Annotated in this window: 34 protein-coding genes and 2 pseudogenes (1 of these 36 running past the window's edge); 20 read left to right on the top strand and 16 right to left on the bottom strand. The window is 40.3% G+C overall.

Annotation, left to right across the window (positions count from 1 at the left end):
• The 10 genes and pseudogenes from AN490_RS03490 to AN490_RS03455 form a co-directional block, all read left to right on the top strand.
• Positions 1-60, top strand: a pseudogene (locus AN490_RS03490) (amino acid adenylation domain-containing protein) (its annotated part extends 10,136 nt beyond the left edge of the window); the annotation flags it as partial.
• Entirely contained in the window at positions 48-434 is a 387-nt protein-coding gene (locus tag AN490_RS22875) for an AMP-binding protein (protein WP_366925012.1), read from the top strand. The pseudogene AN490_RS03490 and the gene AN490_RS22875, both read left to right, overlap by 13 nt.
• Before the next feature lie 40 nt (positions 435-474).
• Positions 475-5,424 (top strand): amino acid adenylation domain-containing protein, encoded by a 4,950-nt coding sequence (locus AN490_RS22870; protein ID WP_366925011.1) that lies wholly within the window; start codon positions 475-477, stop codon positions 5,422-5,424.
• 202 nt (positions 5,425-5,626) lie between these two features.
• Positions 5,627-7,504 carry an FAD-dependent monooxygenase gene (locus AN490_RS03485; protein WP_299999988.1) on the top strand — a complete coding sequence of 626 codons (1,878 nt, stop codon included), beginning with the start codon at positions 5,627-5,629 and terminating at the stop codon, positions 7,502-7,504.
• Positions 7,501-10,257 carry an amino acid adenylation domain-containing protein gene (locus AN490_RS03480; RefSeq protein WP_299999986.1) on the top strand — a complete coding sequence of 919 codons (2,757 nt, stop codon included), beginning with the start codon at positions 7,501-7,503 and terminating at the stop codon, positions 10,255-10,257. The genes AN490_RS03485 and AN490_RS03480 overlap by 4 nt, the downstream gene beginning before the upstream one ends.
• Complete coding sequence (locus AN490_RS03475) at positions 10,220-11,683, top strand: thioesterase domain-containing protein (RefSeq protein WP_299999984.1); 1,464 nt, start codon at positions 10,220-10,222, stop codon at positions 11,681-11,683. Before AN490_RS03480 ends, AN490_RS03475 begins: the two co-directional genes overlap by 38 nt.
• A 54-nt stretch (positions 11,684-11,737) precedes the next feature.
• Complete coding sequence (locus tag AN490_RS03470; protein ID WP_299999982.1) at positions 11,738-12,529, top strand: class I SAM-dependent methyltransferase; 792 nt, start codon at positions 11,738-11,740, stop codon at positions 12,527-12,529.
• A gap of 35 nt (positions 12,530-12,564) precedes the next feature.
• A complete protein-coding gene (locus AN490_RS03465) occupies positions 12,565-13,302 on the top strand; it encodes an SDR family oxidoreductase (RefSeq protein WP_299999979.1) in 738 nt (245 codons plus the stop codon).
• A gap of 236 nt (positions 13,303-13,538) precedes the next feature.
• Positions 13,539-15,353 (top strand): ATP-binding cassette domain-containing protein, encoded by a 1,815-nt coding sequence (locus AN490_RS03460; RefSeq protein WP_299999977.1) that lies wholly within the window; start codon positions 13,539-13,541, stop codon positions 15,351-15,353.
• 390 nt (positions 15,354-15,743) lie between these two features.
• On the top strand, positions 15,744-16,913 hold the full coding sequence (locus tag AN490_RS03455) for a DUF6014 family protein (protein WP_299999975.1): 1,170 nt from the start codon (positions 15,744-15,746) through the stop codon (positions 16,911-16,913).
• Positions 16,914-17,180: 267 nt separating this feature from the next.
• Here AN490_RS03455 and AN490_RS03450 read toward each other — a convergent pair.
• From AN490_RS03450 to AN490_RS03435, 4 genes and pseudogenes are all read right to left on the bottom strand, one after another.
• A pseudogene (locus AN490_RS03450) lies at positions 17,181-17,744 on the bottom strand (aldo/keto reductase); the annotation flags it as partial.
• A 224-nt stretch (positions 17,745-17,968) separates the two neighbouring features.
• A complete protein-coding gene (locus AN490_RS03445; protein ID WP_299999969.1) occupies positions 17,969-19,507 on the bottom strand; it encodes an amidohydrolase family protein in 1,539 nt (512 codons plus the stop codon).
• A 278-nt stretch (positions 19,508-19,785) separates the two neighbouring features.
• Positions 19,786-21,150: an LLM class flavin-dependent oxidoreductase gene (locus AN490_RS03440; protein ID WP_299999967.1), complete on the bottom strand. Its 1,365-nt coding sequence runs from the start codon at positions 21,148-21,150 to the stop codon at positions 19,786-19,788.
• A gap of 78 nt (positions 21,151-21,228) precedes the next feature.
• Positions 21,229-22,572, bottom strand: a complete 1,344-nt coding sequence (locus AN490_RS03435) for an LLM class flavin-dependent oxidoreductase (RefSeq protein WP_299999965.1) — start codon at positions 22,570-22,572, stop codon at positions 21,229-21,231.
• A 406-nt stretch (positions 22,573-22,978) separates the two neighbouring features.
• Between AN490_RS03435 and AN490_RS03430 the strand changes: the two genes are divergently transcribed.
• The 4 genes from AN490_RS03430 (at position 22,979) to AN490_RS03415 (ending at position 24,585) form a co-directional block, all read left to right on the top strand.
• The gene (locus tag AN490_RS03430) at positions 22,979-23,146 is read left to right on the top strand and encodes a PLP-dependent transferase (protein WP_257720877.1); all 168 of its coding nucleotides are present in this window, start codon (positions 22,979-22,981) and stop codon (positions 23,144-23,146) included.
• A gap of 411 nt (positions 23,147-23,557) precedes the next feature.
• Positions 23,558-23,920 carry a four-helix bundle copper-binding protein gene (locus AN490_RS03425; RefSeq protein ID WP_299999961.1) on the top strand — a complete coding sequence of 121 codons (363 nt, stop codon included), beginning with the start codon at positions 23,558-23,560 and terminating at the stop codon, positions 23,918-23,920.
• Between the two features lie 194 nt (positions 23,921-24,114).
• On the top strand, positions 24,115-24,381 hold the full coding sequence (locus AN490_RS03420; protein WP_299999959.1) for a prevent-host-death family protein: 267 nt from the start codon (positions 24,115-24,117) through the stop codon (positions 24,379-24,381).
• A gap of 60 nt (positions 24,382-24,441) precedes the next feature.
• Entirely contained in the window at positions 24,442-24,585 is a 144-nt protein-coding gene (locus AN490_RS03415) for a hypothetical protein (RefSeq protein WP_299999957.1), read from the top strand.
• 175 nt (positions 24,586-24,760) lie between these two features.
• Here the strand turns inward: AN490_RS03415 and AN490_RS03410 are convergent, their stop codons facing one another.
• Both AN490_RS03410 and AN490_RS03405 read right to left on the bottom strand, forming a co-directional pair.
• A complete protein-coding gene (locus AN490_RS03410; RefSeq protein WP_299999955.1) occupies positions 24,761-25,438 on the bottom strand; it encodes an HAD family hydrolase in 678 nt (225 codons plus the stop codon).
• Positions 25,439-25,448: 10 nt separating this feature from the next.
• Positions 25,449-25,802, bottom strand: a complete 354-nt coding sequence (locus AN490_RS03405) for a DOPA 4,5-dioxygenase family protein (protein WP_299999953.1) — start codon at positions 25,800-25,802, stop codon at positions 25,449-25,451.
• 314 nt (positions 25,803-26,116) lie between these two features.
• Between AN490_RS03405 and AN490_RS03400 the strand changes: the two genes are divergently transcribed.
• The 4 genes from AN490_RS03400 to AN490_RS03385 all read left to right on the top strand — a co-directional run bounded on the left by AN490_RS03400 (position 26,117) and on the right by AN490_RS03385 (position 29,390).
• Positions 26,117-26,716, top strand: coding sequence for a thioredoxin family protein (locus AN490_RS03400; protein WP_299999951.1), 600 nt, complete (start codon positions 26,117-26,119; stop codon positions 26,714-26,716).
• A 364-nt stretch (positions 26,717-27,080) separates the two neighbouring features.
• Positions 27,081-27,875 carry a TIGR04255 family protein gene (locus tag AN490_RS03395; RefSeq protein ID WP_299999949.1) on the top strand — a complete coding sequence of 265 codons (795 nt, stop codon included), beginning with the start codon at positions 27,081-27,083 and terminating at the stop codon, positions 27,873-27,875.
• Positions 27,872-28,561: an XRE family transcriptional regulator gene (locus AN490_RS03390; RefSeq protein ID WP_299999946.1), complete on the top strand. Its 690-nt coding sequence runs from the start codon at positions 27,872-27,874 to the stop codon at positions 28,559-28,561. The genes AN490_RS03395 and AN490_RS03390 overlap by 4 nt, the downstream gene beginning before the upstream one ends.
• Positions 28,551-29,390 (top strand): hypothetical protein, encoded by an 840-nt coding sequence (locus tag AN490_RS03385; protein WP_299999944.1) that lies wholly within the window; start codon positions 28,551-28,553, stop codon positions 29,388-29,390. The genes AN490_RS03390 and AN490_RS03385 overlap by 11 nt, the downstream gene beginning before the upstream one ends.
• Before the next feature lie 164 nt (positions 29,391-29,554).
• On the opposite strand, the gene AN490_RS03380 is transcribed toward AN490_RS03385, so the two are convergent.
• From AN490_RS03380 to AN490_RS03350, 7 genes are all read right to left on the bottom strand, one after another.
• Complete coding sequence (locus AN490_RS03380) at positions 29,555-30,823, bottom strand: MFS transporter (protein ID WP_299999942.1); 1,269 nt, start codon at positions 30,821-30,823, stop codon at positions 29,555-29,557.
• Positions 30,789-31,247 carry a MarR family transcriptional regulator gene (locus tag AN490_RS03375; protein WP_213801320.1) on the bottom strand — a complete coding sequence of 153 codons (459 nt, stop codon included), beginning with the start codon at positions 31,245-31,247 and terminating at the stop codon, positions 30,789-30,791. The genes AN490_RS03380 and AN490_RS03375 overlap by 35 nt, the downstream gene beginning before the upstream one ends.
• A gap of 484 nt (positions 31,248-31,731) precedes the next feature.
• On the bottom strand, positions 31,732-32,586 hold the full coding sequence (locus tag AN490_RS03370; RefSeq protein ID WP_299999939.1) for an ABC transporter permease: 855 nt from the start codon (positions 32,584-32,586) through the stop codon (positions 31,732-31,734).
• The gene (locus AN490_RS03365) at positions 32,543-33,397 is read right to left on the bottom strand and encodes an ATP-binding cassette domain-containing protein (protein ID WP_299999937.1); all 855 of its coding nucleotides are present in this window, start codon (positions 33,395-33,397) and stop codon (positions 32,543-32,545) included. Before AN490_RS03365 ends, AN490_RS03370 begins: the two co-directional genes overlap by 44 nt.
• Positions 33,398-33,537: 140 nt before the next feature.
• Positions 33,538-33,747 carry a hypothetical protein gene (locus AN490_RS03360; RefSeq protein ID WP_168357454.1) on the bottom strand — a complete coding sequence of 70 codons (210 nt, stop codon included), beginning with the start codon at positions 33,745-33,747 and terminating at the stop codon, positions 33,538-33,540.
• 113 nt (positions 33,748-33,860) lie between these two features.
• Positions 33,861-34,463 carry a hypothetical protein gene (locus AN490_RS03355; protein WP_299999932.1) on the bottom strand — a complete coding sequence of 201 codons (603 nt, stop codon included), beginning with the start codon at positions 34,461-34,463 and terminating at the stop codon, positions 33,861-33,863.
• A 139-nt stretch (positions 34,464-34,602) separates the two neighbouring features.
• The gene (locus tag AN490_RS03350; RefSeq protein WP_299999930.1) at positions 34,603-35,649 is read right to left on the bottom strand and encodes a DUF1350 family protein; all 1,047 of its coding nucleotides are present in this window, start codon (positions 35,647-35,649) and stop codon (positions 34,603-34,605) included.
• 14 nt (positions 35,650-35,663) lie between these two features.
• On the opposite strand from AN490_RS03350, the gene AN490_RS03345 reads away from it, so the two are divergent.
• Positions 35,664-35,792: a hypothetical protein gene (locus AN490_RS03345; protein WP_299999928.1), complete on the top strand. Its 129-nt coding sequence runs from the start codon at positions 35,664-35,666 to the stop codon at positions 35,790-35,792.
• 459 nt (positions 35,793-36,251) lie between these two features.
• Positions 36,252-37,160 carry a DUF4351 domain-containing protein gene (locus AN490_RS03340; protein ID WP_299999926.1) on the top strand — a complete coding sequence of 303 codons (909 nt, stop codon included), beginning with the start codon at positions 36,252-36,254 and terminating at the stop codon, positions 37,158-37,160.
• A gap of 310 nt (positions 37,161-37,470) precedes the next feature.
• On the opposite strand, the gene AN490_RS03335 is transcribed toward AN490_RS03340, so the two are convergent.
• From AN490_RS03335 to AN490_RS03325, 3 genes are all read right to left on the bottom strand, one after another.
• Entirely contained in the window at positions 37,471-38,001 is a 531-nt protein-coding gene (locus tag AN490_RS03335; RefSeq protein ID WP_299999924.1) for a dual specificity protein phosphatase family protein, read from the bottom strand.
• A 12-nt stretch (positions 38,002-38,013) separates the two neighbouring features.
• On the bottom strand, positions 38,014-39,090 hold the full coding sequence (gene metX / locus AN490_RS03330) for a homoserine O-acetyltransferase (protein WP_299999922.1): 1,077 nt from the start codon (positions 39,088-39,090) through the stop codon (positions 38,014-38,016).
• 75 nt (positions 39,091-39,165) lie between these two features.
• Positions 39,166-40,470 (bottom strand): O-acetylhomoserine aminocarboxypropyltransferase/cysteine synthase family protein, encoded by a 1,305-nt coding sequence (locus AN490_RS03325; protein WP_299999920.1) that lies wholly within the window; start codon positions 40,468-40,470, stop codon positions 39,166-39,168.
• Between the last annotated feature and the right edge of the window lie 311 nt (positions 40,471-40,781).

Genomic DNA, 40,781 nt, shown 5'->3' with positions numbered 1-40,781 from the left:
TACCACCATCAGCACTGGCAGTTCTGCCGACGGAAGAACTCCCGGCGTTGCAAACAATAATTGTCGGTGGAGAAGCTTGTGCTGCTGAACTAATCAGACAATGGTCTGTGGGCAGAAATTTCTTCAATGGCTACGGTCCGACAGAAGCCAGTGTCTGTTCTACAGTAGCAAAATGTACTGATGCTGATCAGAAAATCTCCATCGGTCGTCCAATTGCCAACGCGCAAATCTACATCTTAGACTCACACTTACAACCAGTACCCATCGGTGTACCAGGAGAATTGCACATCGGTGGTGCGGGGTTAGCACGCGGCTATCTCAACCGACCAGAGTTAACCCAAGAGAAATTTATCCCCAACCCTTTTGATAATTCAAAATTATATAAAACCGGGGACTTGGCACGCTATTTACTTGATGGCAATATAGAATATTGAATTAGGCGAAATTGAAGCCGTACTTAGTCAACATGAGGATGTGCAAATATCTTGCGTCATTGTCCGCGAAGATACCCCAGGTGAGAAGCAGTTAGTCGCCTATATTGTGCCGCAAAAAGATGTCACACTCACACCTAGCGAACTGCGTCAGTTTATTGGCAATAAACTCCCAAGCTACATGATACCCCAGGCTTTTGTAATCCTGGAGTCTTTACCGATAACACCAAATGGAAAAATAGACCGCCGCACCCTACCAGCAGCAGATTTACACAGTGAAATAGCAGACAAATTTGTTGCACCCCGTAACCCCATTGAGGAAAAATTAGCACTCATTTGGACTCAAGTGCTGAGGTTAGAGCAAGTAGGCATTGACGATAACTTCTTTGCCTTCGGAGGACATTCTTTACTAGCAACTCAGGTAATTTCTCGCTTGCAGGAAGCTTTTAAGATTTCGTTACCGTTGCGTTATATCTTTGAATCACCGACAGTTGCCCAGTTAAGTGAGGTGATATCAAGTCAGCTAGAAACTAGTTCAGGTTTGACGGTGCCAGCAATGACACCTGTTGAGCGAGACAGAGACATACCTCTATCGTGGGCACAGGAACGCCTGTGGTTTATGAATCAGTTGGAAGGTGAAAGTAGTGCTTACACAATAGATTTCACCATGCGGCTGGTGGGGAATCTCAATGTCAAAGCTTTAGAGCAAGCTTTTAGGGCGATCGCGCAACGCCATGAACCTCTGCGGACTCAGTTTAAGATTAAGGATAATAAGCCAGTGCAGGCGATCGCACCCAGTATGACCATCACCCTACCAGTGGTGGATTTACAAAATCTCCAAGACCCCACCAAACAAGTAGAGGAACTGGCGACAGCAGAAGCCTGTAAACCCTTCGATTTGGCTAATGGTTCAGTGCTGCGAGTCAAGCTTTGGCAAGTTGCGCCCGACGAGTATGTATTGCTACTAGCAATTCATCATATTGCAGCTGATGGTTGGTCAATGGGCATTTTGATCGATGAACTCTCAGCCTATTACCGCAGCTTTTCAATGGGTAGTTCTATTGAATTACCAGAATTATCTATACAGTATGCCGACTTCGCTGTCTGGCAGCGTCAGTGGCTGACAAATCAAGTATTAGAGCGTCAATTAAGCTACTGGAAGCAACAGTTAACAGGTGCGCCACCTCTATTAGAATTACCCACAGACCGCCCCCGCCCAGCTATACAAACTTTCCGAGGCGGTACAGAGCGACTGCAACTAGATAGCCAACTAACGCAGCAGCTGAAAAAGCTCTCTCAAAATTCTGGAAGCACTCTGTTTATGACACTGTTGGCGGGCTTTGTGGTGTTACTGTCTCGCTACAGTAGACAAACAGATTTGGTGGTTGGCTCACCGATCGCCAATCGCAATCGCCAAGAAATCGAACCACTAATTGGCTTTTTTGTCAATACATTGGCGCTGAGATTCGATCTCTCCCCAGAACCGAGCTTTGAAGCCTTACTAGCGCAGGTGCGAAAAGTTACCCAAAACGCCTACGAGCATCAGGATTTACCCTTTGAAATGTTAGTGGAAGAGTTGCAAGTGGAGCGGAACTTGGATCGCAATCCCTTGACGCAGGTGGTATTTGCCCTCCAGAATGCGCCAACTGCGCCTTGGGATTTTCCTGGTGTCAGGGTGGAGGATATGGCTTCAGCACTGGACTCGGTTCGCGTTGACCTAGAAGTTTACTTGTGGGACGTACCAGAAGGTCTGGGAGGCTTTTGCTCGTATAACAGGGATTTGTTTGATGGGACAACTATTGCCCGGATGATGCAAAATTTTGTAACTTTATTAGGGGCAATTGTTGACAATCCCCAACAATCGGTAGCTTTACTACCCTTGCTAACAGAGGGCGATCGCCATCAACTATTAAAGGAATGGAATGATCCCCAAACCGATGATCCCTACCACAAGTGTATTCATCAATTAGTAGAAGAAAAGGCGGAACAGACTCCCGATGCAATCGCAGTAGTCTGTGGAAATCAACAACTGACCTATGCACAGTTGAACAATCGCGCTAATCAGTTAGCTCATTACCTGCGGTCTTTGGGGCTAGAAACCGAGCAGTTGGTGGGGATTTGTGTAGAGCGATCGCCCTTAATGCTCGTGGGAATTTTAGGAATTCTCAAAGCAGGCGGTGCTTACGTGCCGCTTGACCCTGAGTATCCCCAAGAACGTCTGAGCTTGATGTTAGAGGACAGTCAAGTTTCGTTACTGCTGACCCAAGGGACACTCATTGAAAAATTACCCCAACATCCAGCCAAACCTGTATTTTTAGATGAAATCTGGCAACAAATTGCCCAAAACAGCCAAGAAAATATCACGGGAATCGTCACTGCTGCTAACTTAGCCAATGTAATTTATACTTCTGGGTCTACGGGTAAACCGAAAGGGGTAATGGTTGAGCATAAGGGATTATGCAACCTAGCTCAAGCTCAGATTCAGGCTTTTGGTTTGCATTCTGATAGTCGAATTCTCCAGTTTGCTTCCTTGAGTTTTGATGCTTGTATATCAGAAATTTTGATGTCCTTGGGATCGGGAGGGACACTTTATCTAGGAAGCAAAGATTCTCTAATGCCCGGTACGCCCTTAATTGAGCGATTACGAGATTATGCCATTACCCATATTACTCTACCGCCCTCGGCATTAGCTGTTCTGCCTATGGTTGAACTGACTACCCTGGAAACTATAATTGTGGCAGGAGAAGCTTGTTCTGTTGAACTGATCAAACAATGGTCAGCGGGGCGTAATTTCTTTAATGCTTATGGACCGACAGAAGGAAGCGTCTGTGCAACTGTGGCAAAATGCACCTCTTTCGACCCAAAAGTTACCATTGGTCGTCCCATTGCCAACGTCCAAGTTTACATTTTAGACTCCCAGTTACAGCCTGTGCCGATTGGTGTACCAGGAGAATTACATATTGCTGGCGTCGGGGTAGCCAGAGGCTATCTCAACCGACCAGAATTAACCCAAGAGAAATTTATCTCCAATCCCTTTGGCCTATCAAAATTGTATAGAACCGGGGATTTAGGTCGTTATTTAGCGGATGGGACAATTGAATACCTGGGACGCATCGACAATCAAGTGAAGATTCGGGGTTTTCGCATAGAACTGGGTGAAATTGAAGCAGTTGCAAGCCAACATCCCTTAGTACAGGAAAGTGTCGTCATAGCAAGAGAAGACATCCCTGGTGATAAACGTCTGGTGGCTTATTTAGTTCCGGCTCTCCAGGGTCAAGTTTTACCAGAACAGTTGGCGCAATGGCAAGGCGAGTATGTTAGTGATTGGCAAAAACTCTATGAACAATCCTATAGCCAACAGCAAACCCCAACAGATGACCCCAGCTTCAATATTAGTGGTTGGAACAGTAGTTATACTGGCAAAGCCATTCCCGATTCAGAAATGCGGGAGTGGGTTGAGAGTACGGTGAGCCGAATTTTGGGAGGGAAACCGCAGCGAGTGTTAGAAATTGGTTGCGGTAGTGGGTTATTGCTATTTCGCGTTGCTCCCTATTGTCAAGAATATTGGGGAGCCGATTATTCCTCAGCAACTATTCGCAATCTGGAGCGATTATGTGGGGAGATCCAGGGTCTAGAAAATGTCCACCTCCTGCACAAAACAGCAGATAACTTTGAAGGTATCCCCCAAGGAGCCTTTGATACGGTGGTTGTGAACTCAGTAGTACAGTATTTTCCCAGTGTGGACTATCTGTTACAGGTTTTAGAAGGGGCAATGACAGCGATCGCCTCTCAAGGTAAGATATTCGTGGGGGATGTCCGCAGTTTACCCTTGCTCTTGCCATACCATGCCGCCGTACAGTTAGCCCGCGCCGAGTCTGACAGAACCGTTGAACAATGGCAACAGCAGGTACATCAGACTGTGTCCGCCGAAGAAGAACTACTCATTGATCCCAGATTTTTCATTGCTCTACAACAACGTTTTCCCCAGATTACTTGGGTAGAGATTCAACCTAAGCGCGGTCATGCTCAAAATGAGTTAACCCAATTCCGCTATGATGTCACTCTGCACCTAAGTAATAATGTGGAGAAAAGGGCAGTTCCTTGGTTAAATTGGCAACTTAACCAACTTTCGTGGACACAATTGCAAGATCAGCTAAAGTTGGGTCAGCTAGAATGGTTAGGAATCAGAGATGTACCTAATCAACGGCTACAACAGGCGCGGCAGGTTTTAGGCTGGTGGGAAAATCCTCCTGCCGCCTCTACGGTGGGAGAACTGCGACAACGGTTAGCCGAACAGCCAATGGTGGGGATCAATCCTGAGCAAATTTGGCAGATAGGAGAGGAGTTAGGCTACACAGTCCACCTCAGTTGGTGGGAAAGTAGTCAGGATGGTTGTTTTGATGTGGTATTTAGCCGTAACAGTTCAATGCTAGTTTCTGATATACAATCATACCCAAGTTTTTGGGAGCATGAGACAATTACAACTAAACCCTGGACTGACTATACGAACAATCCCCTCTATGGTAAGTTAGTCCAGAAGCTTGTGCCGCAAGTGCGGGAATTTATCCAACAAAAGCTACCCAATTACATGATTCCTCAAGCTTTTGTCCTGCTAAATGCTTTACCCTTAACCCCCAATGGTAAAGTAGATCGTCGCGCATTACCTACACCTGATACAGCTTCCAGAAATCTGGGAACGGGTTTTGTGTCACCTCGCACTCCTATTGAAGCTCAAATTGCACAAATCTGGAGTGAAGTTTTGGGATTGGAACGCATTGGGGTTAAGGATAATTTCTTTGAACTAGGCGGACATTCTCTATTAGCGACTCAGGTGATCTCTCGTTCCCGCGATATTTTCTCGGTGGAATTGTCCTTACAAAATTTGCTGGAGTATCCAACTATCGCCAATTTAGCCCAAATGATTGAGGTACTTGGGGTTAGTCAAATATCTATTACCGAAACCCCAGAAGATTACGAAGAGGGAGAATTATAGAAAAATTTCCCCGCTTTCAAAGTAGGTAGCTCATCACTTTGTTGCGAAAATCAAAGCCCAAAAAGCTGATAATTTCGTAGGGTGGGCACTCAGGGGGAACGGTAGAGGGCAATACGGCTCAGATAGGGTTGGGGAATGTGGGGGGTGTGAAAGAATAATTGTTGGTGCGATTCGTTGTTATATTTTTATAAAATTTAAACCGATGAAAACAGTTAATTTTTTGTCTCATCTCAATGATTTAGGAATAAATGTCTGGGTGGAAAATGATAAGCTGCGTTATCGTTCACCCAAGGGAGTAATAATTCCAGAATTACTGCAAGAGTTAAAAGAGCGTAAAGAGGAATTAATCGCTTTCTTGCGCCAACAAGCGGAGGATTTAAATCAAGCAGAAACCTATGATGTCGTAATTTGTGGTGGTGGATTAGCGGGTTTAACTTTAGCAAGACAGTTAAAATTGCAAAAGCCTAATATGGCGATCGCCGTGCTTGATAAAATGTCTGGTCCTTCACCAGAAGCTAGTTTTAAGGTGGGAGAGTCAACGGTTGAAGTGGGAGCTTTTTATTTAGCGAATACTCTGCAATTAACCGATTACTTTGAAGAACAACATTTAGTTAAACTGGGATTACGATATTTCTTTAACAATAGTGCTACCAATTTCCAAGAAAGACCAGAACTAGGACTATCAGAGTTTCATGCTCCCAATTCTTATCAAATAGATCGGGGAAAATTGGAAAATGATTTGCGCCAGTTTAATATGGAAGCGGGAGTAGAATTACGGGAAGGTTGTTTAGTTAATGAAATTGCTCTCGCGGAAGGATTACAGCAACATCATAAAGTTGTTTATACCCAAGGTGATGGAGATAATAGAAAAAACAAAATCATTAAAGCAAGGTGGGTAGTTGATGCAATGGGTCGCCGTCGATTTATTCAAAGAAAACTGGGCTTAGATAAACCTAATAATGATAACTTTAGTGCTGTTTGGTTTCGGGTTGATGGTCGCTTTGATATCGGCGATTTTGTCCCTAGCAGTGAAGAAAAATGGCATAATCGTGTTCCCAACAAAAATCGTTATTATTCTACGAATCATTTATGCGGTGAAGGCTACTGGGTTTGGACAATTCCTTTATCTACTGGTCATACCAGTATCGGGATTGTGGCTCGTCAAGATATTCATCCTTTGAAGAATTATTATAACTACGAACTGGCTTACCAATGGTTACAGAAAAACGAACCAGTTTTGGCTTTTCACTTAAAAGATAAAGAGCCTGAAGACTTCAGGAAAATGCCCAAATATAGCTACTCATCTAAACAAGTATTTTCCTCCAATCGTTGGGCTTGTGTGGGTGAAGCTGGAACATTTCCCGATCCATTTTATTCTCCAGGTACAGATAATATTGGATTTGGTAATTCATTAACGACCCAGTTAATCGCACTCGATTTGGAAGATAAACTTACCAAAGAAAAGGTTGAAGATGCTAATTATTTTTACATAACCTATAGCGATGGGGTCACGTTAAATATTCAAAATGCCTATAATTGTCTAGGAAATGGTATTGTGATGTCCACAAAATTCATTTGGGATATTTTATCAGGATGGACATTTAGTGGTTTGATGATGTTTAATTCTATCTTCCTTGATCAGAATTTTAGAACAAGAGTTCAAGAGATAAATAGCAAGTTTTTCCCCCTTTCCTATCGGATGCAACAGTTATTTAGAGATTGGGCGAATAAATCTTTAAATCGGGTTAACTTTGAATTTATTGATTATTTAGCGATTCCTTTTATTGATGAACTGCGAACCCGTAATTTAAAATCTAACAAACCTAAGTCGGAAATCATTGAAAATTATCTCAGTAGCCTCAAATTATTGGAGGAAGTGGCGCAAGTTATGTTTCACTTAGCCCTAGAAGATACCATGCCAGAGATGTTATCTAAAGTTAACTCTAATTCATGGTTAAATGCCTGGGCAATTAGTCTAGATGTTAGTAAATGGGAGGCGGATGGACTTTTTACTCCTAAGAGCGAACCGCGCAATTTAAACTTGATTAAACAACAGCTTTGGGAGGCAATTGGCAAGTGAAAGTAGTAGAGTTTTTATCTTATTTAAATAGTTTAGATATCAAAGTTTGGCTGGAGGAGCAGAAGCTACGATATCAGGCTCCCAAGGGAGTAATGACATCAGAAATTAAGCAAGCAATCGGGACTAGAAAATCTGAAATTCTGGCCTTTTTAAAACAAGCAAAAACGCCGGCGGATACTGTTGAATTAGCGATTATTCCTGTCTCACGGGATGAAGATTTACCCCTATCTTTTGCCCAACAGCGGCTTTGGTTTCTGCACCAGCTATCACCGGACAGTACTGCTTACAATCTGTTGGAGGCGCTGCGGCTAGAAGGTGCGCTGAATTTAGTGGCTCTGGAACAGAGTTTGACTGAACTGATTCGTCGTCACGAGATATTAAGAACTACTTTTCCCATGGTAGACGGAAAACCAGTCCAGCGAATTGCTCCGCCCTCAACAGTAACCTGGCAAATCGAGGATTTACAGGGGTTATCGACAGAAGAACAAACGGCGCAATTTCGACAGATGGCGATCGCTGCCGCATTAAAACCCTTCGATTTGGCAGGAGAACCCCTAGTACAGTTTACTTTACTGAAACTGAGTCCCTATTCGTATATACTGCTGTTGAAGATGCACCACATTATCTACGATGGTTGGTCATTGAGCATTTTCTTCGGTGAATTATCTCGGTTATATGAAGCTTTCACTCAAGGTTTACCCTCCCCTTTAGCTGAATTACCGATCCAGTACGCGGATTTTGCAGTTTGGCAACGTCAGTGGCTCACAGGTGAAGTCCTAGATCGCCAACTGAATTACTGGCGAGAACAATTAGCAGGGTTAACTCCCATCTTAGAACTGTCAACGGATTATCCCCGTCCCCCAGTTCAGACTTTTCAAGGTGGGGTTGAGTGTTTTCAACTGGATCGCGATCTGACCCAACGCCTCAAGCAGTTGAGCCAGGAATCAGACGCTACGCTGTTTATGACCCTACTGGCAGCTTTTTTGGTCTTAATTTCTCGTTATAGTGGTCAGTTGGATCTGGTGGTTGGCTCCCCCATTGCCAACCGCAACAGCAAGAGTGTCGAGCCGCTCATGGGGTTTTTTGCTAATACCCTAGCATTCAGGGGTAATCTCTCTGGAAACCCCACCTTTCGAGAATTCCACGAGCAAGTGCGACAAACAACGTTGTCAGCCTATGCTCACCAGGATTTACCCTTTGAAATGTTGGTGGAAAAGTTGCAGCTAGACCGCGATTTGAGTCGTAATCCCCTGGTACAGGTGCTGTTTTCTCTCCAGAATACCCCCCAATCTTCTAGCAATTTGTCAGGTTTAATTATCGAAAATATGCCCTTACCACTTGATGTCAGGGCCAGATTTGACTTGGAAGTGAACTACTGGGAAATTCCAGGAGGTCTGGAGGGTGTTTGGTGCTATAACTCTGATTTATTTGATGCAACCACAATTACTCGCATAGGGGAACATTTTCAAACTTTACTCCAAGCAATTGTGGCAAATCAAGAAATGCGAATTTCGGAATTACCACTGTTAAGTCCAGCCCAGCGTCATCAATTATTGGTGGAGTGGAATGATACTCAAGTAGATTATCCCCATGATTTGTGCATCCATGAGTTGTTTGAGCAGCAGGTAGAGCGCAACCCGGATGCTGTGGCTGTGGCGTTTGAAGAGCAACAACTTACCTATGATGAATTAAATTGTCGAGCTAATCAGTTAGCGCACTGTTTACGTTCTTTGGGAGTGGGAGCAGATGTGTTAGTGGGTATTTGTGTAGAGCGATCGCTCTTGATGATTGTGGGATTACTTGGTATTCTCAAAGCGGGTGGGGCTTATGTGCCACTTGACCCAGATTATCCCCAAGAGCGTTTGAGTTTTATGCTCGCAGATACTCAGATAAAAGTGCTGCTGACACAACAGAATTTAGTTGAGAAATTACAAAAACATCAAGTAAAACTTGTTTGTTTGGATACTGACTCTCCCGTGATTGCTCAATGTAGTCAGGATAATGCGATCGCTCCGCCTATCGCTGATGTACAAGCTACTAACTTGGCTTATGTGATTTATACATCAGGATCTACAGGTCAGCCTAAAGGTGTGGAAGTTGTTCACCGTGGTGTTAATCGTCTGTTGTTTGGAGTAGATTATGTTCATCTGGATGAAACCCAAAGATTTCTTCAGATAGCCCCAATTTCTTTTGATGCTTCCACATTCGAGATTTGGGGAGCTTTGTTGCATGGTGGAAAATGCGTTCTTTTCCCAGAAAGTATTCCTACCGCGAAAAGTCTGAGTGAGGAAATCCACAAACATGGCATTACTGTTTTATGGCTAACATCTGCTTTGTTTAACTCTATAATTGATGATGACCCACAAGCGTTATCAGGAATTAAACAGCTACTAATTGGTGGAGAAGCACTTTCACTTGCTCACGTTAATAGAGCTTTTGAAACTCTGCCATTTACGCAAATCATTAATGGATATGGTCCGACAGAAAGCACGACTTTTACTTGTTGTTATCCTATCCCTAGAAAAATTGAGACAACTATAGAGTCAATCCCCATTGGTTCTCCCATTGCTAATACCCAAGTCTACATCTTAGACGACTATTTGCAACCAGTTCCCGTTGGTGTACCAGGAGAGTTACACGTTGGTGGAGCAGGTTTAGCACGCGGCTATCTCAACCGACCAGAGTTAACACAAGAGAAATTTATCCCCAACCCTTTTGATAATTCAAAATTATATAAAACCGGGGACTATTGAATTAGGCGAAATTGAAGCCGTACTTAGTCAACATGAGGATGTGCAAATATCTTGCGTCATTGTCCGCGAAGATACCCCAGGTGAGACTTGTACTGAGCGTAGCCGAAGTAAGCAGTTAGTCGCCTATATTGTGCCGCAAAAAGATGTCACACTCACAACTAGCGAACTGCGTCAGTTTCTTGGCAATAAACTACCTGGATACATGATACCAAGTGCTTTTGTGATGTTGGACTCTTTACCACTTACTCCTAATGGTAAAATAGACCGCCACGCCTTGAAAGCACCTGCTCACACCAGTAACTCCGATGGATTTATCGAAGTGCGTAATCAATTGGAATTGAAACTGCTGCAAATCTGGTCAAATATTCTTAAAATTGACAAAATTGGGGTACAGGATAACTTTTTTGATTTGGGTGGTCATTCTCTTTTAGCTCCCTATTTAATGACTAAAATTAAGCAGCAGATTGGTAAAGATATTCCTGTAAAAGACCTTTTTCAAAACCCCACAATAGAACAGTTAGCAGCAATTATCCAAAAAGAATCCGATGATTCTTTTCCATCTTGTTTAGTAGCAATTCAGCCCAATGGTTCAAACTTACCTTTCTTCTGTGTTCCCGGTGCAGGGGGTAGACCTTTCTACTTCTATCACTTAGGACGTTGTTTAGGAGATGATCAACCGTTATACAGTTTTGAAAATAATCTGTATCAGGAATTAGGTGCGATTACTCATATTGAGGATATGGCTAGTATTTACATTGAAGCCATGCAAGCTGTTCAGCCACAGGGACCATACTTTTTAGGCGGACATTCTTATGGGGGGAATGTAGCTTTTGAAATGGCTCAACAGTTGCATAAACAGGGACAGGAAGTTGCTTTGTTGGCAATAGTTGATTCTTCAGCACCAACCTATAAAGATAAACAAATGCTGATTGATTATATTAATTGGGATCATGCGAGGTGGTTAGTTGAAGTGAGCAAAGGCATAGAAGTTTATTTAGAAAAGAATGTGGATATTTCTTATGATACTCTGCAATCTTTGACTGTGGATGAGCAACTAAAATACGTTTTACACTATTTCAAAATGGCTAATATGCTGCCTCCAAATGCTGAAATTACGCAGTTGACAAATATCGTCCAAGCTTATAAAAATAGCTGTTTATGTCTAGTTGATTATGTACCAAAACAGCCTTATCTAGGTAAATTGACAATTCTCCGCGCTAATGAGGATCTACCAGAAGACCCTAATGGTTATTTAAATGCTGAGGTTTCACAGGATTTATCCTTGGGCTGGAGTGAGTTTTCTAGCGAGCCAGTTGATATTCATTTTGTCCTCGGAAACCATATCACAATTATGGTTGAACCCCATGTCCAGGTTTTAGCAGAACAGTTGAAAGCTTGTATTCAGCAAGCACAAGCAAACATCTAAATGATGAGTGGGGTTGATCACAATGAAAACCAATATAAACAAGTGTGAGTAAAAATGGATAAAAACGAATTTATCAGTATATTTGACAGTTTAATTTTCAATACCTCGACTAGAGATTACTATGGTCAAAAAGAGTTTTTCAATGTCGGTTATTGGCACTCAGATACTCAAAATCAGCATGAAGCCTGTTTTAATTTGATGGAAAAGCTGTTAGAATTTATGCCAAGAAAGCAGGGAAATATCCTCGATGTTGGTTGCGGTTTGGGAGCAACTACCAGTCATCTCCTTAACTATTATTCCCCTGCGGATGTTGTGGGCATTAATATTTCCAGAAAACAAATCGAAAGAAGTATAGTTAATGCGCCAGGCTGCAAATTTATTTGCATGGATGCTGTGCAGATGGAATTTGAGGATGATTTTTTTGATAACATTATCTGTGTGGAGGCTGCTTTTTACTTTAACACAAGAGAGAAGTTTCTGAAAGAGGCAATGCGAGTATTGAAGCCAGGGGGAAATCTGATCCTCGCCGATCTCATTTTCGACACTACAAAGTATTTTGGTGATTTGATTGTTCCTGAAAATATTGTCAAAGATAAAGATATTGAAGATTATAAACGTCTTTATCAACAAGCAGGATTTCAGCCAATAGAATTTGTGGAAGCGACAGAGGTATGCTGGAAAACACACTACCGAGATTTAAAATCTTCGATTATAGAGGAATTTAAAACAGGAAAGATAGATGAAGAAACTTATAATTTCAATGTGGTTGCTATAGATGCTTTGCTAGATTCTTCATCTATAGATTATTTGTTGGTTTCAGTAAAGAAGCCAGTAAACTTACTGTGATATTTTGTTCTGTTTTTATTTGATGAGGTAAGACAATGTTTCAGTTGCTATCAGGCAAAAAAGTGGTGATTATTGGTATAAGCTCAGGGATTGATCTGGCGATCGCCAAAAAAATGGTAGAAATGGGGGCAAAAGTTGTACTTTCCCACTCATCTCAAGAGAAATTAAATGAGGCGATGGCGTTGATTTCTCTGGGAATTGAGGGTAAAACTGTTGATTTGTTGAATGAGGATGCAGTCAATGGTTTTTTTGAGCAGATCGGCAACTTCGATCATTTGATTGTAACGGCGATGGGAGACAGAAATATGCCGCGCTCGCTTTTAGCAGAGATGACCACCCAAACGGCTCAAGGTGCGATGGATAAATTCTGGGGGACGTTCTTGGCTGTGCGTGGATCGTTGAAAAATATCGCACCTGACGGCTCTATTACCCTCACATCCAGTGTCACTATCTTCAAATCTTCAAAAATGGGGGGTATTTCCGCGATCGCCGCAGCGAATGGTGCTGTTGCGGTGTTTGGGCGCTCACTGGCCTTAGAAATTGCACCGATTCGGGTCAACGTGATTGCGCCTGGACTGATAGAAGATACAAGTATCTGGAGCAGTCAAAGCGAATCTGAACGCTCAGACCTGACAAAATGGGCGATCGCCGCCTTACCTGTCGAGCATCTTGGTCAACCTGAAGAAATCGCGCAAGCAGTGTTAAGTTTAATTACCAATCCCTATCTCACAGGGGTGATTTTGCCTGTGGATGGTGGTGTAACTTTACTTTGACACTCTCAGGTCTAAAGACACGCTCGTTTCCCACTTACCGCAAGGTCTTATGAATTGTCAGTAACCCAGCCCTAAAGGGACTGGGCTTGTAAGAGAAATCAAGCAAGCTGTACTGACCAGACCACCCTGAGCGGAGTCGAAGGGAGTCCAAGGGTAGCCGTTATTTGAATGATTAATTTTTTATGAAAAATTAATTTTTCATATTCAGCATTCATAATTTATCTTATTTCTAAAATATGCCAACCCAAGTTGTTCAAGCTCAACCCATAACAAATGCTTTTTCAGATTTTACTCAATTTTTGGCAGGTGTAAAAGCGATTGCGGCACCTTATTGGTATCCAACAAAGCAAGGTGAAAGAGCATTCTCAGACGTGATTCGTTCATGGGGAATGCTGATTCTCCTGATATTACTAATAATCGCGCTTGTGGGTATGAATGCTTTTAGTAGTTTCGTTAATCGTTATTTGGTCGATACTCTGATTCAAGAAAAAGATTATTCTAAGTTCATTAACACCTTATCAGTCAATATTGTTGTACTTGTTTTTCTAACGCTTTTAGTAGGATTTTCTAAATTTGTCAGAAAACAAATTGCTCTTGATTGGTACAACTGGCTCAACTATCATATTTTAGATAAATATTTAAGCAATCGTGCTTATTATAAAATTAACTTTAAAGCAGATATTGATAACCCAGATCAGCGTTTATCCCAAGAAATTGAACCTGTTACCACTAAAGCTCTCAATTTTTCGGCTACTTTACTGGAAAAAGTCCTGGAAATGGGGACTTTTTTCATAATTATCTTGTCAATTTCCCGACTGATTGCGGTTATTTTGCTTGCTTATACAATTATAGGTAATTTTATTGCCATTTACTTAAATCAAGAATTGACTAAAATTAATCAAGAGGAACTCGTATTTAAAGCTGACTACAATTATTCCCTGACGCATGTTAGGAATCACGCTGAATCGATAGCTTTTTTTCAAGGAGAACCCCAAGAATTAAATATAATTGGGAAGCGATTTAATCATCTTTTCAAAAATACCCAACGCAAGATAGGTTGGGAGAGAGGGACGGACATTTTTAGCAGAGGATATCAATCTGTTATCCAAATATTCCCTTTTTTAGTACTTGCACCTTTATATATTAGAGGTGAAATTGATTTTGGACAACTGGGACAAGCCGCTTTAGCTTCTAATATGTTTGCTATTGCAATGGGTGAATTAATCAGTGAATTTGGGACTTATGGACAATTTTCTAGTTACGTTAAGCGTTTAAATGAGTTTTCAGATGCTTTAGAAGCAGTTACTAAAAAACTAGAGAATGTCAGTACCATTAAAACAGTAGAAGAAAACCATATCGCTTTTGATCATGTCACTTTACAAACACCCGACTATGAGCAGGTGATTGTTGAAGAATTATCACTTTCTGTCAAAGCAGGAGAAGGTTTATTAATTGTTGGCCCTAGTGGTCGAGGTAAAAGTTCTCTGTTGAGAGCGATCGCTGGTTTGTGGAATGCGGGGACTGGTCGTCTGGTGAGACCACCCTTAGAAGAAGTCTTATTTTTGCCGCAACGTCCTTATATAATCTTAGGAACTTTGCGCGAACAGTTACTTTATCCTAGTACAAATCGTCAAATACCTGACGCAGAACTGAAAGATATTTTGCAACAAGTTAATCTGCAAAACTTACTAAGTCGAGTCGATAACTTCGATACAGAAGTTCCTTGGGAGAACATATTATCGCTGGGAGAACAACAACGCCTTGCATTTGCACGACTGTTAGTTACTCATCCTAGTTTCACTATATTAGATGAAGCAACGAGTGCTTTAGATTTGAAAAATGAAAGTAATCTATATCAACAATTACAAGAGAGAAAAACAACATTTATTAGTGTGGGACATCGGGAAAGTTTATTTAATTATCATCAATGGGTTCTGGAACTTTCACAAAATTCCAGTTGGCAACTTTTGACTGTACAGGATTATCGGCGACAAAAAACCACAGAAATTGTCACTAATAGTTCTTTGACCCTTATTAAGAATAATTCTTGAAAAGGCTCATACTACATTATGAAGTGCAACTTTAGTTTCTTATCTGTCCTTGTTCCCTGTTCGCTTTTTTTGTAAGATTGAAGAGGATGTTTGAAAAGTTTATGGCTAAGAGGTTGTTTGAAAAGTATTATATGAAACCCATAATCTCCAAAAACCTAACCCCCCTCCCCCATTCCCTTGTAGGGAAGGGGGTTTTAAAGCCTCTCCCCTGGTAGGGGAGAGGTTTGGAGAGGGGTCTGTTTACACATTAAAAACTTTTAAAACATCCTCTAAGTCCACGCTACGCTATCGGCGATTATAAATCGCTCAAAGAGTATGAATTTAGACTTTTCAAACACTCTCTAAAGCAATAACGATATCAAACTTTGATTAAATCATTAGGCATAAAAAATGGTAACCATCTTTGTAGATGAACAAGAATTAACTAAACAAATAGTCCAAGATATTGGGCGAAATGAAATTGCTATTGCTGTCAAAAAACTGCGTCAACAGGCTAAAAACTCTTGTGAACTTCCTCCAACTTGGCTACTCAACACAGCCGATGCTTTAGAAAATAACGATTGGAGTATCTTGTCAGCAGGCTTTATCAATATGGATTTTATTGGTAAAAATGGCTATTTCTTAATTATCGCACCTTACCAAATAAATCGACAAAGCCAAGCCAATGTGACGTTAAGCGCACTTTACGGGAAAATACACGATAACCAAGAACCATCTATTGAACAATTAGAAAATCTGGTGCGGGCAAAATTTGGCACACTCGGACAACCAATTCCCATAAACCTTTCCTTTACCGAGATTGCTAGTTGGGGTAATGTCAGTGGTGAAAGTGGTGAAGCCTTTGTAGTCCCACATAGATGGTGTTTTCCTAATAGTGTTTGTGGTCCTGCATTAAACAATGCAAAGGAGCAGGGACGACGTTTCTTAGGTTCCAGCCACGAATGTATCCAAAAAATATTTGAATATGAAACAGCTAATTTACTATTAGGTCCGTTAGAAGACGAAATCAATGGTGAACGCTATCGCCACCTAGATACTCAAGTTCATGAAGCAGGACATGCGAGTGGTTTGGGATTTAACTTCAAGTTAAAGCATAAAATTTTCCGAAACTATACCAATTCTGGTGTAGAGGAATGGCGATCTGATAGCCTAGGGTTTGAGTTTGCAGCTTGCACTTTACCTGCTCAAGAAGCTGGGAAGTTGGTAGCTGTCAATTTCTGCATTCGCTTTGGCTTAGATGCTCACCGTTTAGGAGGGATAGAAAAAGATGTGGATGTATATGCTAGCCTGATCAGCTTAGAATATCTTTTTCAAAATGATGCCATATATATCACTAAAAATAGTCAATTAGCTTTACGTAATTTGAGTTATCCAGGTTTACTCCAAGCCGTGGAACTCCATCGAGCGCAAGCATTATCTCTTACCCGAAGAGAGTTAAATCTTAAAAGTCCTACAGGTCTTTTATCTTTGTACAAAGTAGACATTCACCCATCAACTCAATCAATTTTTCAGGGGCTAATTATCGGACCCTGTCAAAGAATTTGGAAAAAGTTGCAATAATAATTTTTCTGTCTTTTTGCCCGGATTTCTCATAAAGAAAAGAAAAAAAGGGGTCAAAAACTGCGAAACTGTATATGTAGGGCTTGCTGAATAAAGCTAAAACCGTTTATTAATAAAGGTTTTACAGATTTTTATCTCAAAAAAAATGCACCTATTTTGGCTGATGGTGTCCCAAAATAGGTGCATTTTTCCTTGTCGGATTTGGAAAATTGAGGATATCCATATAGCTAAAACTGTTCCCAGTTAAGAGTTAAGAGTTCCCTGCCGATTATAGCAGGGTTGGATGGAGACAAAGCGAGTCAAAGGACGCACATCGGCACGACCCAAAGCGCGTGCTAGTCGGTAAGCTAAGAAGTTCGAAACTCCGATATAGCGGACTTTACCAGCACGAACTATTGTATCGAGTGCTTCTAGAGTTTCATCGAGGGGAGTTGAAGCATCATCAGAATGCAATTGATACAGGTCAACATAATCAGTTCCCAATCGTCTCAGGGAAGCATCAATGGCATCTAAGATATGTTTGCGGGAAGATCCCTGATCCCAAGGTGCAGAACCGACTTTACCGACGGCTTTAGTAGCAACAATAAAATGTTCGCGTTTGCCTTTTAACCAGCGGCCAATGATTTCCTCAGTCCGTCCCGCAGTGGGTAGTCCACCACCAAGGGGATAAACATCGGCTGTATCAAGAAAGTTTATTCCTGCTTCGGCTGCGGTATCAAGGATTTTTATAGAGGTTTCTTCATCGGTTTGTAGTCCGAAGGTCATTGTACCGAGAACGAGTCGGGAAACAGTGAGTCCGGTTTGACCGAGTTTAGTATTTGGTAATGTCATGAAAATGTTAGTTGTAGAATTTTTATCTCACGCAGAGGCGCAGAGGCGCAAAGGAATAGAGATGCAAGAGTATGTCTAAATATATTAGAGTTACTCATAATTCACTAATTTTCTCTTTTCTTAATTTCTCTGCGTCCTCTGCGCCTCTGCGGTTCGTTTTCTTGATTATTTATTGATGTAGAGACGTTATATATAACGTCTCTATAGCTCACTCACAAAGTCATTTACACACCTACCAAAGTTTTGTTCTCTACTTGAGATTCAGTTTTAGGTAGTTTGGATTCTACCGCCGTACCTTTGAAGAAATCGGGGTTGGCTTCGGTGTAGAATTTATGAGGATTGCCGAATACATAAGCCTTGAAGTCATCTTCAGAAATTACGCCTTCTCTGACCAAATCCCAGCTTTCAGCTAAAGGTGCGGTAAGATCGGGTACATCCCAGTGACCAACATCGGAGGAGTAAATGGCGTTGAGTTTGACTCCCAAGGGGTTGGCTTTGTCGTTGAATGCGGCTGCAATGGTGCGGTCATCAGACTCAGAACCAAAGAAGAAACTGTTCACCCAGGAATCGCGGATATCTTCAATTGACTGAATACCTGCTGCACCAAAATCTTCCAATTCACTACCCACTGGTGAACGACTATGACGGTTGAAGGAAGAACCCAATACACTCTTGGTTAACTCTTCTTTGCTGAGAGAATATCCTTGAGTAATTTCTCCACCATACTCTGCAAACAACTCGAACAACTCATCAGCGTTGGTGAGGTCTGGATTGTAGTTTTGCAATCCTTCTAAACTCCGTTTGGAGAAACGATCTACCAAATGAATGTAGACGTGAGCGCCCCAATCTGCACCACCTTCAAGCATCCCAACACGCAATTGTGGGAATCTTCTAGTTACACCACCAAAGAACAAGGCTTTCGCAAAGGCTTGTGAACCATCGGCAAAGTGACCAATATGGTTATTCATGTAGTTACTAATGGAAGCGCGTCCAGTCCATCCTTGACTACCGTAATGGGTGGTCAAAGGTACGCCTAATTCGACGGCTTTAGCCCAGAAGGGATCGTAGTCATATTCACTATCTAGTCCGAAAAAGTCAATGTAAGAGGCATATTTGCCAATTTCTGGGAATTGATCGGCGGGGTATTTGTCTGCGATCGCTTTAATTGGACGTTTCACACCACCAGGAATATTTGCAACTTTCAAACCTAGTGTATTTACCGCAAATTCTAACTCTTCAATCGCTTCTTGGGGAGTAGTCATGGGGATACCAGCTACTACAGTCAAGCGATAGCTATATGGGCGGTAAATATCAGCATGATAGTGATTGATTGCCCGTTGCAATAATTGCCGATTCTCCTTACTTGCACCAGCCGCAGCTAAGGCATTATTGGGAAATAATACCGAATAATCTGAGCCTTGCTCCGCTTGACGTTCATAGAGTAATGCGGGCAGGGTGTAAGTAGCTAAATCTAGGGTATTACGGGTAACTCTAGCCCACCAAGGGGAGCGAATTGTGCGGTTGTTCTGACGTTCTTCTGGAGTTTGTTGATACCAGTCTTTACCTTCAGTCTTGGAATTGAGACGGGAGGATTCAGCTTTGCGTAATTCATCTACCAGCTTCACACCGCCGTAGTGAGCTATATAATCCTCAAGGGCAGGAGTAAAATCATTAGTGTGAACATCAGTATCAATGACAGGATAATCGAGATTAGCTCTAACTGCGGCGGAGGGGGAGCTTTTCAATTTGCTATATTTAGTCATATTTTCCTTAGAAAAGTTACAAGACGTTTTAGAAACCAGACTTCTCAAACAATTGCAGAATCTAAAAGTTATGAATTTTCAAGAAATCGGGAATCTGTGGGAGATTGTGCTGTTGATTTTGACTTGAGTGTTGAACGTGAGATTGAAGATTCTTGTCTTTTAAACAAGCTTAACTTTCCGATAGTTTGCATGGACTTCGGTAGGCTTTTAACGTCTGTGCTGACGGGATGGTTTAGATCCCCGACTTCTTTGAGAAGTCGGGGATCTGTAGGAATCATTTACACAAATGCCAATGTTTTTTCCTGTTGTTGAACAGCAAAACGATTAGCTGGACGACGTAAACCAAGGTTTTCACGCAAGGTGCTACCCTCGTATTCAGTCCGGAATAGTCCGCGTTTTTGCAGAACAGGAACGACTAAGTTGACAAACTCATCTAATCCTGTAGGTAGGATAGGTGGCATAATATTAAAACCATCCGCCGCACCATTGATAAACCATTCTTCAAGTTGATCAGCGATGGTTTCATGAGTACCCAAAATGGTACGATGACCCCGTGCGGTCGCCAAAGAACGATATAACTCACGCAGTGTGAGAGTGCCACGAGTAGCTAAATCCTTAACCAGTTTCAGACGACTCTTGTTATTGTTGGTATCAGTGGGTAATTCAGGAGCTATATCATCTAAAGAATATTTAGACAAATCCACACCTTTGTAATAGTTAGCTAAAATTCCCCAAGCTACATCAAGATGAATTAAAGATTGTAAAAACTCATACTTTTCCTGAGCTTCTTCTTCCGTTCGTCCGATGATGGGGAAAGCACCAGGCATGATTTTAAGATCGTCTGGAGAACGTCCATATTTCGCCAACCGCCCTTTAACATCCGCGTAAAATTCCTGAGCATCGGCTAAGGTTTGATTAGCTGTAAAAATTACCTCAGCAGTACGGGCGGCTAAATCTCTTCCTGGTTCAGAAGCACCAGCTTGAACAATAACTGGATAACCTTGGGGTGGACGAGCAACATTTAAAGGACCCCTAACAGAAAAATGTTTGCCCTTGTGATTCAATGTGTGCAGTTTGTTGGCATCGAAATAAACACCAGATTCTCTATCTCTGATAAAGGCATCATCTTCCCAACTATCCCATAATCCTTGCACCACTTCCACAAACTCTTCAGCCCGTTCATAACGTTGGCTGTGTTCTGGGTGGTGTTCCAGTCCGAAATTAGCCGCCGCATTCTCATTCCCTGTGGTGACTACATTCCATCCTGCACGGCCATTACTCAAATGGTCTAGGGAAGCAAACTTCCGTGCCAATGTGTACGGTTCTTCGTAGGTAGTGGAAGCAGTGGAAATAAAACCGATGTTTTTGGTGACGGAGGATAAAGCCGAAAACAGAGTAACAGGCTCGAAATGAGCTATTTTCCCATTACGAATTTGAGTTTCAGGAGAACCACCCCAAATTCCTGGACTATCTGCTAAAAAAACAGCATCAAATAACCCCCGTTCCGCAGTTTGAGTAATTTCCTTGTAATGCTCAAAATTCAAACCTGCATCTATTTGGGTATTGGGGTGTCGCCAAGCAGAAATATGATGACCAGTAGCTTGAATAAATGCACCTAACCGAAACTGACGTTTTGCGCTCATATATCTTCTCTTCCTTTCTTTCTTCGTGTCCTTCGTTCCTTCGTGGTTCAATCAATCTTCTTTCGTAATGCCAATTATTTAAACTGCTGCTAATACCTTTTGATATTGGTTAACTGGACGAGATAAACCCAGATTTTCACGCAAAGTTGTTCCTTCATACTCAGTACGGAACAATCCCCGCCGTTGTAGTTCAGGAATTACTAAATCAACAAAATCATCTAGTCCACCAGGAAGATAAGGAGGCATAATGTTGAAGCCATCAGCAGCATCATTGACAAACCAGCTTTCCAGTTGATCTGCAATCTGCACTGGTGTACCAATAATTGTCCAATGACCACGCGCTCCCGCAATCCATTGATAAAGCTCACGAATGGTAAAATTGTGTTTGCGAGCAATATCAATTAATAATGCTTGGCGGCTTTTGTTATCATTGGTTTCTGGTAAATCTGGCAGTGGTTCATCAAGGGGATAAGCGGAAAGATCCGTGCCTATAAGTCCTTGTAATAAAGCCAAACCAACCTGGGGATGAATTAAATCTTGCAGTTCTTGATACTTGGCTTTTGCTTCTGCCTCTGTAATGCCAACTACGGGAAAGACACCGGGCATAACTTTGAGTTGGTCTGGTGTGCGTCCATATTTTGCTAATCTACCTTTAACATCTGCATAGAAGGCTTGAGCATCTTCTAGAGTTTGTTGAGCAGTAAATATAACTTCCGCAGTTCTACCAGCCAGTTCTTTTCCATCTTCAGAAGAACCTGCTTGCACGATTACAGGATAACCTTGGGGCGGACGGGCAATATTCAATGGTCCGCGCACGGAGAAGAATCTACCTTTATGGTTCAGTTCATGTATTTTATTGGGGTCGTAGTAAAAAGCTGTTTCCTTATCACGAACAAAAGCGTCGTCTTCCCAGCTATCCCACAAACCTTTGACTACATCAATAAATTCATGGGCGCGAATATAGCGATCTGCATGAATAGGATGGGCTTCAAGACCGAAATTGCCGGCTGTTTCACTACTACCAGTTGTTACCACATTCCAGCCGGCTCTTCCCCCAGAAAGATGATCTAAGGAAGCAAATTTGCGTGCAAGAATATACGGATCTTCATAAGTGGTAGAGGCAGTGGCGATAAAACCAATCTTCTCTGTCACCGCAGACAAGGCTGAGAAGAGGGTGACAGGTTCAAAGTCGCCACCGAAGGCTGTGCGTCCTTCCGCACCACGGCGTTGTTGTAAGGCTAAACCGTCAGCGAGAAAAAATGCGTCAAATTTACCACGCTCGGCTGTCTGGGCTATCTGTTTATAATGCTCAAGGTTAAGAGCGCCATTACTCTGTGCTTGGGGATGTCGCCAAGCTGCAACGTGCTGACCTGCTCCGGGTAAAAATGCACCTAGTCTTAGTTGTTTTTGTTGTTTGCTCATATCAGACTCCAAGTAATATTTTTTACTAAATGAATATAGGATGATAATGATTTTCTGGGATAGCAGTTGTCAGTTATGCCACTGTAACTGCTGCATATTTAGTTATTAGCAAAGCTTTTTCAACTCCTTAGCCATAGCTGTAGGCATTAGCGTTAGTGGTGCGTTGTTAATAAAATACTGTATCTCGACTGAGTTATCGTAGATTAATAGTAGAATCTCATAACTCTCATGAAAAAGCAAGTACCTTTTAAGAAAAAATTGATCAACTAATTTTATTAGCAGCTAATTGTTAGATGTTCTAAGTATTTGATGACTCTACAGTGTGCAGTGTGTACGACCGCTCAATTTGAATACAGCGTATAGTTCAAATGCACTATTTAACTACTGAGTGCAAATACAGTAGAGTTTGGGAGGTGTTGAATCACTTCTTTGCTATCCTGCCAAAATGACTCATGGTTCACTTCCAGAACCAGAAAGACTTAAACGGGGTATTAAGGATAATTTGGTCAGGTTGTCAGTCGGAATTGAGCATTATCTAGATTTGCAAGCTGATTTAGAAAATTCTCTATCTTGATAATCAGCAATAAGATAGAGGATAAAAAGGCAGAAGTTTATTAGTTAAAGTTAATAACTTCTGCTTTTATAGAAAAAATTAACGCTGTTTTTTGGTTTTTGTTAAGAAATAATAATATTAATTTTTTGTAATAAGTCAATATGGATATATATATCTAATTGAAAAGCTGATAACTTTACTAAATCATAGAATTTAAAATAAAGTTTGTAACCCTTATTTAATCAGGACTTCATCAAAAAAATATCATTAATTTATCTAGCAATGCTACACAAACTCCGACAATTCTATCGGAATTATCAATTTTAATTTAGAGTTGCATACCCATTGATTTTTGAAAAACTTTTAATTAGCGTTGTAATTAGTCCGGCTCAGGACTGAAGATACATATCAAAAAATCAAGGAGTATTTACTATGATGATGATGATGACTAAATCTATGACCAACGAAATGCAAATGTGCGTGAACGCTTGCATGGAATGTCATAAAATGTGCATGGAAACCATGACTTACTGTATGACTAAAGGTGGTAAGTACATGGATATAACCATGATGACAATGCTACGAGATTGTGCAGAAATGTGCATGATGTGTACAAATATGATGATGGCTGGTTCTGAATTCAGCGATCGCACTTGTATGTTATGTGCGGAAATGTGCGATCGCTGTGCAATAACCTGCGAAAAAATGAGCGATGATAGCAAGATGATGGAATGTGCTGCTGCTTGCCGTAGATGTGCAGAATCGTGCAAATCCATGCAAATGATACCTGTTTAATTATTTTTTACTTGCAGAAGTTTATCTGCGACCCAATGGTCAAACGCTTAGGCTATGATTAGTCTGGGCGTTTGTAGCTTTTTGTTCAATGTCTGACACTTTCTATACAGTTATCGAGCGCTTACCATATTCCTTACACAGTCAGAGCAAAGATATCACTATAATAGAAATATCAATCTTCACAGTTAACTGTAATGACTATCAAAGAATTACTCTTACAAGAAATTGACAACACCCCCAACGAACTCCTAGAGGATCTGCTGAGTTTTTTACAATCACGGAAAACAACCCCAAAACAGCCTCTAAGCACATATCAAGAACTCTTAGAACGAATTGATTACTTAGAAACAATAGTAGGTATTTGTAAAGGACTAGATGAATTTAAGCAAGGTGAAGGAATACCAGCCGATCAAGCATTAGCAACCCTAAAAAACAAATTTAATATTCCTCCTCGCTCATGAATTACCAAGTTATTATTCAACCTACAGCTTTTTTTAGAAATCGAAACTGCTTATCGTTGGATGTGCGATAATCTGAGTCCTGAAGTAGCAAACAATTGGTACTATGAACTTGAAGATGCTATAGCATCATTAAAAAAATTTCCTAATCGCTGTACCATAGCACCAGAAGCAAAAGTAATTGGTGGTGAAGTTCGTCAACTCTAGATTGGAAAACAAAGAAAATATCGAGTTTTGTTTGTAGTCGAAGAAGATATTATCGCCATTATTCATGTTCGTAATAGTCGCCAATCTTATTTAAGTGAAGAGTCATAATGATGTTTATTAGCTATAGCATAATTTTCTGTAAGTATCGCTTTTAATAGTGATCAGAGTTGAGCGATCAAATCAAAGGTAGCAATGTAGGAATCTCATCTGGATAATCAGCAATTAAATCAGCTTTGTGAGTTTCCAATTCTTCTCTACTTCCATAACCATAAGTCACACCAATTGAAGCAATATTGTTTTTCTTAGCTCCGATGATATCATGTAAGCGATCTGCTTGCAGCAGCGCTTCGCTATCGCCTACCATAACAACAGTAGAAGCTGAAAGACTTTCCCTCTCTATAATGTAGTAAATTAAATCACCTTTCACACTTCTATTACCATCCAATTCGCTACCATAAACACCATCAAAAAAAGGTGCTAAATCAAAATATTCAATAATGCGTGTAGCATAAACTTGAGGTTTAGAAGTCGCTACAAAAGTCTGATAACCAGCAGCACGAATAATTTTTAGAGTTTTGGGAATTTGCGGATAAAGGGAGTTTTCAAATAACCCAATCGTAGAAAAGCGACTACGATATAGTGAAATTGCCTCCTCCAGCAATGTGTCATCAGAGGTTTGCAATAACTGGGAAAAACTGCTTTTCAGTGGTGGTCCAATACACCAAAGCAATTCATTAGCATCTGGTGGTTTATAACCAAGCTCCGATAAAGCATACTGAATACAGCGAGTAATCCCCGGTTTAGGATCAGTTAGAGTTCCGTCTAGGTCAAAAAGGACTGTGTGAGAAAGCATTTTGGTAAGTTTAAATAGTTTTTAACCTTTGCAGAAACTCAATATTCAACGGTAGCTTCTCCCCTAACCACAGAGAATTATCTGTATGATCTTTGACATCATCTCCCGTTTCTGGGTGAACCAAAATATCTAAACCTTCTCTATTAACCATTAACCAAGTCACAACTTCACTAAACTGATGTGGTAAAAAAGCCACTTGATACATTGATTTTGGGTGTGGTCCTACAGGCTGTTCATGCCAACGTCCTAATCTTACATCAAATTTAGCACCTAAACCTTCTCTTACACGAGCAGCCGTTTCACGACTAGCGGTATCAAAATAAATATGTGCATGAAAACCAGTAATATCAGTATTTGTATTCATGGTTCTTGATTTTACGTCTTATCCTCAAGTATAACTTAACAATTATTTAGATATACTAATCATTAGTCAGCCATAAATTTAGTTAAACATCTATTTTCTTGTGAAACCACTTGAAATTTCTTTCTGGTCATGTAATACTGCTAGAACAATTACCAGTAACTCTGTCAACAAACTGTAGTTTTATTTTATTCCCAGCACCAAGCCCTAACGAAATTTCCCATACCCAAACACAAATCCCAATTTACAAAGGAATTTAAACTTAGGTTTACAAGCCTTAAATAATTGTAATTTGATAATTTAAGGAGTTGGATTTTATGGCTTTAACACCTTCGACAATGTTACCTTTGGGGACTTTAGCACCTAAATTTAATCTCCCAGATGTGGTTTCAGGTAAAACGATTTCATTGGCAAATTTTGCTGATAAAAAAGCATTGGTAGTTATCTTTCTTAGTCGTCATTGTCCTTTTGTGCAACATATCAAATTTGAATTAGCAAAGTTAGGACAAGATTACAAAAATAGAAATGTGGGCTTTTTAGCAATTAGTTCTAATGATATTAATACTCATCCTAATGATGCACCAGAATTACTTAAAGATTTTGCCCAAGAAATAGATTTATCTTATTCTTTACTTTATGATGAAAGTCAAGAAGCGGCTAAAGATTTTTTTGCAGCTTGTACTCCAGACTTTTTTGTATTTAATGCTAATAGAAAGCTGGCTTATCGGGGACAATTAGATGATAGTCGTCCGAAAAATGGTTTACCTGTAACTGGACAGGATTTAAGAAAAGCGATTAATTATGTTTTAGCAGATGAAGTAATTACTTGGGAGCAAAAGCCGAGTATTGGTTGTAATATTAAATGGAAAGCAGGGAATGAGCCGGTTTATTATAAAGTTCCGGTAGCGGTTGGGTAGTTAGGGATTTTCAGCAGTACAAGGGTTATTGTTCTAGTTTTTCCCATGAGCCAGGATAACTTCCTGGCTGTTACTGGTGTAAAATTTGGGAAAATGGAAAATTTATTTATACGGTGCGATCGCTTAATAGATAACCTTCAAATTTTATATACGTAGATCAGATTGCTAGATATTACCTGCTATCATATACACCTGATAATGTTGGGTTTAGTGACAGGATTTTGTTTTAGATAAATTTTGTTTAAACTTCACACTCCACTTCACACTTTTGCTCTATTATAGATTCACGAGACTAAAGGCAGCATTTCCTGCTTTCGGAACATACACAGTCTCCTGAAAACCAACGAACAAAGGATGGAGAGCAGTGGCCATAATCAATCCACTTATTGCACAACCGCCAAAAGAGGTGTCTTTAAAAAAAGCACCTCTAGTTCGTGTTATTGCACAAATACGCTTTCCGCTGATTACGTCAATTGAAAATAAAAGCTTTATAGGAGGATTTCAAGAAGCTATTAGAGATAAGTATCCAATATTACAACAAGAGCAGACCCGAAGTTTAGTTTTTGGTTCTCAAGGCATTACGCAGTCTGAGCAAGTAACTTGGAGATTTGTAGATGCTCAAGGTAATTGGCGCTTATCACTATCACCTGACTTCGTAGCACTTGAGACAACTGCTTATACAAGCCGTAGTGATTTTATAGCACGGTTAGAAAACTTGCTAATAGCACTTAATGAACACATTAAACCTAAAATTGTTCAACGATTCGGTGTGAGATATATTGATCGGCTCGTTGGACAGGCAGTAAATGATATATCTAAGCTTGTACGCTCGGAAATTACGGGTATTGTAGCATTAGACTTTGGAGAATATATTCATCAGAGTATCAATGAATCTTTGTTTAGTTTACCTGGAGGAGAAGATCAGATAATTGCACGATGGGGACTAATTCCTCCTAATGGAACTTTTGATCCAGATGCAATAGAACCGGTTGATGAAACTAGCTGGATACTTGATTTAGATATGTCTCTCTCAAAACAACGAGATTTTGATGTTGAAGAACTTCTGAATGAAGCACAGCGTTTTGCTGAAAGAATTTATACTTTTTTCAGATGGGCAGTAACTGATGAATTTTTGCAGCATTTTGGAGGTGAACCATGACTTCTCTTTTAGATAGAAAGCCTGAACAGTTATCGGGTACTTCTGCCCGTGGCTCAATGCGTCCTCAGCATAATTACCGACCCACTATTATATCTAAAATTTTCTCAAATTTTCCTATTACAGCCACTAGTTCAGGAACATTTGAACGTAATTTCTTACCTGCTTTGGAGATAACCACGAGTGGGTTAACTTTACCATCAACTAATTCTGCGGAAACAACACGGATTGCTATTAACCAACTGAGAAAGTTAAGTGGATTGACCTGGGATCAACTTGCTAGGCTTTTTAATGTTTCACGTAGAAGTATTCACTTTTGGGCAAGTGGCCAGCCATTATCTCGTTTTAATGAGGAGAAGCTTAATCGCCTTTTGGCTACTGTTCAGTATATTAATCGGGGAAGTGCCAATCTTAATCGTAGTCTTTTATTAACTCCTGGTAGTGATAGTCAACTTCCTTTCGATCTCTTGGTAGCTGATGAATATGAAGAGGTAAAACGAATTATTGGTTATGGTAATGCTCCTGAAAGACCACAATTAGCTCCCTTATCTGAGGATGCACGTGCGTCACGTAGACCACCCAATCCGGCTGATCTAGTTGATGCTCTACAAGAGCCTATCCATCGTGAAGTTGGACGATCCAAACCTGCTAGAGCGGTAAGGAGCCGCAAAAACGGTAGTGGACAATGAGCTTGATGTTTGGATTAAGGAAGTGGATGCTGCTCTTCAAAAATGGCAGCAAGGTGATTATGTGCTTGGTGAACATTGGTTTGTACAGCGTTTTCACCCTCAGCGTCCTCTGACACCAGAATCTACAGGTATTGCACAAGATGAGGCTGATCTTGCTGAATCAGAAGTTAGGGGTTTTGTAGTGGTTACGCAAACTTGCGATATTGTGCGTACTTGTCGCACTCGTCCTTTTGTCGAAATAGTTCCTCTGGTGGAGGTTGATGAGAAACAGTTATATCAAATTCAACGAACTAGACAACCTCAATATGCTTATATTCCAGGAGTAGCAGAACTGAATTTAGTGGCTGATCTTGATCGTGTGATGACAGTAGAGAAAGCTGTTGTTGCAGAATGGGAGCGCAAGTCTGGATGCCAAAATGATCAAGAGATTAGGACATTAGGGCAAGCATTAGCGCGGAAACGAGCTAGATTTGCTTTTCCTGATGACTTCAATCAATTTGCTAAAAAGTTGCAAACACGAATGCAAGATAAGCATGATAAATCTAGCCCTGAAGGTGAAGCTCTTCGTGCTTTGCGTGAAATTAGAGTATATGCAGAACCTTCTTGGAATGACACTGCAATCAACCTAACTTTTTTGTTTATCCGTGATGAAGAACAAGTTCAGTTTCAAGATATAAGGTGGGATCAACTTTGTGAAAATTGGTTGAAATTAATTCCACCATCCGGTCGTTTTCAATCTGTAGATGGCTTGGTAGTATCGTTAGAAGACATGACAGCAAAGGAATATGTTGAGAGTGATCCGCTAGATTTGGATAACTTATCATCCTGAAATCTGAAATCATTCTCGACATAAACAGCCCATAAATCAAGTTACGGGCTAATAGCCGAAGTCCGTTAAAATGGACTAAATTTGTGAGCAGCTATTCAGATCACTATTTTTGTTTCTAGATTTCTTCCTTTGCGACTCTGCGCCTTTGCGTGAGACTCTTTCCCCTATAAATCCTCATGCAACGCCCCCAACTTCCTAATCTCCGGCCAAATTGCGGCTGTTGCAACCACCACCAAAATCGTCCCAATACCCCCACCAACAACAGAAAACACCGGACCAAATAAAGCCGCAGTCAAACCAGACTCAAAACCCCCCAACTCATTAGAAGCACTGATAAACACACTATTGATAGCCGCAACTCGACCCCGTAAATGGTCAGGAGTACGAATTTGCACCAAAGTATGACGAATCACCACGCTAATGCTGTCTAACGCCCCGCTTAATGCCAACATCAACAACGACAGCCACACCCAACGGGATAAACCAAAAATAATTGTCACAATCCCAAACCCGACAACCGACCAAAGTAAGGCTGGCCCCGCTTTGCGGATAGGTGGTAAATATACCAACAATGCTGCCATAATTAATGCACCTATTGATGGTGCTGCTTGTAAATAGCCCAATTCCACAGGCCCAACGTGCAGAATATCTTTGGCAAAAACTGGTAATAATGCCACTGCACCACCCAGCAAAACAGCAAATAAATCTAGGGTGATAGCTGCGAGAATGAGTTGATTATTCCACACAAATTCAGCCCCAGCAGCTAGAGTTTTCAGGGATATTGGTTCTTTCTTAAAGTTGGTTTTTTGGGGTTTGATGGCTGCGGTGAGGAAAAAACATGATAGTGCTGCGATCGCCGATAATATATATACTCCCGTCGCATTCTTGAACAGAGCAATACTAAATCCTCCCAAAGCTGGCCCAATTACTGACGCTAATTGAAAACTACTACTATTCCAAGTCGCTGCATTAGTAAAAGCACTCATCGGTATTAACTGCCACATCAGCGCATCACCAGCAGGTTTGAGAAATGCCCTAGCTACACCTGTTAATAATAAGCAAGCATAAATTAGAAAAACTGCACCTTGATAATAGGAAATAGCCGCTAAAGTTAGAGAACAAAACATTAATAGCAGCATTGAATATAAAGTAATCTTTTTCCGGTCATTTTTATCAGCAACGTGACCCGTAATCAACGTCAGCGCAATCATGGGGAGAACCTGCGCCAACCCGATTCCACCTAAGGCCATCGCTGAATTTGTCCGCTCATATAGCTCCCAGCCCAGTGCGACGGTCTGCATTTGTCCCCCTGTGAAGAGGAGTACACGCCCGATGGTAAATAGGCGATAATCTCGAAATCTCATGGCTGCAAAAGGATCGTGTTGTGCAGCCTTACTGTTATGGTGAGTTGGTTTCTGTTTGCTCGAAGACATTTTTTAGTAGAGTCAAGCCTGATTCAATATGTGATACTTGCTCTGGTGTCAAACCTTCTAGAATTTCCGCAATTTCCCCGCGAGTTTTTTCCTGGGATTGCTCTAAAAGCAGTTTTCCCTCTCTTGTCAGATTCAAAACTACTCGTCGTCGTTCTTGAGGATTATCTGTCCGTTGCACCAGATTTCGTTGGACTAATTTTTCTATAGTTGTGGATGCTGTAGCACAGGTAACTCCGAGATGATCTGCTACCTCAGACAAGGAAGCACCAGGATTGCGATTCAGAAAAGCGAGCGATCGCAATTGTGGTATAGATAAAGAGTCAGAACTGTGCGATCGCATTTCAGATCGGATAAACCGCATCAATAAGGGGACAGTTTCCATCACCCTAGCGGCACATTCTTCAGAGGGTTTATCCAAACTCATAATATCTATCTTTTTTCTCTAGATTACAGGAATGCCCGGTAAGCGTAAAGCTCAGAGGCTTTAGAGAAAGAGATATAAGCGGCTCGTGAGATTTTAATCCCCGTCATCAATTTCTATTTTCTCTTGCCATAATTTAGCATTTTATGGATAATATTACCTATACAGGAAGGGTAATTAACCTGTCTAAAAACCCGATTGCTGCCTAAACCGCAGACACTGTACCTTGACAATTAAATCTATCGGGTTCTATTACATTGTTCTAGCTTCCTCTTGGTAATAGGTAAAAGATTTACAGGTGCTAGGCACTCAGGATTTTGAAGCGCATTTGCTTCAACAAAAAAAGAACTTGCATTAATGCAACTAGGGTAGGGCATACCCGAAGTCGCTTGGGGAGAATCCCACCTCTGGTTTAGAAAACGCAAGGAATCTAAATTAAGTGGTTTCGGTGAACCAAGAATTTCACCGGCTTTAGCCAGTGAGAGTGTCAAATTGCCACCTGTGGATAAAGTCGGCCACAGATGTAGGTTAAACCTATTAATGTTAGCAAGAGAATTGTACAATCTAACCCAAACCCATAAATACTTGAGCCATTTGCCAGCATTGCACCGCGTAAAGCATCCACTTCATAAGTCAAAGGATTCAAGTGGGAAATGACCTTTAACCAACTTGGCATTAAGGAAATAGGATAGATGGCATTACTGGCAAAAAACAAGGGCATGGTGATTAATTGCCCAATTCCTGTAAACCTTTCCCGCGATTTCACCAAACAGCCAATGATCAGTGAAAAGGTACAAAAACAAGCTGCTCCCAAAAATATGACTAGGACAACTTGCAAGAAACCCAAAGGATTGAGATTGAGATGTACACCCAGCAAAAACGCTAAAAGGTAAATAAACACCACTTGGAAAAAACAACGAATCCCAGCCGCTAAAGCTTTGCCTAAGACAATCGCTGCACGGGGGATGGGTGCAACTAAGAATTTCTGCAAAATCCCTAAATCACGTTCCCAAATTAATGTCATTCCCCCAGCAAAAATAGCAACAAACAGCGCACTCTGAGCCAAAATACCGGGAGTCATAAAATCCAAGTAAGGTAAATTACCTGTAGGGATAGCACGAGTCCGAGTAAATACTTGCCCAAATATCAGCAGCCATAAAGCCGGTTGTACAGCCCTGATAATCAAATCACTAGGATCATGGCGGAGTTTCCGCACTTCCAATTCAGTAATTACCAGGGTTTTGGTAAAAAGTTCTTTAATATTAGAAAAAATTCCGTTGGGGCGATTATATCTGGGTTCAGCCCAACCGTTGAGTGGTACGTCTGGTTCTTGCAGTCTCACGATAACTCACTCCTGATACTAATTGATTTCCTGCGTAGTGGATGAAGACATCATCTAAGGTTGCTTCTGGTTTCCCAATAGCGGCTTTTAAATCTGCGGGTGAACCGGTGATAATTTCTTTACCCTGATTCATAATCACGACTCGATTACAAAGATGATCCGCTTCTTCTAAAAAGTGGGTAGTTAAAAAGATGGTTGTGCCGTACTCAACACGGAGTTGCTGTACAAGTTGCCATACTTGTGTTCTTGCAACTGGATCTAATCCGACTGTTGGCTCATCTAAAAATAAGATTTGGGGTTGATGTAAGATAGCTTGAGCAATTTCCAGTTTCCGAATCATTCCCCCAGAAAAAGTTCTCACTAACTGATGTGCTACATCCTCCAAACCCATAAATTCCAGCACTTCAGAGATTTGCTGTTTTCTGCGTCGAGGGGGAATATCATACAATTTAGAGAATATTAACAGATTTTCATAACCTGTTAAAGTCCCATCTGCTGATAAAGCCTGGGGTACATAACCTATTACTCTTCTGACTGCATCAGGTTGACGAGTCACATCATAACCGGCTAAGTATGCTTTCCCGCTACTGACTGGTAGCAAGGTAGTTAACATCTTAATTACTGTACTTTTTCCCGCACCATTGGGACCAAGTAAACCAAAAACTTCTCCTGATGCAACGGAGATATTCAAAGTATCAACGGCTGTTGATTTTTCAAAGCGGCGCGTCAGTTCCAAGGTTTGCAGTATTACTGACTTTGGAACTTGTGCAGGTATTTCCGCAGATTCTATTCTTCCCGTAAGTTTCGTCACGAGTCGGATTTACTTCCTTATTCAAATAATTAGACTATCTAAATATTAGTTTGACATATTTCTTCTAAAAGTCAAGACCAAGGATTAACGATGATAAGCCCCGTCCCAGCAAAATCTTTTTCGTTACGAGTACAGGAGGGTCATGGGGTGAATGTATCGCGGGGTAAACTGCGATCGCGGTTCAAGTCGAGTTCTTCAGTAAGTTCAGCCAAGGGGGATTGACGGAAAAATTCTGAGATTTTAGTAGTCTCAATCAGAGCAGTTTCTTCTTTTGTGAGTTCTAAAAACTCGGAAACATTTCCAACTTTCCAGCCCTTTTGTTCTAGACGTTTTCTTTTAGCTTCATCCATAATATTAATAGGGTACGTTAGAATAAAATCCGTAACGCACCCTATAAATTGCTTCTGGGGATAGGTTATTACATTTCACTCCACCGAGAACCGCTATAAAATTAATAAAAAGTTTAACCTTCTCTGATCAATTCCAATAGGGAGTTACCCCCCGCGATTGGTAAACCGTAGGCAACCTCACCCAATTTAGAACTACTATCATCTTTATCCGCAGGATTTAAACTACCGAAAAATGTCCCTCTATGTTCAGGTGTAACCAGAATTTTGGCTGTTTTTGGTGTTGACACGGAACTCAAGAAAATTTCCGCATAACCGCGTACTTCAAAGTTTGCTGCTTGCAACAGTTCAAGATCAGTAACATTAGGTTGCAGGATAAATAACACTGTATCATTACCCGCGATTGGGATTGTAAATCGAGTTTTTGACGCGTCATCCTTTTTTTCCTGGAAAACTCGTCCTATGATATTTTGCCCACTTGTATCCAGCAAAGTAATTATCTGGTTGTCGTCGGGGTCAATTTTAGGAGTTTTAACCGTAAAAACTAGAGAAACTTGGATAATTGTACTTTCAAGATTGGCGATAGTCAAAAAGTAGCCCTGAACAATTGTTCGAGTTAAAGGAGCTAATTGTTCTGCGATATCTGAGGGAATGTTTGAAATGGTTTTTTTAGGGAGTTGGGGTTTAACTAAAAGCTCAAAAGTAGAAATAACCGTCATAAGATTCTCCTTGAATAAGAACAATGGTCAGGAGTAGGTTGTTACTTAAATCCGTATTGTTATCAACAATAACATATTATCAATAATAATGGTATCTATGTAGTGTGTCAAGTGATAATTTTTATGAATTTTAATTTGTTTAATGTAGGCGACGATACAAATTTATTATATGAACTTCCAGTTCGGAGTTTCGTGCTGCTGAAGATTCCAACCAAGGAGTTAAAGAGGTCGGCTTTTGAGAGTCCATACGGGTCAGATAACGAAGCCAACCATAGGGAATATCCCAAATATTAAGTACCTGATTAAAGAAATCTGTTCCTATTGGTCGAAAATGTCCCCCTGGTTTATGGACTTGATACTCAGCAGGTGGCTTTTGAAATAAGGTAAGAAAATCATTGACCGTCGTTTTTGCGGTAGTATCTGAATCAAACGCAACTAACCCTAATTTATTGAATAAGTTGCTCTCTATAATTAAACTGTTTGTTTCTTCAGGAGTCGGAGAAACGCCTAGTCTTAAACGATCTAGTAAATTAGCTAAAAATTCAAATTGGAGTGCTGTTTTTGTGTCACTATTATTGGGAGCGAGAAGAACAGAAACTTGCCCCTTGATAAATAAAGTAGAAATGCTATCTCCTAAAATAATTTCTTGGGCAATTTGATTTTTAATAGATTTTTTGGCAAAAGTTACTCGCTCTTGCAAGTATTTAATTAAAGATTCAATCTCGAAAATGACTTTATTGATTTCGTTTTTATTACGCGGTTTTTTTGTGTTAGATAATATTTTGTTTATAAATAAAGCACGTTCTTCAGGGGTATCGGGTAAAGCACTAAAACCTTCTAGCAAAGCAATATATTTACAACCAATACTATGGCCTAACCAGAAAAAATTACGATTATCGAGGTAAGCTTCATGATCATACCCTTCTAATAAGGCTGATCTGACCAATTCGGGTAAAATCTCATACTGTTCTGTGATTAAAAATCCTGCTTCTTGGTAATGGTTAAAAGTAAACTTAAAGGGCAAAATAATGATAGTATATTGCTGGTCGTAAATAAATTTGAGTAGGTGCTGATAGAAGATTGAAGTACCGAATGTACCAACAAATGCTCCACCAATGAATTGAACAACACCTTTCGGTTGAGGATGAAGGGCAACCCAACTATGAGAAACAGCATTGAATTTCATGTTTTAGTCCAATAATGTCTACTAAATTTTATTGGGGCGCAGATAGTCGTTGGGGGAAGTACCAATGTACTCATGCTGCGTTGGGTCGCTTGAACGAAGGGCTACCGCCACCCATTTACCCGTCACAAATTGAAGAACCATAGTACGAATTTATGTCATTATAGTTGTACTATTTTCCGTACTACTTTAACTCCCGGATGCGCCCGTTTTATTGATTCGACATATTTTAACACAATAAACGATATTTTGTACAGATCAATTTGAAAAAATACTTAAAAAACTAATTACTCGTCTTTTTGTTAGATAATAAAAAAGCTCTATAACTATTATTTATCTCAGGGTTTACCACAGAAGATTTAACCTGTGCATTTGGTAGAAAATGGGTTAATCAATAGCAATTCTTTTGACAGTTTTTTAGGAAAGGTTGCAAGCTAAAGTATTACCTGTAATTACAATGTATAAATATTATCTAAAATCTCCTTTATCCAAGTTTCCTGTTCAGAAGATAAAGCAGGTTTTAGAATTTGTGCATAATCAATTGCTAAATGCTATATAATAGAATTCCAAATTATTTCCCATATTTTACTCAAAATTAAAATTTAATGACTAGGTTTATACATGATAAATTCGCCAAAGACTATCTAGAAGAGCTATTGAAAGATTACGGAGAAGTCAAAGCATCAGAAAAAGTTTCAGGAGAAATTAAAGAAATAGATGTTTTATTCACACCTACTAAACAACAAACTTCTAAATTACAAATACTGGGCTTACTAGGAAGACTTGCCGAAAATTCTGCAATAATAGAACCATACCGCAATCCAGCTTCTAGCGATGAAATCTGCGACTGTATTCTCAAGTTATTAGAAGTCAAGGCTTCATTGCGACGAGAAGCCAAAGCCAATAAAATCAAACTTCAGGAGTCAGAAATTCCTAAATTGTGGATTTTAACCCCCACCATATCTGAAACTCGTTTATCTAGCTTTGGAACTATCCAAAAAGAAGGTTGGTTATCGGGAGTACATTTTTTAGCAGATGCCTTGCGAACAGCAATTGTGGCAATACACCAACTACCACAGACACCGGAGACTTTATGGTTGAGGCTTTTGGGTAGGGGAAGCGTACAATCACAAGCAATTATCGAGTTGCAGGCGTTACCATTAGATCACCCTTACCAAAAAGCCACCCTGGAATTAGTTTACAACTTGCGCGAAAATTTGAGAGTAAATCAAGAACTAGAAACAGATGATAGGGAGTTAATTATGCGACTAGAACCACTTTATCAAAGAAATAGAGAACAAGCTAAAGAAGAAGGAAGACAAGAAGGAAAGCAAGAAGGAGAAAAAAACTTAATACTGCGTCTACTACATCGTCGGATTGGGGAAATTGATTCGTTATTAATCGAGCGAATTACAGGATTATCAATTGAACAGTTAGAAAACTTAGGAGAGGCGTTATTAGACTTTTCTAGTGTTGCTGATTTAGAAGCTTGGTTAACCCAACACTCAATCTAATTCATTTTGATTATTCGGGAGTTAATCATGCAATTAAAACCATTTTTCAAACAACCTATACTTGTCATAATCTAAAAACATTAAATCAGGTAGGTTGGGTTGACGTTAGGAAACCCAACATTTACGGACTTTTGTTGGGTTGCGCTGTCGCTTAACCCAACCTACAAAAACTCTTAACCAAACAGTATTGTAATCATTAATATTGTGGGAACTGCCCGGTTGCAATTTTACAATGATTTTGATAATCACCTATTTTATCAAAGGTAAAGTGTGTAGGAATTGCTGATTCTTCATGCAAATGCAATATTCATCAATTAGTTAAGAATGCTAGACGACAATTATTCAGCAGCACATTTAATTCTTGTGCAACTTGTAACGGATTTTTACTTAAAATTACAGCTTCATGAGGATTTCTCCCTGTTCTTATAACAGCAGAAATTGCATCTTGATTAGAAAATCCCCGCACACTAACTAACCACGCTGCTAATATATGTCCAGTGCGACCAATTCCACCAGTACAATGTACAACTACTTTTTCATTTTGTTGATTTGCTGTGATTAAAAAAGGCAATATTTTTTGTGTGAGTGTTTCTAAATCAGATAAATTAAAATCTTCAATTGGTGTCCAACAAACTTGTTGATTACCAAATTCTTGCCGATATGTATCTAAAAGATGGGCATAATTAGCTAGTTGTTTTTCACTAAGTAAACAACAAACTCGCTTGATTTTTTGGGATTTCATAAACTCAATCCAATCATATACCTGATGATCAGCATATCCAGGACGAGAAGCACCAAAAACTATTGTTTCTTGTTCCCAAGCAGCAGCAAATTTGTACATCTACGGTAAACTTCAAGAATATTTACTCTTATTCACATCATCTAGTTCTTTCCTAAAAGAGACTAGGATTTCATTTAATGCTTCCATATCAATTAAAAAAGCATCATGTCCGTGACTTGACTTAAGCAACCCCAGTTGAGCATTAGGAATTAAATCTACTAATTCTTGTTGTTCTACTGGAGGATAAAGAACATCAGAATCAATGGAGATAATTAAAGTTGGTTGTTTGATACTTTGCAAAACTGATTGATAATCTTTTCTGTTCCAACTAACATCATGACTGTCCATTGCATGAGTTAATGTAATATAAGTATTAGCATCAAAACGTTCTACTAGCTTTTGACCTTGATATTGTAAATAACTGGCGATCGCAAACTGATTAGATTCATCCTGCTGTCTACCAAAGCGATTTGTAAAACTCTCCCAATAACGATAGGTAATCATTGCCATCATCCGCGCTACCGCTAATCCTTGGACTGGTGGTGTATCAGTTGTATAGTTCCCACTTTGCCAATTGCGATCGCTATAAATTGCCTGTCTTTGGGCTTCACTCAAGCCAATAGACCATGCTGAATGTCTTCCAGGTGATGCCATTGGTGCGATCGCTCTCACCTTTTCTGGATACAATAAAGCCCATTCTAAAACTTGCATTCCACCCAGCGAACCACCAATTGCTAACCGTAGAGATTGAATATCTAAATATTCTAATAGTGCAGCTTGGAGGTGAACCATATCCCTAATTGTAATTCTAGGAAAAGATCCACCATAAACCTTTCCTGTATTTGGGTTAATAGAAGTTGCTCCAGTTGTACCGTAACAACTTCCTAAAATGTTGCTGCACACAATAAAATCCTGATCAAAATCAAAGACTTTCCCTGAACCAAACAAATCTCCCCACCAGTCGTCAGCGTCAGCAGAACCTGTGAGAGCATGACAAATTAAGACTCCATTATCGCCGTTTGCATTTAATTTTCCCCAAGTGCGATAAGCAACCTGAACATCAATTAATACTTCACCAGATTCTAATGAAAATGGTGCTGACAATTGGTAAAACTGGTTTTTTGATGAAATGAAGTCTAAGTATTTCATAAAATTAGCAATTAGCTATAGATCCCCAGATCCCCGATTTCTTAAAGAAGTCGGGGATCTTTTTCTTTTGGTATATTAGCCAGAAATCTTCTTAAATGCCTGTTCAAAGTCCTCCTTAATATCGTCAATATGTTCAATTCCCACAGATACCCGCACTAAATCTGGTGTCACACCAGCCGAAATTTGTTCACTATCACTTAGCTGTTGATGAGTTGTAGAAGCAGGATGAATAACAAGGGTTTTTGCATCACCGACATTTGCCAAATGACTAGCTAATTTCACATTACTAATGAAAGCTTTACCTGCTTCTAATCCACCTTTGATACCAAAATTAAGAACTCCTCCAAAGCCATGTCGAAGATATTTTTTAGCGCGTTCATGATAGGGATGATTGGGAAGTCCTGGATAATTAACCCATGCTACTTGCTCTTGTTGTTCTAACCATTTAGCTAATTCTAAAGCATTATTTACATGACGTTCTACACGCAGGGAAAGAGTTTCTAATCCTTGCAGTAATAGAAAAGCGTTAAATGGACTTAATGCTGCTCCTAAATCTCGTAATCCTTCGACTCTGGCACGAATAATAAAAGCAATGTTACCAAATTGACTACCTTTCCCAAATACTTCTTGAAAATTCAATCCATGATAACCGGGGGAAGGTTCGGTAAAGAGGGGAAATTTGCCGTTACCCCAATCAAATTTACCAGAATCAACTATGACACCACCAATAGATGTACCATGTCCACCAATCCATTTGGTTGCAGACTCGACAACAATATCTGCACCATGTTCAATTGGTCGTGCTACATATCCACCTGCACCGAAGGTATTATCTACAATTAAAGGAATGTCGTTTTCATGAGCAATTTGAGCTAAAACAGCAAAATCGGGGATGTTAAATTGGGGATTACCAATGGTTTCAACATACAAAGCTTTGGTGTTTTCATCAATCGCTTGACGGAAATTTTCTGGATCATCTCCTTCCACAAATTTGACATTAATTCCCAATCGTGGAAGAGTAACTTTGAACTGGTTATAAGTTCCCCCATAGAGGAAACTGGTAGAAACAATATTATCTCCTGCTTGAGCGATCGTACTTATTGCCAAAAATTGTGCTGCTTGACCGCTTGCAGTAGCTAAAGCTGCTACACCACCTTCTAAAGCCGCAATCCGTTTTTCAAATACATCCGTTGTCGGATTCATGATCCGGGTATAAATGTTACCGAACTCCTGGAGAGCAAATAACCGCGCTCCATGTTCAGCATCATCAAAAACGTAGGAAGTAGTTTGATAAATTGGTACAGCGCGGGCATTAGTACCAGGTGCGGGTTCTTGTCCAGCATGGACTTGTAGGGTTTCAAAACGATAATTTTCTGACATGGGTAGTATTAGATAGGTTGATTATCAAGTCTAATTTATTACCTGCTGGGCGACTAGAAGTCGCGGCTACACAGGCAAAACCCACCTGCGTGGGTTCTAGCCCCAGACTTCTAGTCTGAGGGGGCTATTCCAATTCCATACTGTTTAATTGCCTTGATTTATTTTTTTCTCACGCAGAGGCGCTCCAGACACGGAGAGAGTAAAGGCAGATTTTTAGGAATAATGGCTCTACCGCTCCCTTTATGATATTTTCGGTAAAATATCCCTGAAACCCCTACACCGATTGGATTTGAGGTTTTAATATTTTCAAA

The organism is Anabaena sp. AL09 (assembly GCF_001672255.1).
GTDB lineage: Bacteria > Cyanobacteriota > Cyanobacteriia > Cyanobacteriales > Nostocaceae > Dolichospermum > Dolichospermum lemmermannii.
This window is presented reverse-complemented; position numbering and strand designations above follow the sequence as displayed.

What these genes read in the sequence shown, in the direction of transcription:
- AN490_RS03460 (WP_299999977.1), top strand. Translation starts at nt 13,539, where the DNA reads ATGCCAACCCAAGTTGTTCAAGCTCAACCCATAACAAATGCTTTTTCA.
- AN490_RS03355 (WP_299999932.1), bottom strand. Translation starts at nt 34,463, where the DNA reads ATGACGGTTATTTCTACTTTTGAGCTTTTAGTTAAACCCCAACTCCCT.
- AN490_RS03440 (WP_299999967.1), bottom strand. Translation starts at nt 21,150, where the DNA reads ATGAGCGCAAAACGTCAGTTTCGGTTAGGTGCATTTATTCAAGCTACT.
- AN490_RS03335 (WP_299999924.1), bottom strand. Translation starts at nt 38,001, where the DNA reads ATGTACAAATTTGCTGCTGCTTGGGAACAAGAAACAATAGTTTTTGGT.
- metX (WP_299999922.1), bottom strand. Translation starts at nt 39,090, where the DNA reads ATGAAATACTTAGACTTCATTTCATCAAAAAACCAGTTTTACCAATTG.
- AN490_RS03420 (WP_299999959.1), top strand. Translation starts at nt 24,115, where the DNA reads ATGACTATCAAAGAATTACTCTTACAAGAAATTGACAACACCCCCAAC.
- AN490_RS03360 (WP_168357454.1), bottom strand. Translation starts at nt 33,747, where the DNA reads ATGGATGAAGCTAAAAGAAAACGTCTAGAACAAAAGGGCTGGAAAGTT.
- AN490_RS03350 (WP_299999930.1), bottom strand. Translation starts at nt 35,649, where the DNA reads ATGAAATTCAATGCTGTTTCTCATAGTTGGGTTGCCCTTCATCCTCAA.
- AN490_RS03470 (WP_299999982.1), top strand. Translation starts at nt 11,738, where the DNA reads ATGGATAAAAACGAATTTATCAGTATATTTGACAGTTTAATTTTCAAT.
- AN490_RS03400 (WP_299999951.1), top strand. Translation starts at nt 26,117, where the DNA reads ATGGCTTTAACACCTTCGACAATGTTACCTTTGGGGACTTTAGCACCT.
- AN490_RS03340 (WP_299999926.1), top strand. Translation starts at nt 36,252, where the DNA reads ATGACTAGGTTTATACATGATAAATTCGCCAAAGACTATCTAGAAGAG.
- AN490_RS03325 (WP_299999920.1), bottom strand. Translation starts at nt 40,470, where the DNA reads ATGTCAGAAAATTATCGTTTTGAAACCCTACAAGTCCATGCTGGACAA.
- AN490_RS03485 (WP_299999988.1), top strand. Translation starts at nt 5,627, where the DNA reads ATGAAAACAGTTAATTTTTTGTCTCATCTCAATGATTTAGGAATAAAT.
- AN490_RS03425 (WP_299999961.1), top strand. Translation starts at nt 23,558, where the DNA reads ATGATGATGATGATGACTAAATCTATGACCAACGAAATGCAAATGTGC.
- AN490_RS03410 (WP_299999955.1), bottom strand. Translation starts at nt 25,438, where the DNA reads ATGCTTTCTCACACAGTCCTTTTTGACCTAGACGGAACTCTAACTGAT.
- AN490_RS03455 (WP_299999975.1), top strand. Translation starts at nt 15,744, where the DNA reads ATGGTAACCATCTTTGTAGATGAACAAGAATTAACTAAACAAATAGTC.
- AN490_RS03465 (WP_299999979.1), top strand. Translation starts at nt 12,565, where the DNA reads ATGTTTCAGTTGCTATCAGGCAAAAAAGTGGTGATTATTGGTATAAGC.
- AN490_RS03380 (WP_299999942.1), bottom strand. Translation starts at nt 30,823, where the DNA reads ATGTCTTCGAGCAAACAGAAACCAACTCACCATAACAGTAAGGCTGCA.
- AN490_RS03445 (WP_299999969.1), bottom strand. Translation starts at nt 19,507, where the DNA reads ATGACTAAATATAGCAAATTGAAAAGCTCCCCCTCCGCCGCAGTTAGA.
- AN490_RS03435 (WP_299999965.1), bottom strand. Translation starts at nt 22,572, where the DNA reads ATGAGCAAACAACAAAAACAACTAAGACTAGGTGCATTTTTACCCGGA.
- AN490_RS03415 (WP_299999957.1), top strand. Translation starts at nt 24,442, where the DNA reads ATGTGCGATAATCTGAGTCCTGAAGTAGCAAACAATTGGTACTATGAA.
- AN490_RS03405 (WP_299999953.1), bottom strand. Translation starts at nt 25,802, where the DNA reads ATGAATACAAATACTGATATTACTGGTTTTCATGCACATATTTATTTT.
- AN490_RS03390 (WP_299999946.1), top strand. Translation starts at nt 27,872, where the DNA reads ATGACTTCTCTTTTAGATAGAAAGCCTGAACAGTTATCGGGTACTTCT.
- AN490_RS03375 (WP_213801320.1), bottom strand. Translation starts at nt 31,247, where the DNA reads ATGAGTTTGGATAAACCCTCTGAAGAATGTGCCGCTAGGGTGATGGAA.
- AN490_RS03345 (WP_299999928.1), top strand. Translation starts at nt 35,664, where the DNA reads ATGTCTACTAAATTTTATTGGGGCGCAGATAGTCGTTGGGGGAAGTAC.